The sequence below is a fragment of the Longicatena sp. 210702-DFI.1.196 genome, from assembly GCF_020563125.1.
Lineage (GTDB): Bacteria > Bacillota_I > Bacilli_A > Erysipelotrichales > Erysipelotrichaceae > Longicatena > Longicatena caecimuris.
In genome coordinates this window covers 173,014-230,684 of the sequence record NZ_JAJCPX010000001.1, presented here as the reverse complement: position 1 = coordinate 230,684, position 57,671 = coordinate 173,014, and the positions used below count along the sequence as shown (strand labels likewise).

Sequence of the window (57,671 nt, the reverse complement as noted above, 5' to 3'; positions counted from 1 at the left end):
CTCCTGCAACTTTCGCATACATGCGTGATCGCACTGCCCCTTTTATCTGCATCTTTGTACATAAAGCCGTAATCCCTGTATCCGCATAACGATAAACATCTGGCTTATCAGGTATTAACTTGCTATCCGGCAACAAGATATGAACCATACCACCGATTTTGGCGACAGGATCATATAAGCAAATACCCACACAGGAACCAAGTGCATAGGAAATTAAAACATCATCTTCTTTGCCTATCGCTGCAGCGCCAATTCCTATGACCTTCTTTTGCATTAGGAAACTCCCAATCTTTCCAACAAGTGTTCAATAGAGGAAAGCTCTGGTAGAAATAATACATGACTGACAAAATCACATGCATTAATACGGAAACAATTTTCAATAAACAATAGCTCATCGCCCATTTGTGCAAAATGTATCATTGGTACACTTAGCAAGGAGCCTGCCATGTCTGTGCATGAGGATGGAACCGATACATGTATCTGCATGCCTGTCATAGAAGCAATGGCATTTATATAAGAACAGCACATGATATTACCAATTTCACAAATAGCACTTTGTGACATTTCATCAGGTTCACGAAGATCAATCGTACTTTTACCTAATACACCTTCTAATAATTGACGGGTGAATGTCTCATTTAACAAAAACATAAAGATTCCATTCATATCACCACTTGTTTCAATTAAAATGCCTACCTTTACCGTCTGTGCGCCACCTAATAATTCCTGAGCATCCTGATAAGGAACAATACGTACAGCAGGTGTTTGTAAATGAATTGTCTGATGAATCATAGACGATAACGCGGTTAATGCGTTTCCTGTTCCGATATTACCAATTTCTTGCAAGGCATCGCGTGCCAGGGCATTAAGATCTGAATAATTTTTCAGCATACATCATCACACAGCTTCCTGCACGATCTTATGCACAACTTCAATAACATCATTTGCATTAAAAGGCTTAACGATAAAGCTGGTAGCGCCAATACGGATAGCTTCCACTACCATTGCTTCCTGAGCCATAGCCGAACACATGACAACCGGTAATTTCGCCTTTTTTTCTTTTATTATTTTTAATGCTTCGATACCTCCCATATTGGGCATCGTAATATCCATTAATACCAAATCAAACTCCTGTTCATCAATAAAAGTTATCGCCTCTACACCATCTTTGGCTTCTACGATATCATAGGTATAAGCCGTATCCTTCGTAAGGATGTTTTTCAACATGGTTCGCATAAATATAGCATCATCTACAATAAGTATTCTTTTTGTCATAAATTTTCTACCTTCCTTATCCATATTCTTATATTTCAAAATCATTAACTAATTCACGAAGCACCTGTGCCTGCGCTGCCAATTCTTCACTGGCTGCTGCACTTTCTTCTGATGTAGCTGAATTGCCTTGAACGATTTCAGATATTTGTTCAATACTTTGACGTACTTGGCTAATCGCCTTTGATTGTTGCACGCTGACATCACTGATACGCTCGACATTGGCCGTTACTTGTTGTGCATTTTCTACGACATTTTGTAATGTTATAGATGTTTTATCCATCATTTTACTACCGCTTTCGATCGATAGACTTGTCTTACGAATCAATTCACTGGTCAACTTACTAGCTTCTGTTGTTTTCGCTGAAAGATTACGAATTTCTGCCGCAACCACTGAGAAACCTTTCCCTGCTTCTCCTGCTCTGGCAGCCTCAACCGCAGCATTTAAAGCTAATAAATTGGTTTGGAATGCAATATCTTCAATTTCTTTTACGATCATTGTGATATTGCTGGAATTTTCATTAATTTCATGATTTGCCTTTAACATATTTTCCATTTGTTCATGACTTTCCATGATCTGATTCTTCAAATTATTCGCATATTCGCTAACAACGATAGCATCATCAGCATTGCTTTTTACACTTTGTGATAATTCATTGATATTGGCAGCCAATTCCTGAATAGAGCCTGCTTGATCACTGGCTCCTTGAGAAAGAATTTGTGCCCCATTCGATACTTGCTGAGCACCCCCAGATACTAATTCAGCACTGGTGCTGATTTTCATAATGGCATTGCTTAACAGCTCTGATATCTCATCCAAAGCCGTACCAAGTTCAATAAAGTTCCCTTTGAATTTAACATTACTGCGATAATTTAATTTGCCATTGCCCATCATTCGCATACTTTTGGCAATCTCATCACTATAATACGATAAAGTTTTCACTGTTTCTCGCATGCTGTCAGCCAATTCGCCAAGTTCATTTCCACTTTCATATTGTATCTCTGTTCTTAAATTGCCTTCTGATAATTCGCGTGCTGCTTTCTTTATTTCAATGATTGGATGGGAGATATTACGGTATACCCAAATCCACATGGCAATAAGGAAGATCACCATGATAACTGAAGTAAGAGCGATAAAGATCATCATTCTCGAAATGGTTGATTTTCCATCACTATAGGCTTGAGCAGCATCTTTTTTCACTTTCGCCTCTAAACTTGATAATTCATTTCGCATTTTTATGGAACTAGCTTCATATTTATTCTGATAAAGCTTCGATGCTTCATCATATTTTTCCTGTTCAATTAAATCTAAAACCTTATCTCGATTATTTTTTAATTCATTTAATGCCGATGTTAACTTACTGACTTCTGCATCCGATACTAAGGCATCATCCATCATGTCCATCTGCCCTAAATTTTCTTCAACAACCGTAACACTTTCCATAATTTCTTTCTTTAATGCGGCCTGTTCTTCTTTGTCGTGATATGCCAAAGATTTGGTTACGGCAAGCACCGTTTCCATATTCTTAATGCGGGTAGACATACTTGTCTTTACCACTTCAAATGATTTTTCATAAAAATCTGTATAATTATCGGAAATCGTTGCCGCACTATATAAAGCTGTAACAATAATACTCAAAAACATGATTACAGTGATACCAAATGTCAGAATCAGCTGTTTTGATATTTTCATACTTCTTAACTTTTGCATTTGTCATCCTCCTAGATATGATATATAAAATCTCGTTTTGTCTCAATATACACATTTCCATCATCTAAATGAAAGTGCAATGTTCTTCCAAAGGTATCCCCGACATCCGCAGCCACAACAGGTATATGCAGCTGCATCAGTACATCATAGGCCATTTTGATGTTTCGATGACCGATATCATCTTCATGCTGTTGATTCTTTCCCTGAAACAAGCTTGCTCCCCCTATCAGTTTCGCGATCAAAGGCTGGTGACTTTCAGAAATAGATGTCACTTGATCATATAGCTGCTGGATACCGACATCCACATAACAACTACGCTCATCCTTTGTGCATTTAGGTAACAGACATTCTACAAAACCGCCACAACGGTCATAGGAATCATATAGGCAAATACCTAAAGAAGAGCCAAGTGCTTTAGCAGTGATGATACTATTACGATCACCAACTACGATTTCTCCGGCTTTTGCCAAGATTTCTTTCATCTACTCACCTCCAATGATGCGCATAGCTTATCAACACTGTTTCCCTTAACAAGAAAAATCAGCTCATTAGGTGTTTCACAGGATGACACCCAGAAGCTTCGGGAAATGCGAAGCGCCTGATGTTGATCCTGTACGGCCATTGTTAAGACTTCATTCAAGATGGAGCCCTTCATATCCATGGTAATGCTTGGCTGCTGAATGCGGATAGCATATTTTAAATACGAGGCAATTCCTTCCATAAACGCACTCGCCATAATGCTAGCAGTTTCCTCTAACATTTTTAATTCCTGTTCTTGGAGTTGATATGCACACACATCCCGTTGCATCACCTTTTTTAAATAGGTTTGGGCAAAGGTCTGATTGAGTAAAAACAACAACATTCCTTCCATATCACCGTCAAATGGCAATAGAATACTGATCATATGTTCTTCCACTCTTAGATCATTTGTTTTTAAATCCAATTGTGTCATTTTATCCACTTTGCTAACTGATAAATATACCTGTGTATCCATCAGCAAGGCAAGAGATGCTGCGGCATTACCACCGCTGATATTTCCAAACTCTTTCAAAGTTTCTAAAAGATAACTGTTGTTTTCCACTTTCTCACCCCTTTTCTTATGCAAAGTATTTACACTTTTCGATAAATGGAATGCCCACAATATTCCATATCCTGGGGTATCTCCATCAAAACTTCCGCATGCCCTAACACAAGGTATCCATGCACTGCCAAATTCTTGCATAAATTTCTTACTGTCTGCCGTCTAGCTGCCTCATCAAAATAAATCATGACATTTCGACACATGATCATCTGATATTTCACTGTGTGAAAAGGTTCTAAGACATTATGGAATTGAAAACTCACCTGCGCCTGCAATTTCGGCGATATCGTGAAGTTTTCATTGTTTTCATCCATATGCAAATAACGTTTTTGCCAGCTTTCCGGTATTTCTTTTAATGCCCTGATAGGGTAAGTAGCATTTCTTGCTTCTTGTAATACCGCATTGTTAATATCACAACCAACCATCGCAATCGAAGGCAATACATGCAACAAGCGATATTCTTCTAGCATCATCAATAAGGTATAACATTCTTGCCCACTGGAACACCCTGCCACTAAAATGCGTAACTCATTAAGATCTTTATCCAAATTGGGCAAAACATCAGTTTCAATATAGTGATAATGCGCCATCTCCCGACAGAAATACGTATAATTCGTCGTCAGCTGATTGATCATCGTATATTGCAATTCTTTGCTTTCATCCTTGACCATTGCATCTAAAAATTCTTGAAATGAATGCATACCGCGCTTTTTTACTTCTGCTATCATGCGATATTCTATTAATACACGTTTCTTCTTAAGATCAATTCCATAGTTCTCCTGCATTACACGGCAGAAATTTTCAAATTCTTTATCCGTCATCTGAATCATAACAACTCATCCTCTTTTGTAATAGTATATCTTCAATCAAATAAATCTCTTTTTCCTTTTTATATGCCCAAGTATCCTTCAGTGTTGTTGAAGGCTGCCAACAAGTATCCGCTAGCTCCATTGGTTCCAATAATGTATCAACCATCAGGGCAATCGTAGAATTATTCATGATCATATAATATGTTGCCTTTGTTTCCGTATGGAAAAATAATGTTTCAATATCCAGAAGTGCATACCAGGCACCATCTTCATATAAGATTTGTTGACTATAACGTTTGGCCAACGGTATGGGGAATGTCTGATGATTTGACGCAACAATTTTATACACATATTCTTGAGAAATCGCATATTCATGAGATGCACAGGAAAAATGTAAATAGGTGCCCATATCACAACTCCTCCATTTCAAACGGTGTCCACAAAATGTTATCCAATTCTTCCATTGGTAACGGTTTTGAGAAATAAAAGCCTTGTGCTTCCTCACAACCGATTTCTTGTAAGAAGCGAATATGTTCAATCGTTTCAATGCCTTCGCTGATGACATTGATATTTAACTGTTGGGCCATATGGATCACATTGGAAATAATAATTTTTTCCCGCTGATCCATTACCTTTTGGAAAAACTCTCGATCCAGCTTAATGATATCCACCGGCAGCTTTTTCAAAATGCTTAAAGACGAAAAACCGGTACCGAAATCATCCATAGACAATTTAAAGCCTGCCTGTTTCAACGCAATGGCTTTTTTCATGACATCATCGATATCCTCCAGCATGACACTTTCTGTTATTTCTAATTCAATCAAGTTACGGGGAATATCAAAATATTGACAAACATTGACAATTTTATTAACGATATCAGGATCACGCAAATGAACCCCTGATATATTAACGGCAATGGACAAAGGCTCAATACCTGCATCGATCCATGTATTGATTTGCATGCAGGCCTGTTTTAATACAAACATATCTAATTCGTCAATATACCCATGTTTTTCAAAAAGCGATATGAATGTATCTGGACCAATAATTTCATTACCGCGTTTCCAGCGTATCAAAGCCTCTAAGCCATAACAGCGACGTGTTGGAATGTGCACCTTTGGCTGATAATACACAATAAATTCATTGTTGTGAAAAGCCGCAATAATGTCTTGAATGAAATGATGTTCCTTGCGATGACTTGCTTCGTCTGCATCGTCAAAGAAGGCATAACTGCTCTTATGATACATCTTTATTTTTTTTCGTGCACTGTTCGCATGATCAATCATGCTTGGCAATGGCATGTTTTTCTCCTTGATCATATAGACGCCAATCATGCAAATAATCGGAAAAGCCAAATTTTGTGTATCCGCCATACGTTCCATGCGCCGGATAATATCCTCAATTCGCTGTTGTAGCTCAGCTTGTGATTCATAATGTAATAAAACAACAAAGATATCCGCATTCATACGTACAAAGCTTTCATGTGATTCCATGATCTGACGTAAAATCTGCGCCATCGCTACAAGAATGCGATTGCCATATGTATATCCATAATCGGTATTAATCATTTTAAAGTTCTTAATATCCAATGTTAATAAGGCCATTGCTTCCCCATATACTTGAAGATCCTCAGTTACCTGCTGTTTAAAGCGATCCAATTTCCACGCATCCGTCAAATGATCGTATTGGGATAAGGCTTCACTTTCTTTTTCTAGTCGTTCCTGCTGCAATGCCATAGATAGAATATGTGACAGATAATGAAAGGTTGCCATTTGCTGAGATGTCCACATGCGCACATTTTCTAAGTCTAATAAAGTCAAATAACCGATATAAGCACCATGCTCCACCAGCATATGTTGCATCAATGAATGGACACCACGTAAACGTTGGCGCTCTTCCATAAAAACATCATATTGTTTCAATTCTTCCATGCGATTACATACGATCATCCCATTTTCATCAAAGACTTCTTGATATCGTTCTCCGATAAATGAACTCATTTTCTTTAAATTATCATTCATCACTAAAGATTTTTTTAAAATATGTTCATGTGAGATATGGAATTCACGGTTTCGATCATCTCGCGTCATGATATATACATGGTGTACCTTAAAATAAGCACAGATATGATCTATCACCTGATCAATGCCTTTCTGCATGGTATCATTTTGATATAATATTTCTAACATCTGAAAAATAAAGAAAGCATCTACATCCTTTTGCGATATTTTAAAAGGAGTTATCTCATGAGGATATGGCTTTGTATCTTCATAACGTTCACTTACTTCACCAATATATAGATGCAAATCGTGTGCCCTTGCATACCGCATCGATCCTTCTGCCTTTTCCAACATTTCTTCAAAGGAGCTTTTGCTATCTGTATAACACGCTCCGCAAGTTACCTGCATATCTTTATAAATCTGATTCTTATTTAATAAATGCTCGTAATACTGCAATTTTGATAATACCTGTTCTTTATCAAGATAGCCTGGATGGTAAAGAAAGAAGGTCGCATTTCCCACACGTGCGATACACGTCGGATAGGGAAACGCTGCATGTAACAAAAAACCACACAGACGAAGATCCTCCTTCACTTTTGTGAATGCCATTTTCGTAAAATGATGATGTAATAGAAACAGTGTATCCTGGGTTGCATCTGCTTTCCCATATTTAGCAATTTCTTTTTTTACAGCAACAATATTAAGGGTTCTTGTCAATGCATCAATCTTGCTGTTTTCTGCTCTATGTTTCATAGGCTCACACTTTCTTGTACATCGTGAAATAATTTTTCCACATCTATAACATAACCGACTTCATGTTCGGCATAGCAAACACAACCACCAAGAAAGCTGTTTTCCTTCGTTCTTACATATTTGGGCAAAGCATGAATTGGTGATGTCAGAGTAATTACATCTCCTACGTTATGAACACGTAACACCATTTGTTGATCATGCTGTTTTAAAACACAACAAATCAATTCTTCTTCTGCAGGTTCTTGTAAGAGCGCAGAAAAAGAATACATACGGATGAATTGATCCTGTAAGTAGTAATTACCATCATGATCCTTTCGTAATTGTAAGTCTTTTTCAATTGCAGCCATGTTTAGACTGTGTAAAGGCAGTAAAAACGTATACGTGTGACTGAACAACTGTACATAGACTTCCGTATTTTCTTTCATAACGATTGTTTACCCCTTATATAACCTACAACATAGGTTTCTATATGATATTATTTTATCACAAATATGTCACTTTTTTTATTTTATTATCAATTATCGCAATTTTCATTCGTAAAATATAACTTTTTATCTATATTTTCGTCTACATCTTATAAAAAAGCATCTTATTTGCTTTTGCCATCCCTAAAATCTTATGTTTACCTATGAAATACAATGGTTATAATTCAATAAAATTTTCTCTTATCTATTCGTGTAGTATTTCATTATATGGTATACCAACTTTTCTGAATAGCGTCTTTCTAACCTTACTAAATATGAATCATAGTATGAATATCTTGTGTCACCCATACAAAAAAAAGATTTTCAGAAGTAATCCTATTTCTAAAAATCTTTTTAAATCACTTAAATAATTAACGTCTTTTTTCCATTTCTTCTAATTGTTTTCCAACAATTGCATACTGTGCTTTATAGCCTTCTAACTTTTCCTTTTCCGCATTCACTTTGGCCTCAGGCGCTTTATTCACAAAGTTTGGATTGCTCAGCATACCTTCTCCACGTTTGATTTCTCCTTGCAAACGTTTCACTTCTTTGCTTAGTTTAGCAATCTCTTCTTCTACATTGATAATAGCTGCCAAAGGTACATTCAAGGTACCATGCAAGATTGGACGAACTGCCATTTCTTCATCTTTGGCATTATCTATCCAGGTCGCATGACACATCTTCTGTAAGATGGCATTTCTGTTTGCATCACTTGGCATGAGCACATCGTGTTCATCCTTAATGATAACTTCAATATCCATACTTGGTTTCAGATTGTAATCTACCTTAATAGCACGTACTGCTTCAATCATCGTTAGCAGCTGTTTTACCGCTACCATTTCGTCTTCACTCATGGTAACATCCACTTTAGTTGGCCAGCATTCCAAATTGATGCTTGCTTTTTCATGTGGCAGGCTTAAATAGATTTCTTCACTTACAAATGGCATGAATGGATGTAACATACGTACGATACCACGTAAAACAATGACCAGCGTAGAGCGTGCTGCTGTTACCACCGTTGCATCTGCACTCTGTAAACCAGCTTTGGATAATTCAATATACCAGGAACAGAAATCATCCCATACAAAATTGTACAATTCATTACCCACTAACGCAAACTCATATTTTTCCATGTTTTCCGTAACATTTTCCAATACTTCATTAAAGCGTTTTAAAATCCATTTATCAATCATTGACGCATTGCTTACATCGATATCCTCCAAATGGAACGCATCTCCCAACTGCATCAGCGCAAAGCGACTGGCATTCCAAATCTTATTGATAAAGTTCCAGCTTGCTTCGACTTTTTCATCAGAGTAACGCAGATCCTGCCCCGGAGTAGAATTCGTCGTCAAGAAGAAACGCAATGCATCAACACCGAAATGATCAATGACATCCATTGGGTCAATACCATTACCTAGCGACTTGCTCATCTTTCTGCCTTGTGGATCACGTACAAGTCCATGAATCAATACATCCTTGAATGGACGATTCTTCATGCAGTAACGCGTCTGGAAAGCCATTCGGGCAACCCAGAAGAAAATAATGTCATAACCGGTTACTAACAGATCATTTGGGAAATATCGTGCCAGATCATCCGTATTTTCCGGCCAGCCTAAAGTTGAGAACGGCCATAAAGCACTGGAGAACCAAGTATCCAATACATCTTCATCCTGCTTCCAGTTTTCCTGATCCTGCGGATCTTCCATGCCTACATAAATTTCATTGGTTTCTTTATGATACCAGGCAGGAATGCGATGTCCCCACCACAGCTGACGAGAAATACACCAGTCTTCAATATTTTCCAACCATTGATGGAATGTCTTTTCAAAACGTTTTGGATAGAAATTGATACGCTGTTCCGCTATTTCCTGATTTTTTAATACTTCTTGCGCCAACGGTTTCATCTTAACAAACCATTGTTTTGATAAATATGGTTCTACGATTACTCCGGTACGCTCTGAATGTCCAACTTGATGCATATGCTTTTCGATATGATCAACGACACCGGCTGCTTCAAAATCTTCTACTAATGCTTTCCGACAAGCAAAGCGATCCATTCCTGCATACTTACCACACATATCATTCATCGTTCCATTTGGATGCATACAGATTGGCATAGGAAGATTGTATTTTTTCGCCAAGGCAAAGTCATTTGGATCATGCGCTGGCGTACATTTCATGACTGCTGTACCAAAGCTCATATCAATATAATCATCCGCCATGATTGGCAAAGCTTCGCCATTTGCCGTGTTGATGGCATGCAACCCAACGATGTCTTTATAACGCTCATCATCCGGATGAACAAAGATAGCCTGATCGGCAAACATCGTTTCCGGACGGGTTGTCGCAATGACTAATTCTTTTCCCGTTTCAACAACCTTGTATTTGAAATAATACATGGCACCTTCGATTTCTTTATGAATAACTTCAATATTAGATAAAGCTGTCATTGCTTCTGGATCCCAGTTGATAATACGCTCACCCTGATAGATCAAACCATCGTTATACAGATCCACAAATACTTTACGAACAGCATGACTTAACCCATCATCCAACGTAAAGCGCTCTCTTGTATAATCTAAGGATAAACCCATCTTTGCCCATTGCTTACGAATCGTAGAAGCATATTCCTCTTTCCATTCCCAAGCTCTGTCTAAAAATTTTTCACGCCCGATATCATAACGGGAAATTCCTTCCCCTTTTAATCGTTCATCAACTTTTGCTTGTGTCGCAATACCGGCATGATCCATTCCCGGCAGCCACAGCATATCATAGCCTTGCAAACGTTTATAACGAGCAACAATATCTTGCAGCGTTGTATCCCAGGCATGACCTAAGTGCAGCTTCCCAGTTACATTAGGTGGTGGGATCACGATACAGAAAGGATCTTTTGTTTTATCTCCTGCTGTAAAATAGCCTTGTTCTACCCATGTCTTGTAGTGTTCTTGTTCAACTTTGTGATGATCATATTTCGCATCAAGTGTTTTGTTCATATAGCTTCCTCCATTCTTTTTTCAATATTGCATATAGCATCATATCGTGATAGATGCCATCACTTAACTTCATTGCTTCTTTACATATTCCTTCTAGACGAAAACCTAAAGCTTCTAAAACCTTGGCACTTCGCTTATTTTCATACGCCACCATTGCGGTTATGCGTCGCAAGCCAAATTGTGTAAAGCCAACTTCCAGCAATGGAAGTAAAGCCTCCCTTATATAGCCATGACCCCAATACTCTGGATGTAAGACATAAGCAAGCTGTGCCGTATCATCCTCCAATGCATGGAAACACACATGACCGATGACCTTTCCCCTTTGTTTATCAAGCACGCACCAAGCTTGCGGTTCTCCTCGGCGTTCATAAGGCAAATAAAACGCTTTAAGAATGTGCAATGTATGTTCTACATCAGGATGTGGGGGAAAGGTAAGAAATTGCGTTACGCAAGCCTGCCGATAATAGTCATAAATATCACAGGCATCCGCTTCCTCCATACCACGCAGATACAGACGAGAGGTTTCTTTTTCTGGCATTGACAATTGCATATGCTCATCTCCCTCCATAAAAAAAACGTCCTGTATAAGGACGTGATGAACGTGGTACCACCTTACTTCGCATACTTTTATATGCCTCTACAGCACGAATAACGATGTGCCAACCCGAATATTCCTACTGCACTTTTCAGAATATCAACTCCAAGACTACCTTCCATGTATCCTCATGCTTTCTTACACCATCCAAAAGCTCTCTGTATTTCCGATAACATGTACTCCTTCTCTTCAGCGTATGTACACTTATTATAAACAAAACTTTTCTGCATTTCAACCGTTTTTTTATAATCAATCTGATAATCTTGTGGATTTATTTTTCAAGTACCGCACTTCTTGTACGACTGCTATCATTATTTCAATCTCATCTGATTTCATCACAATGTTGTCTGTCAGTCTTGCGTATTCTTTCAGACTTCATATGCCTATTCACCATATCTATTCTTGTAAGATATACCAAATATTTGTTGATAATGGTTGCAATCTTTGGGAATTCATTTTCAAGGTCAGAAACAGGACGAATTTGTATCATGTTCAAGCACCCCTTAAAAGGAAAAAGATGATTCCAAATAGAATCATCATGGTAAGATTACTAAAGTTTTGGCCTCAATCGTTTTATTATGATTACATGCACGTAAATCAGCTTCTTTCACCTCATAACGATTGGCAATACTGGCATACGTATCATTGGGTTTTGCGACAATCATGCGATAAGAAGTATACGTGGTATCGGCATCCTCAAATAAATCTTCAAATTCATCAACCGTCGTTTTTTCCGTTTCCGGTTGTTCATTTTCTGGAGTAGTGATAATCTCTTGTGCTTCTTCTTCATCTTGCTTATTGCTGTTCGATGTATCCGGTACTGGTGTTTGTTCTCGTTGTGGAATTGGTGTTGTCGTTACCGGCTGTGGTGTAATTTTTTTCTGTGGTTTCTCTGTTTCTTCTTTTAAGCCGCTAATGTTCATGAGTATTGTTACAAGTATCCCATTTTCATCCATCTTCCCTTCACATGCTTCCACCTGCATAGCAAAAGGCATTGTGCCCAACTTTTCTCTAGGTGCTAATACATCCATTTGCAATTCTTCTTCAAAAGGTATTATATTGCCATCCATTGTTTCATAACTGCCTTGAATATGCAGCGGCCCGGTTGCCCGAATACCATCTTCATCTTGATCATATTGCAGCTGTTCTTTTGCCTGCAGTGTATGCAAACGCTTTATTTCATCTGCATAAAACAGATGCTTTTCAATCTTCATTGTTTTCATTGTCAAATCCTCCTATCACTATGTATGCATCTTTTTCTCTAAATATGCCCATGTGAAAATAAAAACAACTTTCTTCTCTGTACTTTATCTTTTCTATGATAAAATAAATACAACAATAAAAAATAAGGAGTAAAGAATTATGATAAAAATTGAACGTTGCAGCGTTATGAATTTTGAAAACGCCATTCGCGGAGCTCGTAATCCGATGAATAGCTGGAATCGCATGGATTCCTATTATGATGATGAAGGAAACTTTGTGATGGGGCCTAATGATTTATCTTTAGCACAGCGTTTAGCAAAGGCTGGCAGTGACCATCGTAAATTTATTCGCCAGATTTTTGTTTCCGTAGATTTTACCGCACCAATGTACTGGTGGAAAGAATATGACACCTATAAAGTAGCAACGGTTGCCAATTCAACAAGCACCATGCATAAGATTGCCAGTAAGCCTTTTACATTAGATGACTTCTCTTATGAGCATATGAATGAAAAAGCCTTAGCATCTTTGAAAGCAGTCATAGCGGTATTGGAAGAGTTGCGCTTGGAATATTTAGAAACAAAAGATAAAACTGTCTGGTATAGCATGATTCAACTATTGCCAACCAGCTACCACCAACTGCGTACCTGTACCTTGAATTATGAAACGTTAATGAATATATATTATGCCAGAAGAAATCACAAACTGGATGAATGGCATGTTGTATGTGATTGGATTGCTTCTTTACCTTATGCAAAAGAATTGATCCTAGCTGTGGAACAAAAAGAACAATAAATGATAAAAAAGGCGAACTTTTCGCCTTTTTTATGTGCTTTCATATTTATTTACTACCATTATGTCATGCTCACTGTCTGATCAGATTATGCAAACGTAATGACATGTTTTAAACCAACGGCATGTGCTGCCTTATCCATCGCCTCCATGAAATCATCGATGGGATATGTTGCGGATATGATGCTATTCAAAGGGATACGTTTATCGTTTACCAATTTGCTGCAAAGTCGATAATCCATGACACTTTGTCTGGTACAGCCATAAATGCTCAATTGCTTGTAATGTACAAGATTCGTATTTAATGATACATTTTCGCGATCTTTAGGAAGACCGCCAAAAAATAACAGCTGCCCATTCATATTCATATACTGCAAGGATTGTGTTTGTGCTGTTGGTGCCGGAGCTGCAATGATGCATACATCTACGCCCTTTCCCGTATGCTTGCGTATCTCCTCTTGTAAATCACCTTCCACCAGAATCAAATCAGGAAAGAGTTTCTTCGCCTGTTCCATCCGTTCACGACTGAGATCATTCATGAACACCTTGGCAGCACCAAACAATTTTGCCACCATGATATGCATAATTCCAATCGGGCCGGCGCCGATAATCAAAACATCTTTTCCCGGTGTCATATGCAGACGCTTTTGCCCATTATACACACAGCTTAAAGGTTCCACCAAAGCAGCTTCCGCAAAGGAAATCGCATCCTGTAATACCGTAATATTTCCTTGTTGAATGGCGGTTGCTGGAATTTTTACATATTCGGCAAACCCACCGTTCATATTAATACCAAAGGCTTGGTAATGCTCACACAGATGTGTTTCACCACTCACACAATGATCACAAGTGCCACATCCCATATTGGGCGCAACAGCTACTCGTTGCCCTACTTCATACGCCGTGACTTGTTTACCGATTTTCTCAATGACCCCGGCAAATTCATGGCCGATAATCAAAGGATGTTCTTTAGATACATGTTGATAACCATTCTTATACATCCGAACATCACTGCCACAAATACTTGCAGCTTTCACCTTTAATAGGATTTCATCATCCCCTATTTCCGGCAGCGGAACTTCTTCTACGCTAATGTCTAGCTTTCCTTTTAATAATGCAGCTTTCATTTTTACTCTCCTATTCTGATTGGTCGTTTTTCAAGTAACGAACGCAATCCTTCACGTACCAGAATCAATGCCATTTTACCATCATGTCCACTAACTCTAGGGGTATCATCTTCACGTATGCAACGAATAAAATCTCTTGCTTCATTAATATAAGCATCTTTAAATAACTTTGTCCAGGAAGGCATGACTTCAGCATGCATGCACTTATCATGAGTGGCGATGCTCACATTGTTGTTTTTCTGTGAACCTACCAATACATTGCCACATGTACCTAATATCTCCGCTCTGGCATCATAGCCATACTGTACATATTGTGCTCCATCAATCATGCCGATAATGCCATTTTCAAATTCCAATAATACAGCCACGGTATCATAATAGTCTGGATATTCTGCTTTTTTTTCGCAGGAGCGAAAATTTCTTCCAATTGCATGAATACTTTTTACTTCGCTGTCGGCATACCAGCGCAACGTATCGAAATCATGGCTGTTAACTTCTCCGATAGGTCCACTGCTTTTTGCTATATCATACATCCATTCTTTGGGCTCACTTGGTCCATGAGTCAGTGATTTAATCATTGTCACTTCACCGATCTTACCAGATGTAATGACTTCTTTTGCTTTCTGAAAGCTCTCATCATAACGCCGCATAAATCCTACTTGTAGCTTTACATGATGTTGTTTACAAGCTGCTATCATCTCATCACATTCTTCCGCTGAAATCGCCATCGGTTTTTCGCAGAACACGTGTTTGCCGGCAGAAGCTGCCGCCAGCACAATTTCTTTATGGGTACCTGTTGGTGTCACCACGATTACTGCATCTATCTCTTTATTCTGTAGTGCCACTTGATAATCCGCATACGTATAAGCAACATGAAGTTCTTCTTGGGCTTTTTTTAAATTTTCTTCACAGGGATCACATATTGCCAATAGACGTGCTCCCACGACGTTTCCCATATAGCTGCGGGCATGGATCATGCCTGCTCTTCCTGTTCCTATTAAACAGACGTTTAGACAATCTTTCATATTATTTTTCCTTCTTCCATAAAGATACCAGCAAGGCGGATACAACCGTACCAACAGCTAATGCCAATACCATCATAAAGACATTGGATGTAGCACCGGGAATTAACAAGACAAAGAATCCTCCATGTGGTACAGCAAGACCACAATTGAAAACCATTGACAATGCCCCGGTAATCGCAGAACCTACCGTAACAGAGGCAAGAACACGAATTGGATCGGCTACCGCAAAGGGAATCGCTCCTTCAGATATAAAGGATAGACCAAGAATCCATGCTGTTTTTCCTGATTCACGCTCATCGCGTGTATATTTTTTCTTTGCCAACACTGTGGAAGATAAGGCCATAGCAAGTGGAGGTACCATACCAGATAACATTACCGCTGCCATTACCGGACTTGTCTGTCCTTGCGTTAAGGCTGTTAAAGATGCAACACCAAAGAAATATGCTGCTTTTCCAATAGGACCGGCAAGGTCAATTGCCATCATGGCACCAAGAATGACCCCTAATACAACGGAGCTAGCACCACTCATGCTTGTCAGCCAAGATGTCAAGGTTTCATTCAACCAAGTAAGTGGTTTTCCGACGACAAAGACCATTAAGAAACCGGTAATGATACAGGATAGTACCGGAATGATCAAGACCGGCATCAGACCTTCAAACTTTTCTGGTAATTTTACAAAGGCTTTTTTAACACCTAAAACCGAGTAACCTGCAATAAAGCCTCCTAGCAATGCTCCTAAAAAGCCAGACCCGGAAGAAGATGCCAACATACCGGCAACCATGCCTGGTACAAGTCCTGGACGATCAGAAATAGAGAAAGCCACATAACCGCCAAGTGCTGCCCACATCAATCCCATGGCAGTACCACCGATGGTCTTAAAGGCTTCGGCAATTGCTCCTTCTGAATTAATACCACCAAATGCAAAAGATAATGCAGTCATGATACCACCGGCTACAACAAATGGAATCATATAAGATACACCTGTCATCAAATGAGCGTAAATACCTTTAAAGTTGTTATTACTTTCTTTTTCAACCTTTATGGTTTCTGTTTGTTTAGCACCTCCATAGATAGGAGCTTGCAAAGAATCCTTTAAAACCTGTTGTCCGTTTTTGATGGCATCATTGACATCTACTTCATATAAGCGTTTTCCATGGAAACGATCTTTGTTTACAGATGTGCTTGCCGCTATGACAACAGCATCTGCAGCCTCAATATCTTCTTGAGTTAATACATTTTTAGCCCCCACCGACCCCTGCGTTTCAACCTTGATGTTCCATCCGATATCTTTTGCGGCTATTTCTAATGCCTCAGCTGCCATATATGTATGGGCAATTCCGGTTGAACATGATGTAATCGCAATCAGTTTCATAATATCTTCTCCTTTTTCATCTACGATGTTTATTATTCGATAGCTTGATAAAATGTATCTATATCATTTGCCTGTAACAATGCCTCTTGAACTTCCTGATGCATGAGCTTACGCGCCAATGTACTGAGCATATCCAAATGCGTTTCATCTTCATGTTCCGGTATAGCGAGCATGAATACACAATAGACAGGCTTTTCATCAAGTGAATTCCAGGCAATACCCGTTTCACTCTTGCCAAAGGCAATACAGGCATGGGGTACAGTAGCCGATTTCCCGTGCGGTATAGCAATTCCACCTCCTATCCCGGTCGTATATTCCAATTCTCTCTCTTCTACTGCTTTCAGATAAAGTGATAAATTCTTCACTTTCCCTGCTTGATATAGTAGTTCTGCCATTTCCTTTAATGCGGCTTCTTTCTTATCAGCTTGGAGTTGGAAAGTTACACAATCCTTACTGATATATTCTTGTATATTCATTATTGATCTCCTTATTTTTCTGCCAGTTCATCGCATATTTTTATGCCTGAGGAAGTACCTAGACGAGTTGCTCCTGCTTCTATCATGGCCAATGCAGTTTTCAGATCGCGGATACCACCGGCTGCTTTTACTTGTACCTTATCACCGGCATATTGTTTCATGAGCCTTACATGGGCAATTGTTGCACCAGCACTGCCAAAGCCAGTTGATGTTTTCACAAAATCAGGCTCTACTTCTTTTGCAATTTTCGCAAGCTCGATGATTTCATCTTCCTCTAAATAACAGGTTTCAAAAATCACTTTGCAACAAACCCCATGTTTGCGAGCAATTCCTACTAAACATTCCATTTCTTTGCGAAGGTAGGCATAATCATGTTCTTTTACTTTGCCGATATTGCATACATAATCAAATTCCTGACATCCATTGCCAATGGCATCTTCAACTTCGGCAGCTTTTACAGCAATCGTGGTTTGCCCTAATGGAAAACCAATAGCAGCTCCACATAATACCGAAGAATTTTCCAACATCTTACGACACATCGCAACTGGATAGGAATTGATTGCTACAGATTTAAACCCATAAGCTTTCGCTTCCTCGCATAGCTGTTGGAAATCTTCTTTTGTCGCATAAGCTTTTAAGTTTGTGTGATCCACCATACTCGCTAATTCTTTTCTTGTTATTTTCATTTAATTCCTCCTATTTTCATTTGCTTTCGTTTTACAGGTTCATTATAGTCCTATATTTTTGTTTTGTAAATATATTTATTTATTTTTGTTTTTATTTATTTTCGTTTGCTTACTTTTCTATAATCTGCTAAAATATACATAAGGGAAGTGAAATTATGCAGAAGAACCCAAATCCGCTTTTTGCGGAAGAGCGAAAACGCAAAATTATGAATTTCATTAAAACAAACACCCGTTGCAGTGTGAGTGAGCTAGCAAAATTATTTGATATCACCCCTGCAACGATACGCAGTGATCTAAGGGAGCTAGAAAAAAACGGCAGTATCATCCGTACACATGGAGGAGCTGTTTTACGTAACAAGATTGAACAGGAAGAAGTATTAGATAATCGCAAAAACGATGATAAGAAAATGAAAATAGCCCAAAGCGCAATTGCTTATGTTCATGATGGTGATACCCTCGCCTTAGATACCGGAACGACAGCCTTGGCATTTGCAAATGCCTTGATCCAATCATCAAAAAAAAATCTGAAGATCATTACTTCAGATTTGATGTTGTTGCATACATTTGAAAAACGTCAGGACTTTGAAATCATCTCCATTGGTGGCGAAATTCGTCATGGTTTCCATTTTGCCTGTGGCGATATTGCCATTCGTATGTTGAGTGCTTTTCATGTTGATAAATTTTTCCTAACAACTTCTGCCATTGATCTGGTACAGGGATTGACAACACCGAATGCTGGAACGGCTCATCTAAAAGCAAAAATGATGGCCATTGCCAATGAAACCATCTTACTGGTAGATTCTACGAAATTCAACAAAGTCTGTTTTTGTAAATTCGCTGATTTATCACAGCTTTCACGCATCATTGTCGATGATGCCATCGAACATGAGCAACAAGAGCATTTGCGTAAAACCATTCAAGAGGTTATCTTGGCCTAATATATAATTTCTAAAGCAGGAATTCCCTGCTTTTCTTTTGCTAATTTAAAAGATATCTAAAACTTTAGGGGTCTTAGATTTTAGTTCGTTTTCTTCATCTACCCTAAAGTTGTCCCCTAAATTTCTAGCAAAGACCCCTAAAAAATTAATTACCCAATTCATAAAAGAAAAGACGTGCATTACACACGTCTTAAGATTCAAAGATAGGAATGAGATACTCCCATACCGCCTCCATTCCCGTCTTTTTTTCAGCGGAGAATGGAAATAATGGCTCATGATCATTCAATTGCAATTCTTTACGAATCATCTTTAATTGATTTTTTAATTTGGTTGATGGCAGCTTATCTGTTTTCGTCGCAACAACAGCTACCGGAATTTCATAATATCGTGCAAATTCAAGCATGGTGATATCATCCTCTGTTGGTTTATGCCTTGCGTCCACAAGGATGACTAACCCTTTTTTCTGTTTTCTTTCGGCAAAATAATCTTCCATCATTTCGCCAAATTTTAGCAGCTGTGCTTTTGATATATTAGCATAACCATAGCCTGGTACATCGACAAACATGTATTTATCATCTAGGTTAAAGAAGTTTAAAAGTCTTGTTTTCCCCGGTGTATTTCCTACATAGGCAAGTTTTTTTCTTCCACACATCGTATTGATAAAGCTGCTTTTACCAACATTGCTGCGTCCTGCTAATACGATTTCCGGTAAATCGGTTTCCGGCCAAGATTTTTTATCGGGAGCAGATATAACTAGCTCTGCTTTCTGAAAAGTGATCATTTACTTTACCAAAGCTGCATCTAGTACCTGTGAAACACGTTCCACTGGGATAAAGCTTACGGTTTCCTTAACAGCAGCAGGTACATCATCAAGATCCTTCACATTCGCTTTTGGAATAACTACGGTTGTGATACCACAGCGATGAGCAGCCATCGATTTCTCTTTTAAACCACCGATTGGCAAAACATGACCACGTAAGGTAACTTCACCCGTCATAGCTAAATTCGCTTTTACCGGCGTGTTGCTTAGACTGGATACAAGCGCTGTTGTCAAAGTAACCCCTGCACTTGGTCCATCTTTTGGTACGGCTCCTTCTGGAACATGGATATGAATATCGTTATTTTCAAAGAAGTCTGGTTTGATCTTATACTTTTTAGCATTGGCACGCACATAATCATATGCAATCGTTGCCGATTCTTTCATCACATCACCAAGCTGTCCGGTAATTACCAACTTCCCTTTACCTTCGAAATGATTTACTTCAATCTGTAACACATCACCGCCAAAGGCTGTATACGCAAGCCCTGTCACAGTTCCTACCTGATCCTTTGTTTCACGCTTGCCGTATTCAAATTTTTCATTGCCTAACCATTCATGGATGAGTTTTTTTGTAACCTTGATCGAACGTTTTTTATCCTTAAGAATAGCCAAAACGCTCTTCCGGCATACAGTGGCAATCGTTCTTTCTAACTGACGCACACCACTTTCACGCGTATAATAACGAATCAGATAGCTGATCATATCATCGTCTATTTTCAGCTGGCTGTTCTTTAAACCATTTTCTTTAATCTGCTTTGGTACTAAATGACGTTTCGCAATCTCAATTTTCTCTAATTCCGTATAAGAGGAAAGTTCGATAATTTCTAAACGATCGCGTAAAGCGTTTGGAATATTTTCCAAGTAGTTTGCTGTTGCGATAAATAAAACCTTACTCAAATCATATGGTTCTTCAATGTAATGATCTGAGAACATCGCATTTTGTTCAGGATCCAATACTTCCAACATTGCACTGGCAGGATCTCCTTTATAATCACTTGCCATCTTATCGATTTCATCGATCAAAAAGACAGGATTGATCGTTCCGGCTTTTTTCATCGCTTGAATGAAACGTCCCGGCATACTACCTAAATACGTTCTGCGATGACCGCGAATTTCAGATTCATCTTTAACACCGCCAAGTGAAATTTTTACAAATTTACGATCTAATGCACGCGCAACAGATTTGGCCAAAGATGTTTTACCAACTCCTGGAGGACCAACTAAACAAATAATTGGAGCTTTCAAAGAATTCGTCATCTGTTTCACCGCTAAATATTCTAAGATACGTTCTTTGACTTTTTCTAAGCCATAGTGATCTGCATCTAAGACATCACTGGCAGCTTGCAAATCTTCATTATCTTTGCTTTCTTGCCACCAAGGAAGATCCATCATCCAGTCAATATAAGTTTTGATGACCCCGGTCTCCCCACTGGCTGCTGGCAACATTTCATAACGGCTTAGCTCTTCTTTAATTTTTTCTTTAATGCTTTCCGGATATGGGTTCTCATCTAAACGACGACGAATTTCATCCGCATCCTTATCACTGTCAGGCACATCACCTAACTCTTCTTTAATCGCCCGCATCTTTTCACGCAAATAGTATTCTTTCTGGCTTTCTTCAATACGTGATTTCACTTTATCATTGATCTTATTTTCAATCTGAGAAAGCTCTTTCTCACTTTCGATTTCCTGTAAGATCAAAAACAGACGGTCATTGACACCTGTTGTTTCCAATAATTCTTGGCGTTTTTCCAATGTAAAAGGAAACAATTGTGATATCTGATCCGCTAGCTGAGGAGCACTGACCCCTTTTGCCAACTCATTAATCATCTCTTTCGGAATGCTTTGCGAAATTGCTTCAATCTCTTCAAACTGTTTTGCAATTTTGCGAATTAAAGCTACTTCTTCCATCGCATCCTGTGTTACATCATACATAACCTCAGCAGATGTGCTCATCATCTCATCGTCATTGATGATCGTATGAATCTTTACACGCTGAAGCCCTTTAAATTTTACTCGCAGATAGCCATCCATACGACGGATATGGCGAATTTGACACAATGTACCAAAGGAATATAAGTCATCAATGTCTGGTGAATCCATCGCTAAGTCTTTCTGCGCTACCAGAACCACCTGACTCTCAAACTTTTCCTGAGCCTCTTCTACAGCACACGTAGATTTGTCTCGTCCTACATCAATGATTACTTCTTGATTTGGGAAGACAATTACACCGCGCGTACAAACCAAAGGCAGTCGTACAATTGGATTAGCATCGTTTTCACTCATTTGTCTACACTCCTTTCATAAGCCAAAAAAGACGCGGATGCGTCTTTTACGCGGCTTTACTTACCAGCTGTCTCTTTCAATAATTCAAGAGCTTTGCGAATACGCAGATCATACGCAATCGCATCTTTGCTAATCAGCTGTTTCACCTGTTCTAATGGCATGTTGTAAGTAGTTGCAACTGTTTCCAGTTCTTTTTCTACTTCTTCATCGCTGATTTCCATTTTTTCTTCAGCAGCAATTGCCTCTAGAACTAAACGCACTTTTACTTTGTTGTATGCGTCTTTGCCCATTTCCTCACGAATCATTTCATCTGTTTGTCCAGTTACCTGTTTGAACTGATCCAAGCTGAATCCCTGAGACTGTAAACGCTGTGCAAATTCATTTACCAAAGTATCCGTTTCTTCTTCTACCATAACATCTGGAATTTCTACTTCTGCAGCATCCGTTACCGCAGTCAGCAATTCATTTTCAAATTTCTGATTAGCCGCATTTGCTTTACTAGTTTCCAGATTTTTACGTGCATATTCTTTGTACGCATCAACCGTTTCAACATCTTTGATTTCTGCCTGTTTGATTAATTCATCATTTACTTCAGGCAATACCTTTTCTTTAATATCATGTACCGTAACCTTGAAGACCACTGGTTGACCAGCTAATTCTTCTGCCTGATATTCTTCAGGGAAAGTTACATTGATTTCTTTTGTTTCTTCGCTCTTCATGCCTAACAGCTGTTCTTCAAAACCTGGAATGAAAGAACCGCTACCGATTACTAATGGATAAGCCTCTGCTTTTCCACCTTCAAATGCAACACCATCTTTAAATCCTTCAAAGTCAATGACAGCTGTATCGCCATTTTCAACCTTGCCGTCTTCCTTTATTACTAGATCAGCAAAACGTTCCTGTAAAGAAGTCAATTCTGCTTCAACATCTTCATCGCTAACGGCTGCATCATCTTTTTTAATATCCAAGTTCTTATATGCGCCAAGTTTTACTTCTGGTTTCACTGTAACTGTGAATTTAAAAGTTACTTTATCTTCATCAATACTGTCGATGCCTAAAGAAGGACGAGAAACGACCCACAAGTCATGTTCCTTGATACCATCACTTAAAGCTTCACCAGCAACTTCATCAATTGCCTCCATTAATATATTTTGTGTACTGATTTGTTTTCTAACCAGTGCCTCAGGAGCATGTCCTTTACGGAAGCCTGGCAGATTTACTTTCTTAGAAAGTTTGCCAAATGCTTTCTTTTGAGCAGCTTTCCAAGCATCTCCTTCTACAGTTGTTGTTAATTCACCTGTTGATTTTTCTTTTAATTCCCATGTTGAACTCATGTTCATACCTCCTACGTACCCAATACGATTTTCACATGTTTAAATTTCATGCTTACTTAATAATAATTCATAACCACTGTTTCGCGCAAGTCCTTTTTCATTCAGAAATATTGCAAAAGCATCCATTTCTTCATGTGCCGCAAAGACATATTGTGCAACACCGATTGCAATTCCCAAAGCATCATCTTCTTCGATATTGTATGGCAATCGAAGATATGCCTCTTTTACTAGTGTTTCCACACACATCATCGTGAATGTCGGATTATCGCTTTCAAACCAATCCTTTAGGTATGCGACTGCTTGTATGACACCATCACTCTCCATTGGCGGCTCAATAAAGCATGGAGCAAAGGTTATGACTAACCCATCCATCTCAATTGTGAACTCGTCACTGATGTTTTGTTCCATCATCGCTTCAATTAGATAAGAGCGAATTAAGTAGTGTGGCGCATTGCCAAGGTAATCGCGTATCGCATCCAGATGATTACGAATATTACTTTTTCTTAACTGTTCAATCGCAAGAAACTGTTCTTCCAAGGAACCCTTTAGCAGCATTTCAATATCCTCTTCACTATAGCTTCGCTGTGCTTGTGGTTGCAACTCACTGCGACAGGCATTATAAAGATCGATCAATCGCTGTTCATATTCCTTAGGAATATAAGGCATGGAAAGCTCTTCCTCAAGAATCTGGTAAGCAGCTTGATGGTCATGTTGTTCCATCTGCATTTCTACTTTTTTTAGAATATCTTCATAATAAGTATCCATGGTATCTCCTTTACGACCAAACATACATTAATATAGCATATTTACCTTGTTTTATCAATTAGTATGTCCATAGTTGCGCCAATTTCACGCATTTTTTGTCCGTTATCACATAAAGTGTGTTATTTTCATTTCTTATGTGATGATTTTCCTTTGCCCATCCTGCTTTTACAACAGTCTTTCTAGGCAACGTACACACTTCATGCAGTAAAATCCCTAAAAATGAAAATACTTTTATTTTCTTTAAAATCATAAAAGCGAAGTTTCTTTTACAAACCGCTATATTATATAAGGATATGATATTTTAAAAATGCCAAACACATACTACTATTTTACAAAAAGTATTAATACATATGATTGACTTTACATATTTGAGGGTGCATATATCTCACTTTACACTTAACATTCTTTGTGTACTACGGTTGAAAAACTGTTCAGAAATGAAAAAAAAACAAATTATATATTGAAATTCAATATGAAATTTGCTATTATAATTAGGCATTGATTGTTGTCCACGTAGCTCAGTTGGATAGAGCATGCGCCTTCTAAGCGCACGGTCAGGGGTTCGAATCCCTTCGTGGACGCCATATGTGTATTACCCGCTGATGCAAGCGGGTTTTTTATTTATCGCAAAAAGTGACATGTGAAGCAACAACAATCACAAGATGATATAAAAATGTCGTAAATATAGCAAAAAGTTTATTTTTTCCTTGACCTTCCAGCTGCTAGAAGGTGTTTACTACCTCTATAAAAGAAGGAGCATAGCTATGAAAATTGGAGAAATTGAAAAATTGAGTGGCATCTCTGCCAAGACGATACGCTATTATGAAACTAAGGGCCTATTATAGATCAAACGTGGTGAAAATGCCTATCGCGAGTATGGCGAAGAAGATTTAACGCAATTACAAACAATTGCTTTATTAAGAAAATGTGGTTGTTCTATAGCTGCTATTAAGGATGTTACAGACGGAAAATGTACGCTAGTAGAGTTATTAGAAAAACAAATTCATATGTTGGAAAAACAGAAATGGCAAGAAGATCTTCGCCTATCTATTTTATATGATATGCAAAAATCTTTTCAGAAAAGTGATGCCTCTGCATTATCTGCATGGCTACAAACTTTAAAAGAAATCGAAACGGATGAATTCCAACAATTACACGAAGATGTCCAAATGTTGACGCAGCATTCCCCGCTTTTTTATGTTGTATGGACTCTCATTCTTAGTGGCCCTATTCTAACTTTATTTCTTAAAATTAATGAACATAATGTAGAACACCAAGGATTGCTAACCTTACTTTCTCTAGCTGACATGAGCGTGCTAACATTATTATGGCGTAAGTATTTTACTACAAGACACCAATTTAAAGAACGGAAAAAGAGAGGATGGATCTTACTCTTGTGGTTGCCTTTTTCTTTATGCATAGGATTTTTATTCATCTTTGTCATACAGTGGCTAAAAGAGCTGCTTTATCTTAAAGATGGCTACATACTGTGGAGTTCCACGATGCTTGCCGATATCCTTCCCTTTTTCTTCCACATTGAAGCGATGGTCATAAATGGCGCCTACATTGCCAAGAAAACGCATAATATTGATTTTGAAGACTATCAAGTCATCTTTCACAAACTGAAACACTACCGTTTCCTAATGCTCTTTGTAAATCTCATCGTTCTTTATATATCTTTAACAAACATCAATGTGCTATATCCATCACATCTTGAAATAGCACGCTGGTATGCGCCTATCCTGCAAACAAATGATTATCAAAATATCACAAAAGTAAAAACTGGTTTTCAATCAGCCAAATCCTTCTTATCGCAACACAATAAAGGTGATTTCTATTATTTTCTTTATCTGAAGGATGGTAAAAAGATTGATATTTCTATGCCAAATGCGGCACATGAAAAACGTTATGAAGAGCATACATATTTAGAAATTGAAGAGTGTGATGCCATCTTCATGCAACTCGGTATAAAAAAAGAAGGCAGTATGCAGCATTTTCAAGACAATACTTTGGCAGCCGAATATCGAAATCGTTTTAAAAAAATTGTTGAAAATAAAACAAAGTAAGAGCAATCAATGGTAGTTTATATTGATGTATTTTAATGAAGATACAAACATTTCTTCTTTAACATAAGTTACATTTCATATATGATTATCTGTATAAAAAATATTTTATCTATGTACCTATTAAGAAATCGGCTTTCCCACAAAGCCGCTATCATAACATGATCATTGAAATGACATTTCATAACAGATAATATAAAAAACATAAGGTGCCAATTATTGATAGACACCTTGTGCTTTTCATTAATAAATATAGTACCTAGATGAAAGACACTGCCTAACCTTAACAACTGTACGATGACTCCTCTAGGTTCTTTCTTACTTTAGGTTAGCTTTGTAAAAGTGGTTTCTAAATGGTTACTATGTATCGTCATTTTGGAAATCTCCATTTTTTAATTCCTATTTTTCAATTACCCATTTTCCAGTAGGGATTCTCTTCTAGAAAGATCCATTTTTATCAATCGTTTAGTGCAAAGCGCTCGTTTGTCCTTATAAGACAACATCATTATCAGGAAATTCTTTTGAAATTTTATTTCTTAATTCTTTAGCACAAGCGATATAGTAGTGCCGTCCATTGGCACTTGTTTCATATTCTGCAATTTTCTCTAATGCAGTTGCTTTTACTTCCAATATAGTTTTATCTATATCTATTTGTATCAGCAAATCACAAAGTTCTAAACACCATTGATAATCTCTGTCTTTAAGCGCTGTTTGCGCAGCTGCAAACACATTTTCTTTTCCTCCCATTAATTTAACCGTTTTACTTGCTTTTTGCTCAGGAGAAAGAGGGTGAAGATTGGTTGGATTTCCATCGAACCAGCCTAAATAAGCTGCATAGATTTCTCTTACTGTCCACTCTACACAACCATAATATTCACCTAAATATGGTAAGTCAGCATATTCAGCTGGTAAATGAATTTCAGAAGCTAATTGTTCTGCGTTTTTGCCTTCATTCATACCTTTCAGTGTTTCATTCAAGACATAATCCATCGCATTCTTGTAATTCGTTAGTACTTCATGAATTTTTTCTTTTCCCTGTATCAAGGCTGTGTGTCCAGCTAAAAGATATTTGGCAGGATAAGATAACATAAAGTCGATACTGTTAATCCATGTCGCAAGGTTTCGATATTGTCCGCCACGAATAGCGTATAGGTTTGGAAAACAACCAAAATAGTTATCCCCGCAACATAAAACTTCTTTTTGAGGAAGCCATATCATCATCTGATCCTCAGATTCGCCAACAAGTCTAACCAACTCTAATTGTATACCATCAATTTCTCTAATGACTTTATCTTGCTGATAACAAGTGGTCGGTGAAACAAAAGCACGCTGTTCACCATAAACAACTCCCTCACGTATCCCAATTCCTTGAGAAATGGCTTCATTATCATCTAGCGCATAACCAAACTGTCTTGCCCCTCGTAAAGTTTGAATATCCTTTAAAAAAGCTGTTTTCTCTAATTCCGCCATCTTAGGCTCAAATGCAATAATCTCCGAAACACTTTCTGAAAAAGCACCTGCGCCACCTCTGTGATCTGGATGTCCATGTGTGTAAAGAATGGTTTTAACTTTCTTTTCTGTATGATTTCGAATGATATTTGCCAATTTTTTGCCACGTTCTAAAGAATCTAAAGTATCAATCAGAAGAATACTTGTAGCACCTTCAATAAAAATAGCATTACTATGCCCCACGCCAAAAACGAACCATACACCTGATGTTATTTCTATAACAGCTTCTTTATAGTTTTTTGTAAAACTTGTTAATTTTTGTTTTCCATTAGATATTAACATATGATCTCTCCATTCCTTTTATTTTACAATATACCTTCTAACAAGAACAGCACTACTATGATACAAGGAAAAAATCACTTCAAATATACCTGCTTTTTCTTATTATAACAGTTTCAAATACGTGTTACAATTTTATTTGATTTCCACACGGTCTTAAGTCTATCTTTTCCTTACTTATCTTCCCTAAACAAAGCGGTCAAGTCCTGCAAGCACCTACGCTTCATAGCAATGTTGATCTATATGCTTGATTCGGCATGTTATAGTCTATTGGCACAAAGAAACCTTATCATTTAACAAACACCTACCATTAAACAAACAAGAAACCATTAGAAAAGTGTGCGATTGCACACTTTCTTTCATTATGTTTATTCCGTTTCAATTAAGCCATAGCCACCATCATGACGTTTATAGACAACGGCAATTTCCTTTGTTTCATCGTCGCGATAAATAAAGAAATTATGATTCAACATTTCCATACGCATAATCGCTTCATCTAATTCCATGGTGTCTGGGACAATGGATTTTGTCTTAACGACTTCATCCGCTTCATCATACTCTTCATCTAATTCTTCTGTTTCAAGGAACGCATATGCCAATTTCTCTTTGTTCTTTCTCGTTAATCTTGTTTTTTGTCTGCGAATCTGATCTTCCAGTTTGTCGATAGCCAAGTCAATGGCTGCATATAAGTCATCATGCACAACTTCTGCACGCAGAACTGCAAACTTTGTTGGAATCGTCACCTCTATTTTCTGTTTGTTCGGATACACCCGAACTACCACATTTGCAATCACATTCTCATCAATGATGAAATACTTTTCGAGATGATTTAACTTCTTCTCAATTTTCTCAGCGATTGCTGGAGTTACCGTAATGTTCTTACCGTAGATCTGGACTTTCATAATAAAATCCCTCCTTGTATTTATACCTTTATTATAGTCAAAAAAATTCCTTTTACTAGACTATCATTTTTAGATAAAATATGATAGACTTGTACTGTAAGGGCGATCATGGAAGTTTCGCTTTTTTTATGCAAACTATTTGTAAGAAAGGAAAAGAAAAAAATGGAAAGCCTGATGAAAATTTTAAAGGAAGAACACTTATCCTGTATAGTATCACAAAACAATCATATTTATAAAGAAAAGGCTGATGGAATACGCCCCATTCTAACCCTCCTTGATAAGGGTGTATTGAAAGATGCGCAAATCGCAGATAAAGTGATTGGCAAAGCGGCAGCAATGATGTTAGTATTCGGGGGCATCAAAGAAGTTCATGCTGGTGTGATATCTGAACCGGCACTGCATTTTTTACAAGCACATCATATTCTTGTTCATTACGAACTACTTGTGCCAAATATCATCAATCGCAAAAAAGATGGTATCTGCCCCATGGAAACATGTGTATTGCATATAGACGATATGGAGCTTGCCTATCACAAACTGGTACATTTGCTAGCACAAATGACCAAGTAAGAACGTCTTCCTACAAATAAATTGTTTAAAAAAAGAAAGTCTTAAGGTGAATTTTAAACTACCTGAAAACTTTCTTTTTTGAATGTTTCTATATGGCATTATGGGCCTGCCAAATCTTTTTAAAATAATCGCATGCATTACGATATGCAATTGCTGCAATCTCCTCTTCACTAAAATACTTACGCATTTCCTGAAGGATATTACCAGTCTGCGTACAATCCTTCGCACCCTTTAAATAATCATATTGTTCCTCATAAAAATCCATATAATCAAAGCCAAAAGCAATGCTGTCAACCTTATTATGATGAAACTCTTTTAACCAGACCATGTGCTGTACAAGATGGGCAACATCCTGTTTTTCTTTATTGCTATGCACAAATTGTGGTGCTGTATTCATTCCAATCAAAGTGCCACGTTTCAGCAATGCTTCAATCTGTTCATTCTTAAGATTACGTGGATGATCACACAATTCCCGAACATTAGAATGACTCGCGATGATATTGGCCTTAGGATGAGAAAGAATATCCCAGAAAGTTTTTTCATTTGCATGTGAGACATCAATGACCATATTCAGTTTTACCATTTCGTCCAATGCTTCTTTTCCCATTGCCGTAAGTCCACGTTGTGTATCACCTTTCACACCGGTTGCCAGCGCATTTTCATCATTCCAGCAAAAGGACGCCAAACGCACACCCTGTTCATACATCCAACGTATCTTTTCACGCGGATGCTCCTTGATTCCACACATCCCTTCTACACTCATAATGGCATGAACCTTAGCAGGTACAAAAAAGTCTTCTGCTTGCAAAAGAAGACAGACATCTTCGCACTCCTGTATGGCTTTTTTGGTACTTTGGATCATATCCTGCATATCCGTCCAATCTTCATGCCCATCAAAAAAAGATGCCATGCAAATATAAGCGATTTCTCCCTGCTCAAATTTAGGCAGATGATACGTTTTTAAAATATTCTCTTTATATCCCTTATTTTTCTTTTGCATAATATCGTAGCCGATATCTGCATGCAAATCAAAACTCTTCAAATCATACACCTCCGTTTAAAAAAGCAGCATATATGCTGCTAATGCTCATAGATGACATCAAAATACTGCATCTTAGGATTGCCATCCATACCAGTATCATATGCCTGATTTTGTAAAATATCCATAACACTTTGGACATTTGCATCATATTCTATACATCCATAGGCCTTTTCCACTACCGCAACTGCCAACGATTGCGCCTCTTGGAATAACTCAAGGAAGGATGCATTTGATCGCATAGCAGAATCACAAGGATGCAGCCATTCGCGTTTTTCTTCATTCAAGATATCATAGCGTTCATCAATCTTTGTTTTAACGATATTGCCACTGATCTTCCATGGTTGTCTAAACAAAGTTTCCACACCTTTAACAATGGGATATTTCAAATTATTAGGATCATACAATAATTTTTGAATATCATACCAGGAATTTAAAGCTTCTCGTATGTCATGTACCTTTACATCTACATGATACACTTCTTTTGCGCTAGGAACATATATCCTGGCAATAGCCTTTAGTATATCTTCATCATATTCACAAATTTCATAACAAGGGAATTCTTTAATATTAATACCCTTATATTTTTCTAACATCATGGTATCCATCATAGATTCAAAACGGTGATGATATCCGGCACTTTTTCCTTTACAGTTCCCGGTACGATAAAAAATATAAGGATGTGTTGTTTTATCTAATGCCCAATGACATAAATGTCCAAACAAATATGCCATCATTGTTTCTTTTATTTGTATGTTTTCCTGAGCTTTCACACAGCGCAGTGCAGTTTCATAAAAAGCGTTGATATGGGTTGCATGCATACGGCTCCCTAGATGATTTAAGACATGGCTCTTATATGCCTCCCAAGGCTTACTATGCGAAAAAAACAGAAAATCCGGTCCGTTACTGCCAATATAATAGCTTTGCGGATGTTTTTCAATAATTGAGCGAATATCTTGTTTTTCTAATTGTTTTAATACCTCTTCAGCAAATATTTTGTGCGTGATAATATTTGGCATGTGCTTCCCTCCTATTGTCGTCTAGTGGTATTATAGCATTTCATTCCTCTTTTTCACAATGCTTTATTATGAAAGCGAAACCCTTCTTTTCTTTTATGCTTGATTCCATAGGATAGTAACTGAAAGAGCAATGCCATATTTTTTATTTCTTATCATTTGCTGAAAGTGGTATCTTATTTTCGGTAATTGTTATCTTCATTCATTACAGATTACTTGTAGAAGTATGATATATACATGATATATGCTAAAAATAAAGTGAATAAATAGGAATTCTTATTCTAGTACCACTCTTTACATAATCCATGCTATAATGTAAGAACTATAACCGATGTAAGGGATATCGGATGATGATTTATATAGGAGATAGTCATGGTAACAAAAAAAACAAGTAGATATTATCGTATTATTCTTATATTATGCCTGTGCTTTTTCGTCTCAGGTGTCGGTTTTATTTTCTATATGATGAAAGAAAGCAATCAGAAAAATATTGCTTATTTTGAAGAGTCTGTAGAAAATATGAAGACAACGGTTAACGAACAAATAGCGAATAATATGGAAACCCTTGACGGTGTGGCACTTACACTTGGTGAAATGAAAGTTATGGATTTAAAACATTTACTTCCTATTATCCGTAAGATCAATGATCGCAACGCGTTTTATCGCATGGGTATCATTCATAGCAATGGGAAAGCCGACATGGTTGATTTAGATGGCACCATTCATCATAAGGTTGATTTTAGTTCCTCTCCTATTTTTCAATCAGGCATGCAAGGAAACCTTACCATTTCTAAGACATTAAAAGATCCTTTCAGTAATAACTACCTCAATTATTATAGTGTTCCTATTATCAGTAATAATCAAAATATCGGTGTGTTACTAGCGGCTGATAAAACTCAGCGACTGCGGAGTGTTTTGGATAATGCCATCTTCAGTCACAGTGGCTATTCCAATATCATTGACAGCAACGGCACTTATATCATTCGTTCTATGAAATCAGCAACGGTGGAAAATATAGGGGATATTGGTAATCTTAGTGAAGAACAATTAACAAGTATTCATCAAAACCTCAAAGATAAAACATCACATTTCTTCACATATGATGAGGATAAACAAACTTATTGGTGCTTATATACACCATTATCGTATAACGATTGGTATTTATTAAGTATCGTAAATGAAAATATGATTAATGCAGATCATACGCTGAGCTATGGAATCATTCTGTTAACAGGCTTTGCCTTATTGATCTTTTTACTACTCTTTTACCTTATTAATCGCACGCACAATCGCACAAAGCAACATCTTGAAAGACTAGCCTTTGCAGATCCTGTGCTCGGTATATCAAACTTTGTCAAATTTTCTATAGATGTGGAAGAACAGATAATCCAAAGAAAAGACGCATTTCAACCATTCGCCTTTTGGTATGGGGATATTGATAATTTTAAAATCTATAATGACACCTTTGGCTATGAGGCCGGTGATGCTTTATTAAAAATCATGTGCAATTGCCTACTTGCCAATATGCAAACACATGATTTCTTCTGTCGTGAAAGTGCCGATCATTTTACGGGTATACGTTTTTTCCAAGAACCTAACCAATTAATCGAATGGCATGAACATATCATGAAAGCTGTTATTGCGAAAGAGCATTGCAATACACATTCTTTCCCTATTTCATTTGCAATTGGTTTTTACTGTGTAACAAAACCAGAAGATGTGTTAAGTGTAAATAAGATGTATAACCGTGCTAAGATGGCGCAACAGTCAATTAAAGCAAATCGTGAAATACGGCAAGCATTTTATTCCGATACCATTCGTCAAAATATCCTACATGTTAATGAGATTGAAAGTCAAATGCAGCTTGCCTTGAAGAATGGTGAATTTAAAATGTATATACAGCCTAAAACGGATACTCATCATAATCATCGCATCATGGGTGGAGAAGTTTTGGTACGTTGGCAAAAAAGTGATGGAACCATCATTCCTCCAAATGACTTTATTCCGATATTTGAACGTAATGGATTCATTGTTCTTTTAGATCGTTATATGTTTGCTTCTGCCTGCAAATGGCTGCACGATTATTTTGAAAATCACACACATCGCATTCATCTAGCAGTCAATGTTTCAAGATTAGACATTTTCCAGGAAGATTTCATAAGCTATTATGTTTCGATAAAAGAACAATATGAACTTTGTGATGATGTGATAGAATTGGAATTCACCGAAAGTCTAGCGATTGAAGACCATGCGTTATTAAGTGCCAAGATCAGTGAACTGCGTACTCATGGATTCCTTTGTTCAATTGATGATTTCGGTGCTGGCTATTCTTCCTTGAATACATTAAAAGAACTTCCTATTCAGGTCATAAAATTAGATATCTTATTCTTTCGCAAAGGTGCTTCTATAGAGAAAGCTCGCATCATTGTTTCCCATATTATTCATTTGGCGAAACAGCTTCATATCGCGGTCGTTGCAGAAGGTATTGAAGAGCCTGATCAAGTGTACTTCTTAGAAAAATGTGGCTGTGATTTCATCCAGGGATATGTCTTTGCTAAACCAATGCCGGCAAATGATTTTAAGAAGTTATTGTTGAAAGATCCTGTTGGCTATTGGGGAGAAGGCTTTCTTAAAGAATCTGATTAAGTAAATAAAAAACGTCATAACACAGTTGCTGTTGACATGCATCCTGTCCTATGACGTTTTCTTTATTCCTGCACCGCGCTTGTTTCAATTTGCCGCGGGCGATTCAAAATTGCCATAAACTGCTCACCGGTAATCGTTTCTTTTTCATATAAGAACTTTGCCAGCTCATGCAATTTATCTTTATTTTCTTCAAGTATTCGATATGCTTGTTGATATGCATCCTGTATCAGTTTCACTACTTCTTCATCAATTTTGGTTGCCGTTTGATCACTGCAAGCAAGTGTCGCATCTTGTCCAAGATAGCGATTATTCACTGTTTCTAAAGCAGTCATGCCAAACTGTTCACTCATTCCTAAACGAGTGATCATACTTCTGGCAATTTTGGTTGCCTGTTCGATATCATTTGCTGCACCACTGGTAATGGAATGGAAAATCAATTCTTCCGCAGCTCGTCCGCCACAGAATGTTACGATTTTCGTAAAAGCCTCATCCTTTGTAATCAAATTACTTTCATCTTCCGGTACCTGCATAGTATAGCCAAGAGCTCCACTTGTTCTTGGTACAATCGTAATTTTTGCGACTGGCATGGAATGTTTACTGCGGGCTGCTACTAAGGCATGACCAATTTCATGATAGGATACAATGAGTTTTTCTTTCGCTGAAATCACAGCATTTTTACGTTCATAACCGGCAATCACAATTTCAACAGCTTCTTCTAAATCCTTCTGCAATACTTGATTACGATGATCTTTTACAGCAATCAAAGCTGCTTCATTAATAATATTAGCAAGTTCTGCACCGCTGGCCCCTGCTGTAGCTCTGGCAATCGCGCGGAAATCAACTTGTTTACTGATTTTAACATCTTTCGCATGAACTTGTAAAATTGCTTCACGTCCATGCAAGTCAGGCAATTCCACCGGAATGCGGCGATCGAATCGTCCCGGACGCAACAATGCCTGATCTAAGGATTCCGGACGATTGGTCGCAGCTAGGATGATAACACCGGTACTGCCATCAAAACCATCCATTTCGGCTAATAACTGATTTAACGTCTGTTCTCGTTCGTCATTTCCACCAACGCCTGCACCATCTCGCTTTTTCCCTATCGTATCAATTTCATCAATAAAGACAATGCATGGAGCTTTTTCACGAGCCTGTTTAAATAAATCACGTACTCGGGCAGCTCCGCGTCCAACAAACATTTCAACAAATTCGGAACCGGATATAGAGAAGAAAGGCACATTGGCTTCTCCGGCAACAGCTTTGGCTAATAACGTCTTACCGGTACCCGGTGGACCTACTAATAATGCCCCTTTTGGCATTTGTGCACCAATCTTACTATATTTTTCTGGATCCTTTAAAAAGTCAACCATTTCCTGTAAAGATTCCTTCGCCTCTTCCTGTCCTGCTACATCACGAAAGGTTTTACCGCTTTGACTTTTTACATAAATTTTAGCATCGCTTTTGCCAAAATTACCAAAACCACCGCCAAAACTCATGGCATCGCCACCCATTTTCTTCTGCATCTTTTTAAACATCCGATTACCTAGCCACCATAAGAAAGCAACCGGTAAGATAAATGTCAATAGAAAAGATAACAAAGGATTCATTTCTTTCGTATGAATACGCGTAAATTTAGCTCCGGCATCATATAAGCGCTGTGATAAACTCGTATCTGTTTCCATCGTTTCTGTTTTATACAGCTGTTTCGTTTCCCCTTTAAGTGAATACGTAATATTCTGATCACCTATTTCTACTTCATTTATCTGATGCTGTTCAATTTGTTTCATAAAATCATTGTAGTTCACGTTTTTAATTTTATCCCCACGAAACATAGTAAATACAAGATTAATTCCTAACAGAACGATTAAGATGATTAAATAATAGTAATATAATGGCTTTTTCTGCTTATTCATAGGTAACCTCCTGCAAAAGATCATCAAGTCGTTTCAGACTCTGTATCATTTGCTTAATACTTTCTTCATCTTCTTGCTTCAGAAAGTCCAACTTAGCATCCATACGCTTTTTAATATCCGCAAGAATAGCTGCGCCCTCATTGCTTAAGCGTACATAGACAATACGCTCATCCTGAGGTGAACGGCATCTGCGTATCCAACCATGCTCTTCCATTCGTTTGATAATGGCGGATAGATTTGAATTCGTCATTAGCAAGCGCTGTGCCAATGCCCCCAGTTTACATTCTTCATCATTTGCCACTTCCATCAGTACAAGCCCTTGAATACCCGTCATTCCATAATCTTCATAACAGCGATTCATACAGCTATGCAAATGTGTAGTTATCGTTCTGATCAAACGAACAATACGTTCCTCATTGCCCATAACAGCGTCCTCACTTCCTATTATTTCACGCATGAAATAGTTTATGTGATGAATATACACCTTGCCTTTTATAACGTCAATACCTTTGCTGTTTTCAACATCAAAACTCTATACTTCTCACATAATTCACATATTGAAAAGGTTATCATTCCATTTCCTTCCATTTTTGCTTTTGCTAGGCATTCCACCCATGCCCTTTGTCTAGTGAAACATACCGTAATGTAGGGGAGGTGAAACAATCGCAACCGCATATTTACAAGTTCATGTCATGACACAGGAAACCTTTTCACCTGTTGCCCAAGCCTGCATACGTATTTATCGCAAACAACAAAACATTCTGGTATTTGAAGATTTTCTGTTAAGTGATGCTTATGGTATGACTTCCTGGATTCCCCTTTATGTGGATGGTAAAAACCCTGTGGAATATCTGGTTGATATACGTATAGGAAACTTTCGTAATTTACAGCAAAAAGTCATCCTGTATGCGAATGAACGAAGTTGTCTATTAACTTTGATGCGTACAAATACCCAAAAAGGCAATACTCATCAAGTGACAAAAGATTGTCTATGCTTTGCCCATGACCCACCTGTTTCTTGTTTCCCTGCCGGTGTTTTTCAACCCGTCATCAGTAAATTAATGCACCTTTTAAGTGAAAAGATGAATCCTACCTCATCTGATGAACAACTTGAGGCTTCCATTATGAAACTGTTGAGCTTGCAGGAACAAGACTCCACAACAGATGAAGGTAGTAAAGCTGCAACTGCCACTTATTGCTTCTATCCTGACCTTTTAGCAAAAGCCGTACACTATTTTAATGCTTATAGTAATCAAAAAAATCCTATTACTGCTCTATCTGATGAGCAGAAAAAAACCTATCGATTACAGTTTCAACAACAATACCATATCATATCCAGCTTTCACCAGGCATTGCCTATCATCGCTAAACAGAATGGTCAATGGAACCATGACAGCATGGAAGCACTTCTTGCCTTCCACAGGTATTGGCATCTTCCTTGCATGGATCATTTGACTCCATTTACGATACAATGGGCATATGAGCTTGCTTTTACCATCATGCAGCATACTGCTGGCTCTTTGCCTTTGTTCACCCCCCTATCCATAGCAACAACAGAACAATTAAACACATTAAAAGAAAAGCTGAACATCTTGCATGCCTATTATCCTACGATTCCTTACTGTGCTATGGAAGATGCTCAAACAACAAGACAAGCCATAAAAAGCTTTCAGCGACTGCTCGGCCTTCCAGTCAATGGCATCCTGGATGAGACACAATGGCAGCTGATAAAGCAGATGTGCAAAGAACTTGAAGTCTATGAAAAAGCGATTTCTCCATAAGCAAGCATAATGAAAAAATAGTGATAAAGATATAAAAACACATTAAAAAAGGAAGCAACATGATCATCCAAAAAATTGCATGATAACATGGACTTCCTTTTTTTTATAAAATCGACATTACGATATTCCATACATACGGAGCTATCATGACGGTGATAATACCGCTGACGCCTATTGCCAAAGAGCTCATCGCACCCTCTACTTTGCCTAACGATAAAGCCTTGGTCGTTCCAATGGCATGAGCGCTAGTTCCCAAAGCAATTCCTTTTGCGACAGGATGTTTGATATGAAAAACACGAAAAACGACATCCGCTGCAACTGCTCCAAAAATCCCAGTAACTAAAATTGTCAATACACTAATAGCAGGTATCCCGCCCAGCTGTGCACTTACTTCAATTCCAATCGGCGTTGTGATTGATTTAGGAACTAAAGAAGCAATGATGTCAGCATCAAAATGAGTTAAAAGACATAAAGATATCGTTGAAATCATGCCAACTAAGATCCCCACACAAATTCCTATCATGATAGGAACAAAATAATTTTTCAGATTATGTAACTGTTGATACAAAGGAACCGCTAAAACAACTGTCGCCGGTCCTAAAAACAGATTGATAATATCGCCACCAAGCTGATAGCTTTCTAATGGAATGTTACTAATCAGCAACACGATAATGATAAGAGCGATGGCAATGAGTAACGGATTCAGAAATAAGAGCTTTGTTTTCTTTTGGATAAATAACCCTATTTCAAAAGCAAGCAATGACAATAAGATGCCAAACATAGGGGTATTGATAAGTTCATCCATGCTTCTTCCCCCATTTCTCCATCACCTGTTGCATGCTCCATCCACTCAACCCCATCGTAATCACTGTAGTCACCATGCAGATTAAGAGGATTGGAATCCAAATATCGGCGATATGATAAAATTTTGCCATCAAAGCAACACCAGCCGGAATAAAGAAAAATGGTAGATGTCCTAACAAAAAATCCGAAACTGTTGCGATCATATCCAGCCGCAGAATACGAAAAGACAACAGTAACAACAGTAACAGCATTCCTACCAGACTACCTGGCAAGGGTAAATGTAAAAGCGTAGACAGACATTCTCCAATATAGCTAATGCCAAAGATGATGATAATTTCACGAAACAATTTCATCGCTGCGCATTCCTTTCTCTTTTATGTGCGTTTGTCCTTTTCTTTGTTCCAACATTCTTTTTATTCATAGTCTTATCTTTCCCTTTTGCTTGTTTGTGTGAAAAATTATTAGCGGATGGACGACGATACGAGATCAAACACTTTGGACCATTGCCAATCAAATCTTCTCTTCCTGCTTTTTTTAATGCTTTGTACACCAGATCATAATTTTGTGGATATGTAAATTGCATCAAGGCACGCTGCATTGCTTTTTCTTCCCAAGTCTTCGCTACATAAACAGGACGCATCGTCTTAGGATCCAAATCGGTGTAATACATACAAGTAGCCGGTGTCCCCGGTGTTGGATAGAAATCTTGTACCTGTTTCGGTGTATAATGGATCTTCTTTAAATAACAAGCCAATTCTATGGCTGCCTGTAAATCGCTGCCTGGATGTGAACTCATCAAATAAGGCACAATATATTGATCCATATGGAACTGTTCATTCTTCTCTTTAAATTTTTCAACAAATTTTAAATAGAGCTCCTTGCGTGGTTTTCCCATTTTATCTAACACAGCCGCATTGATATGTTCAGGAGCTACCTTCAACTGCCCGCTGATATGATATTTTACCAATTCATCAAAGAACTCATCATTTTTATCCTGCATCAGATAATCATAACGAATACCAGAACGAATAAAAACTTTCTTAATTTTAGGTAATTCACGAACGGAACGCAAGATATCCAAATAACGACTGTGATCCACTACCATGTTGCCACAAGGCTTTGGAAATAAACATTCTCGTTTCTTACAGGCCCCAAATTCTCGCTGCTTATCACAAGCTTCTCGTGAGAAATTAGCTGTAGGCCCTCCTACATCATGAATATACCCCTTGAAATTCGGCATCTCGGTTATGCGTTTTGCTTCTTCGACAATGCTTTCCTTACTACGTGTAGAAATTACACGTCCCTGATGATGGGTGATGGCACAGAAAGCACAGGAGCCAAAGCAGCCACGATTGGATACGATGGAAAACTGCACTTCTTCAATTGCCGGGATATAATGATATTTTGGATGGAAGGTGCGTTCATATGGCAAGGAATAGGTAAAGTCCATCTCTTCCTGTGTCAATGGCAATGGTGGTTGATTTTGTACGACATACCAACCATCATAAGGCTCTACCAATACACTTGCCGCAATGGCATCAATATTTTCATGCTGGATATGAAAACTCTTGGCATAAGTGCGCTTATCCGCTTTTACTTCCTCATAGCTGGGCAACAAGATATAATCACTCAAATACTCTAGACTTTTGGTTTTCCAGCAAGTACCGCGTATATAACATAGATCCTTTGCTGCTAAGCCACTTGCCAATGCATCCGCAACCTCAACAATCGTATTTTCTCCCATGCCATACATCAATAGATCTGCCTGTGAATCCATCAGAATACTGCGTCGTACAGCATCATCCCAATAATCATAATGCGATAGGCGCCGTAAGCTAGCCTCAATGCCACCAATCAATACCGGTTTATGTGGAAACAGTCGTTTCAAGATTTGAGTGTATACGATCGTAGGGCGATCCGGGCGTTTTCCCATGACACCATCATCACTATAAGAATCATGATCACGGCGGCGTTTATTTACAGAATAGTGATTCACCATAGAATCAATATTGCCGGCAGATACTAGAAAACCTAACCGTGGTTCTCCAAATTGTAAAAATTCTTCATCCTTATGCCAATCCGGTTGAGCTAAGATTGCACAGCTATAGCCATACGCCTGTAAAACTCTGGTAATGATGGCACAACCAAAGGAAGGATGGTCCACATAAGCATCCCCATTAACATAAACAAAATCTACTTGTTCATATCCCTGTTCCAGCATTTCCTCGCGTGTTGTTGGTAAAAAAGCCATAATAACGCCTCCATCTCTATAAGCCATATAATAGTACCATAGAAGGCATTCATTCGTCACCTCATGAAAGGATTTTTTTGATTATTTTCATGATGCGCGTAATTTAGAAGAAGAAACAAAGGAATGTAGCAGTTTCTATCTTTTCCTTATGATCCAGATATCGCACGGATGCACTTAACTAATTATCAGCCGCTCATACTGTATCCTTTTAATTTTTTAAAACTCATGATCTTCCATTTTAAATTCATGAATCAAAAAACGAATTATGCTTCATAAAGTTTCTAATAAATAATATTCTGCAAATTGTTGATATTTACTTATTTTCAGTATTTATTAGCTATATAACTAACAATCGTAAATCATTAGCTGAATCACTAACAATATACGATCATTAACGAATTAAATTTATATATTTCATAATAAGTTAGCAAAACTAACCTTTTTGTGCCATCTTTAACTTCTCTACTTTCTCTAATTCCTGTAGGATTGCTTTTTCTTTATTACCGTTTGTTGCAGGAGAAGGATTCCAAAATAGAGCCTTTGTATCATAGGCAAATTTTGCTTCTACATAATTTTCTAAATGATCGTTGATATCGTTGCTTTCCATATCTTCAGGTAGCTGATTAGCACCCACATAGGAATCGATATCAATTTCACACCAACAAAATTCCTCACATAGCTGTAACATGCCACGATATTTACAACTGGCTCTATCCATGTAGGTTTGGAATGCAAACAATTTTTCATCCTTATGAAAATAAGCACCTTTCCATACCGCTTTTGGCTCTTGCTGCATACTCTGTAGATTTGATAGTATTTCTGTTTGTATGTTATTGCTGGAACCGACTTCTAAACAGTACCAATCTTTTCCATCTTTTCCAAACAAAGCCCATACACGTTTTTTATCATTACCAATATCAAGATTGTCTTTAATATCCTTTTTTGCGGAATTAATTGTATCTTTCGTAAATCTGCATATACACTTTATATAGTTTAGCTCACTTAAGTTCAACTTCTTACAGGTTTTCTTTATGCTCTCATCCACTTTATTCACCTTCTTTCATTTCCTAACATCGGGCATTACATACTTTGCAATTAAAAATATAAAAATATACTTCTATTATAAGAGGAAATCGTTACGCAATAGCTACAGTAAACAGATTTCCTCATCGTACCATGAAATACCTATCTTACACCATCAGATATTGGGGTGTTTTCGTTTTCTGGTTATTACAATAAGCAGTAGGTATAGCAGTACCACAATAACGAGGCAAACAGGAAGAATCCAGATAGCTCCTGATGGCAATTCATATAAACCAAGATAAACTCCTAACACCTGGAAATAAGGATATTGTAAAATACCATACAAGAGAATAGCTAAAATCATAGCTGCTACAATAATCATGCCTTGATATAAGATATCTCGCTGCAGCCGAATCTTTTTTTGCATACCGATATGTGCATAACAAATATTGCTCATCTTTTGCATAGCTTCATCTGCACGCACATTGGCATATAAAGTCAACAACAAGACAAAACTGCCCATCATTGCAACACTAATCATGACATAGCGTAATTTCAGACTCAAATCGTTATTATTCTCCTGCAAGATGTGTAATACCGTATCGTAGCTATCATAGGCAATGCCTTTTTCCTTTAAAGCAGCTTCAAAAACTTGCTTTTGTGAGCTGCCCTTTAGTTTTAGGATAGTCTTAGGCATTTGTGGATAATGCTCTCTATCTAAAGGACTCATGTTACGACTGGCAAATGCCACATAGCCTTGATTTACGATAGATTCTGTAAAGCCATAGATCGGATATCCATTTACTCGCCATCCCTGTGAGAATTCAGCATAAGTGTCATTAGCAACTTCAGGATGTTTTTTCACATAGTCAGAATACATGATATAGCGATGAAAATCATGTTGGATACGACGTGGCACCATAGTACGCATCTTTTCCATCAATGTTTCGCCACCTTCTGCTCCAACCGGTGGCGGATAAACGCCCTCTTTTACCGGTAGAAAATGCTTTAGACTTCCAGTTAAGGTAATGCGCATGCCTGGATAATAATGAAATTCTACACTATCCCGCGTGCTTTTATCATAAACCATGAATTCCTTATCGATACTGGTAAAACGCTTTGTTTCATCCATAAAAGCAAAGACATCAAAATATTCCTTTTTCAGTTCCATAAAATCATCATAAGCTATCCCTTTATACAACTGATAATCAAATTGTAAGCCAAAGGTAGCCGGCGTATACAAATGCCATAAAATACTTTGCGTCATAAACAGCAGCAAGATTGTTAAAAAGATAATAGCTAAAGAAAGAATATTACGCATGGAAGAAAACGGATGTGTTAAAACTTCTCGCCATGCCATATGCAGACTCTGCCAACGATACCGAATACGATGTGTACGTTTTGTAATATGCACGTCTTTCGCCTTCATCGCATGGGATAGATTTGCCTGGAAACAGGCATGTACTTGCCATAGCATCAAAGCGAGCAATCCGATAAAGAAAAGGATGGTAACCGGCAAAAGATATAACACTGTTTTCGTTGATAAAGAAAATAACAGACGCAAGACATAGTTTTGTTGATGTGCCAACACTAGCTGCAACACGATATCAAAAACAATCAGCAGACCAAGCGCTGCAGCAAACAGCTGCCCATATTCCATTCCATATGCCTTTTGAATATTTTTCTTCATGATCCCATTGGCAATCAAAATATGCAGCTTTTCACGATCTTCGATCAGCTTACGTTTCATAAAGGCAAACAAAACAAATAAACAGCTTACCACCAAGCAAAAGGTAACACTTAAGGATACAAATTGGAAGATACCATCTTGTACATGATTACCATCAATTTCATCCGCAAGTAAACGAAAATCTATCTGAGCGGAAGAAGTACGATCATCATTATACGCATCACTGCGCAGGGCATACTCTTTCTGTGCTGAATAGTCCTTGATTTTTAATTTTAAGATACGCTCATATAGACCTGCCGCCTTTTCAAGACCATACGTTTTCACATAATGACCGTTTATTTGTTCTATGGTTTTCTCATTAACGATACCTACGGCACGTCTGGTAATCTGATAATCCTGAATAGCTTTACTATTCTTTTGATTGGCATAGCCATCATCGTAATTAGGATAATCAAAAACACTTGTTATCGTAAATTTTTCTTTTTCTTGGAAGGATCCAGTAATTTCAATCTCATGTCCTAAAGGTTCAATGCCCTGTTTTCGTAAAGAACGTGCATAGCTTTCCATGACCCCGATTTCATGCCCCTTTAAATCTTTTAAGGGCTTACCTTCTAATAACGGATAATGCGCATCGCTTTTCACGAATCCTTCTAAATAGATAGGAGATGTTTCTTGCATCCAGCTTGTTGAAAAAACGCCATACGGCCATACCAAACTTTCTTCATAAGTGAAGTCTAAGTTGCCATCTTCTTTATACTCTTGCAAAAAATCCTTGATTTCATCATCATATTCTTTATAAAAAATATTGGTCGTGGCTACATCCATCTTATCGATACGTTCTGCCATATTTTGCCCTTTTGTAAACACTGTAAAGGTGATTTGCAAAGATAATAGGGAAAGAAAGAGCAGCAGTATCAGCATAGCATGCAGGAAAGCTTGTTTCTTATGCAAGGTTTTATATACAAGTTTCATAAGCTTAGCGCTCCGTGATTTCCATCACTCGCTGATAGTTGGCTTCTAGATCATCACCGGTAAAGGCTTCATCGCATTCAAATACCCCACTTTCCACAAACACCATTCTTGTTCCATATGCGGCAATTCGCGGACTATGAGTTACCATCAAGATCGTTTGTCCTTGTTTATTCAGCTCACTTAAGATGTTCATGATTTCATCAGCAGTCTGTCGATCCAAGGCTGCGGTTGGTTCATCCGCAAATAAGATCTTTGGTTCATTTACCAAGGCTCTGGCAATTGCACAACGCTGTTTTTCTCCTCCGGATACCTGAGATGGATAGTTATCCTTTAGATGATCAATATGCACCTTCTTCAATAGTTCCATGGCTTTGTCATATGCTTTCGCATCATACTGCAATCTGGTTATAGCCACGTTTTCTAAGATTGTTAAATTATCAATCAAATAATTGTCCTGAAAGATAAAACCAAACTGATGCAAACGCAATTGTTCTAACGCTTTGCCTTTGATTTCATTTAGCTTTGTACCACCAATTTCAATACTTCCCTCATCAATCGTATCAAAACCGGAAACACAGTTCAAAAAGGTCGTCTTTCCACTGCCGCTTTCCCCCATGATGATCATAAAATCACCGGGATTTACATGAATATTAATCCCTTTCAAGATCTCAACGGTCTTATCCTGGGTCTGATAAGACTTTCGTAAGTTTTTTACATCAATCATACTGTTCATCCTTCCTTTTTATGCTGCGCTTTTCCATAAAACAACATCCCTGCACTTAATATGATAACGAAGATTACCATTAGCATAGGCATCATGCTTAACGATGAAGGTAATTCATATACACCAAGATAAATGCCTAATACATTAAAATACGGATATTGTACAAGTATATACAGCAACGCCGTCATAAGAAAGGCTAGAAGCAGCATCAACGCTTCATAAGAAAATTCTTTGCGCCGACGCAAGCTGTTCTTAACACCGATGCGTGCAAAACATGTATACATCGCTTTTTGCTGCGCCTTATCGGCCATGATATTGGCGTATAGCGTAATGGCTAACACAAGGATTTCCATTCCAAAGACAACACTCATGACATATCGCAGCTTCTGGTTCAATTCATCATTATTTTCCTGCAGCATCGCTAAGACGCTATCATAAGAATTATACGTCAATGCACTTTGTTTCATCATCTTTTCCATATCTGCTTTTGCTTTCTCATCCTTGACCTTTACCAACATCTTAGGAAGATATGGATAATGGACTTTGTCAACCGGACTTTTTCTTCGCGATGTAAAAGCAACATAACCTTGATTCATAATGGATTCTGTAAAACCATAAATCGCTGCACCATGAACTGAAAAGCCTTCGACAAATTCGGCATACGTATCATTGGCATATTCAGGATGTTGATTTACATAATCCGAATTGGCGATATATTTATCAAAATCATATTGAATACGCCGCGGCACCATAGCACGCTCTTTCGAATAATCTATCCCATTATGTTTTTCATCCGGTATCCGTGGATAAGAGCCTTCTCGTAATGGAAGAAATTCATCCAAATCTCCGGTTAATACCAAACGCATCCCCGGAAAATAACGAAAATCTACACTCTCGCGTGTACTGCGATCATTTACCATATATTCTTTCATAATACCATTTTCTTCTTTGTTCATCTCTAGAAGTGCATATTCTTTTATATATGGTTTGATTTTTTCATAATCATCATAAGGCATACCCGCAGCTATTTGATAATCAAATTGTAAGCCAAAGGTAGCCGGTGTATACAAATGTGATAAGATTCCTTGCGTCATGGACAAAAGCAGGATCGTTAAGAAAATAACGGCTAAAGAGAAGATATTCCGTATTCCCATAAATGGATCTGTCTGAAATTGTCGCATTGCCATATGCAGTGGCTGAAAGCGATAACTGATGACACGTCGTTTCCGTTTTACCGACAGATGTTTTCCTTTGATTTGTCGAAATAAATTGCCATGGAAGCAGCGATGCACTTGCCAACGAATCATCAGCATTAAAACAATGATGAAAGCAACTAATAAAGGTAACAACCATTTTGCCGTTTCCCATGACATGGTAAATAGTAAGCGCAAAATATAATCACTTTGCTGCTGAAGAACAAGATATGTGAAAAAATCAAAAAGGATTAGATAAAGGATTGCGAATACAAACAATCGTCCATATTCCAGATCATAAGCTCTTTGAATATTGCGTTTGGTAATGCCATTGATGACAAGAATACTTAATTTTTCCTGATCATCTAGCAGTTTCCGCTTTAAAAAGGCATACAGAACAAATAAGCAGCTTAGCAATAAACATGCCGTTACACTCATTGACACAAAACGGAAGATAGCATCTTGTACTCGATTGCCATTTAATTCATCCGCCAATAAACGAAAATCTGCCGATGACATATAATAGGTATCTAAAGCATCCTGGCGAAATTCATATTCATCCTGCATATCATAACTATCAAAACGTACTTTTAACATCGTACTGAAGGCCCCTGTCGCACCTTCTCCTTTGGCTTTGATAATCTCATTACGTAAGTTTTGCAAAGTTTCTTGTTTTACGATACCAACAGCCGGTGGTAAGATTTGATAATCTTTTATTGCGTCTTCATTTTTATGATTCACATAGCCATCTTCATAGTTTGTATAATATAGGATGCTTTCAATTTGAAAGGTATGCGCATTTCCCATATCATCTTGAATACTAATTTGATGATGCAAGGGTTCTATGCCTTGTTTTCGTAAAGCATTGGCATAGCCGTTCATAACGGCAATCTGATTACCCTTTAATTCTTTGCATGGCTTTCCTTCTAACAAAGGGTATGCATCATCACTTTGAATATAGCTTTCTAAATATAATGGAAATTTTGACTGCATCCAGCTAGTTGAATAAGGCAGGTATGGCCATGCACTACCTTTTTCATACGTGAAGTTAAATTTACCTTGTTCCTGATATTCTTTCAGATACGTATCAAAATTCATCGAAGGACTGCTGAAGATGGTTGTTGTGGCAACATCTAAATGTTCAATACGTTTTGCCATGCTTTGATTCTTCGTAAAAACCGTGCAGGTTACTTGTAAAGACAGCATAGATAAAAACAGCAGTACGATCAATAAGCCATGTGTAAACATCTGTTTCTGATGCAACGTTTTATATACAAGTTTCATAAGCTTAGCGCTCCGTGATTTCCATCACTCGCTGATAGTTGGCTTCTAGATCATCACCGGTAAAGGCTTCATCGCATTCAAATACCCCACTTTCCACAAACACCATTCTTGTTCCATATGCGGCAATTCGCGGACTATGAGTTACCATCAAGATCGTTTGTCCTTGTTTATTCAGCTCACTTAAGATGTTCATGATTTCATCAGCAGTCTGTCGATCCAAGGCTGCGGTTGGTTCATCCGCAAACAAGATCTTTGGTTCATTTACCAAGGCTCTGGCAATCGCACAACGCTGTTTTTCTCCTCCGGACACCTGAGATGGATAGTTATCCTTTAAATGATCAATATGCACCTTCTTCAATAATTCAATTGCTTTTTCATACGCTTTCGCATCGTATTGCAAACGAGTAATCGCTACGTTTTCTAAGATTGTCAGATTATCGATTAAATAATTGTCCTGAAAGATAAAACCAAACTGATGTAAACGCAATTGTTCCAACGCTTTGCCTTTGATTTCATTTAGTTTTGTGCCACCAATTTCGATACTTCCCTCATCAATCGTATCAAAACCGGAAACACAATTCAGAAACGTTGTCTTTCCACTGCCGCTTTTCCCCATGATGATCATAAAATCACCGGGATTTACATGAATATTGATACCTTTCAAGATTTCAACGATCTTATCTTGCGTCTGATAAGATTTTCGCAAGTTTTTTACATCAATCATATTATATCTCCCTTCCACGATGTCTTCCGATAACCAATAACAGCAAGACACCGCCTGCACATAACAAGGCCATTAGCCATGGCATTATTGAATATGCGGATGGCAACGTATATAAACCTAGATAATCACGCAAAATAGCAAAATAAGGTAGTTTGAATACCGCATATAGCAATAACCCCAGCAAGAACGCCATAACCAGCAAAATAATTTCATGCAACAGCAATCGTTTCTTTTGCATGTTTCTTTGCCAGCCCAGTTTTAACAGATAGCCTTCTTCCCGACGTTTTTCTTCGATGTCACTTTGGACATTTGCATACATCGTCATACAGCCAACTAAGATCGTTAAGCTGGCAACTCCTGCCATAATAGCAAATAAGCGTGCTTGTAAGGCATTGTTATTCTCCTGCAGCACATCTAAGATATCCTTGTAGCGAACATAAGTGATTCCTTGTTGCTTACATGTCGTTTCAAAAGTAGCTGCTTGCTTTTCATCCTTTAAGCGTAGCAATGTCGTTGGAATTTCCGGATACCAATAGGTATTTAAAGGTCTTCGCTTTGCGCGAAAGAATGTAATATACCCATTATTGATAATGGATTCTGTAAAGCCATGTAACTGGGATGCGGATAAGTAATGATTAAGACTATACTCTACATAAGTTTTCGTACGTAATGTATCATCCTGTGCCACCTTTTTATCTTGCATGGTGTATAAGCCAAAATCATGTTCTAAACGTCTGGTCGTCATGCCATATTGTAACTCAAAGGCACGCTCACCTAAGTGCTGCTCATTGGCTTCCTGTGGATAGGTTCCCTTTCGTAAAGGAAGAAATTTATCCAAAGGTCCATCCATGATCATCAATAATCCCGGATAATAATGATAGAGATTTTCATCGCGATTGCTGCGATCATCGACCATAAAACAACGATAGACACTGGTATCTGCACTTTCCGCAGCGACAAACACGAAATCTTCATCCAGATATGTTTTTTGCAGCTTTGTAAAAGATGAAAAGGAGATAGGTCCTTTTAACATATAATCGAAAGATAAACCAAACGTTTCTGGTGTATATAGATGAAATAAGATGGTAGAAGTACCACTTAATACCAGCAAGGTCACAAACACGAAGGCCAAAGAAACGACACTGCGCAGGCTGGAAAATGGAGTGGTTACGATATCACGCAACGCCATTTGTAAGCTTTGATAGCGATAGTGTATGCTCTTATGATGTTTCAAATGCAAAGAGCGCGAGCGTATTGCCGTTACCAAATTGCCTTTAAAACAGGAACGAACCTGCAATGTTACCTGAAAGAGCAAGGCTGCTAAAAATAACAGTGTACTGCCAATGATCAAGAGCCATCCTTTCATTGATAATGTAAACAGCAATAATAAATCGTAACGGTTCAAGACATGCAGAAACCATTGCATCATAAACAGAAGGATAAGATGAATGATAAAGGCCTGTAAAAAGATTTGTACGATTTCCAGCAAATAGGCATTGCGGATATTCAAACGGCGAACCCCATTCATAAACATTAAGCTTAATTTTTCCTGATCCTTTATCAGCTTCCGTTTCATAAAAGCATAAAGCACAAAGCAAGAGCTGATTAGCATACAGATGGTAACGCATAGCGATACAAACTGAAAGATCCCATTCATGATTTTATTGGCATTCATCTCTTCTGCTAACAGACGGAAATCAGGATAGGAAGCCATCTCTCCGGTAATATAGGTATAATCCAGATACATGCGTGAACGTAGGTCATATTCATCCTGCTCATGATAATCATGAAAGCGTATCTTTGCCATGGCATTGCCATAGATAGAGGCTTTTTCCAGCTTCTTGATTGTTTCATAATTTCCAATTGCAACGGCTGGTTTGGCAATCGTGAACATATCGACTTTATTAATATCGTTTTGTCCGATATACCCTTGGTTATAGTTGGGATATTCCATGATGGAAGCAATCACAAAGGAATACGTTTTTCCATTGGATGGATCTTTGATGACTTCCTTATGACCAAGTACCTGGATGCCTTTATCTTCCAGCTGTTTGGCATAGCTTTGGGTGATGGCAATTTCATTTCCTATTAGCTTTTCTAGAGGTTTGCCATCCAATAAAGGATAGTTAGCATCACTTTTCACATAGCCTTCAATATACAAGGGGAAAGATCCTTGGATAGAGCTTCCTGGATATGGGGCATACGGAAAGACGCTTGTCTTTTCATAATAGTCAAAGCAATGCTCTTCTTTCTGTATGACATCCAAAAACTTGTACATTCCTTTTGGTGAATCGGAAATGATTGCGGTATGTGTGGCATGCATCTGATCAATGCGTGCTACGATAGAATCACTACGCGTAAAGACACTAACGCTGATGGATACCGATAACATGGCAAATAACAAAAGGATCATCAATAGAAACTGCTGAAAACGCTGTTGATAATGCAGCGCTTTATATATACATGCGATTTTTGAAAAACACCCTAACCGTAACAGGAAAGGTGTCTTTGTGTGTTCCCTCTTTTTCATATGCTCATTTCCCTTTTCTTATATTGTAGCACAACATGATGGTTTTTTCATAACTCTTTGAAAATTTTCAAAATAATTTTGTGAGTTTACAAAAAAAACAGCGAGTGCTGCTATAAAATCTTTTCTTCATACCGATAAAATATCAGGGGCAAAAGAATGCTGTATTTGATTGGATAGAATATTGTATCGTAAAAGCCTTTTTCTCGTATTCATTTTATAACCAATCTTGAATCTAGAAAAGAATAACCAATGCGCTCTTCTGCATCAATTATACAATTACTCTTATCGCTTTTTCTTAACACCATACACATTTTTCATCTGCTCTTATTGTAAGATATCTTTTTTCTTAAAATACCAGATACAACCAACAATCGTAATGAGTGATAAAGCAATCACGAAAAGATAGCCATAGCGCCATGTTAATTCCGGCATAGTCGTAAAGTTCATGCCATACCATCCAACAATCAATGTAAGAGGTAAAAAGATGATGGTTACGATCGTAAAAACATACATCATACGGTTTAGATTCAAATCATATTGTGACTGCTGCAATTCGCGTACTTGTATGATGTAATCTTTTAGCATTTGCACGCTTTGTTCATAGCGTTGCACACGATCGGCAAAAATACGAATATGATGCAACTGATCTTTTTGAAATAGATCATTTTCATCTTGTTGCAACTCCTCGGCGATATCCATCATTTGCGCAAAGTAATGTGACAGCATCGTGATTTCACGACGAATCTTCATGATATTGGCAGTCATCGTCACCTTTTGCATACTCAAAATATCTTCTTCCATCTGCATGATTGTATTCTCAATAGATTCAAATAGAGGATGCATAGGTGCCAAAACACTTTCTAAAAGAATAGCCAAAACATGTTCTAGGCTATAACTGGTGTTTGGTATTAACTCTAACCTGTGTTGAAATCGCTGCAATGCTTTTTCATCTTCACAAACTAGTAAGATGAGGTTCTTTTTAAAATATACACCAATATGAATAAAAGAAAGTTCTTCATCCTGTTTTATAATTTCATGCACAAGACCAAAGCAATAACCAAAATAAGCATCTAACTTATTAACCGTATGCTGATGATGTTCTTTCAATTCCCGCAATGTCTGTGGGGCAAAGCCAAAATGGGCAAGTAATGGTTCCATTTCCGCCATGCGATATACGCCTGCACATAACACGGTATCATTGACATCATCTAGTGTAATAGGAATCATTTTTTGTTCTAATCGATACAGCATATTGACACCTCATTTCTGATATGAATATAAGAGCATAGCACTAAATAATAAGACGATTCCACTTCCCTGCATTCCTGTACACGATTCTTGCAAGATTAGAAAAGATAGTAATATAGCAGTCAACGGATCGAGATAACTATATAATGCACTACGTGCTAAAGCTAAGTGAGCCAATGCATGAAAATATAAATAATACGCCAATGCAGTATGAACAATACCAATGCATAACAACCAGGGAAGTTGGGCTAACGATATATGTAACATGGTGGTATCTTTACTTATTACTAAATATATGCCAAGTAGGATGGCCGCAATCGATAACTGCCAACTTGTCAATAATAATCCAGGCATTGGCTTTCGAAAACGTTGTAGTAATAAAATCATTGCATAACAGAAAGCAGCACATAATCCCATAATCACACCACGTAAGTTAAATGCACTTTGTGGTTGCCATGAAATGAGAATACAGCCAATCAAGGTTAATATAAAACACCCTATTTGACGTTTGGTAAGTGGCTCATGAAAGAATATAAAAGATAATAACAAAGCCAATATAGGAGCTGTATAATACAGCATGGTTGCTATGGACACACTGACATAACGATAGCTTTCAAATAAAAAAATCCAATTACCGGCTAACGCAGCTGCAGATAGCACCATAAGCTTTCTTTCACCTTTCGCTAAAGAATGCGTCTGTCGTTTAAAAAGGAGCATAATTTGCAATACGATAGCTCCCAACAAGGTTCTTGAAAAAGCTATGGTGGCACTGGATGTTGCTACATTGCGTACAAATGGAGCAAGTGTGCCAAAGATGATCATTGCTAAGATCATCTCATAATCACTACGTTGCAGTCGCTTAAACATCCATAAATCCTTCTAAAGCATGATAGACGATATATTCTGCATAAGTATCCATTGCACAATATTGTGTTAACTCCTCATAGATTTGTTGTTTCTTAGTACCTTCACTTTCTTGATACTCCCGCCATTTTGCTACCGCATCTAATCCATAAGAAATGGCCAAATCTTCATAATGATAAGAACTGAAAATCGGCACCAACGTCTTTAAAGAAAACAGACCTGCCATACGTACATCATAAACATTTCCGGTGGAAAAAGGCAGGGATAAATCCACCATGCGTTCCCATATCTGCATCAAAGCTTTTTCATATTGCGGAAACTGTTGGGCCAATTGTACCAAGCGCAGTTTCTCAGCCCCCTCCATATTATAGACTAAAATCGTTCCCGTTTTCGGTACACTTGCTAACAAAGCTTCTATAAAGGCAAGGCGACAATCTTTCTCACCGATAAAACCAGTATGTTGTAATGTCTTTCCTTTTTCCTCTTCAACATGGAGGCTGAACTGAAAGGTCAAAACATCAAAAGGCTTCATTCCTTCATAAGGTGGAAAGGCATACGTTTCCCATTCAAAATCCAGATAAGAAAGGGGATAACTGATATGATCTTTGCGCCAAGTTTTTAAGGCGGCAACATCCACATACAGCCCGCCATATGTATCCGCCATGATCTGGGCATATTGATGGCGTGTTCCTTCAATACGATCAAGATCGGCATCCTTTAAACGTTGGATTCCCTCTTCTTTCATCGCATATTTATGCTGTGATTGAACTAGATTAGTAATAGCGCCAGGTTGACTTTCTTCTTGAAAACATTCTTTATAAAAAGAACATTTATTTCCTCTAGTACAAAACGATGTCCGCTTTGGTTTTATCTCATCCAATGCATCTAATATACGCATATTCTCAAGCAATGGGCGAATATCTCGCAGTTTCATTTGTACAAGCTGAAAAATATTTTTACCAGGGCGATTATGTGAATTATAAAAATGATCACTGATGGTAAGTAATGCATGTACATCTAATGTTTTTCCCCGTATATACTCCGCATTCAAATGAATGGCATAGATTTCATCTATTCTAATATCCAACAATTGCAACACCGCAATGATATCGGCGATATATTGAGCTTCCTGTTCCTTAGGGTAACAGCTGCGATAACTCATATACAGGATGGTCTTACCTTCCTCCTGTATAAGTACAGGAACTTTGATACGTAAATCTTCATATGCAAAACGGGCATTGACCAATGGCTTTTTCTCTGCGAAAGCCTGCAACGCTAAAGCAGGATCATCATTTGCCTGTCCTTCAAAACAATCATTTGGCAACAACAGACGTTCTTTCATCAGCGAAGTCATACTTTCTGTATATTGCACATAAGGAGTAAATGACTTTTGAACTCTTCTACTTAACCAAAACAAACGTTCACAACGTTCCATCTTTTTTATATCGGTAATATGATACATTTTATTTCTCCACACTTTCTCTATCTTGTATTATATCATAAGTTGGAACCTTCGTTTCATGATATTGTCGAAACATGTCTTCTACAATATGTTTTAGTTCCGCTTTTAAAGAGAGGGGTTTTCTTACTTCGACCTGATTACCCAAAGATAACAGAAACTGCATAGCTGGAATTTTCCCTTCCATGATCGTTGTGAAATGTAAAACATGTTCATCTATCCATTCACCTTTCGGATCGATGCCAATCATTTTTTCACTTACTAACAAAGCACTCTCACCATGTATCAATACATCCAATTCATAAACCTCATTACGAATAAGACCCTTTTTGCCAATATGCTCACTTACTTGAAAATCAGCATCCCGCTGAAATTTCACATCACTTACTTGCACTTGTTTCATACGCTCTTCACTAAACTTAAAATTTCGATAATCCTTTGCCTTCAATGAATATGCTAAACAATAATAGCTCCCTGCATCGTTCAAGATTTCATATGGATGAATACGTACCTTTTCAAAATTTTTAGCATGCATTCCTTTATATACAATATCAACAGCAAGTTGATCATTACGAGCACCATCCATTCGCATGATAAATTCCTTTAACATTGGATTAAGTAATGGGGTATTGCCCTTCACATAAATACCGCCTTCCTTTTTTTCCATAGTAAGCGTTGCCATTAATTTATCCATCGCAGATAAAAATTGTGGCAACAGCAAAAAATCATCATGACTCTTCATATAGCTGATCGCCTCACTCACCGCCTTAACCTCTTCTTGCCGTAAACCGACAATTGGAAAAAGACAGGATGCATCCAGCTGATAACCGCCATATTTGCCGGTCGTGCTAATGATGGAATAGCCTGCCTCTTCAAGTTCTTTGCGATATTCGGATACATTGCGAATATTTGTATCTAATAATGTCGCTAATTCTTCTCTTGATAAAAAACCTCTTGCTTTTAATAATTGCAACATTTGAATACAGCGTGCACTGCGTTTCATTTCCTCTCATCCTTCCCATTAGGAACGTATGACCTTTGGATGATAGTCCAATGGACTATAGCGGGATGGAAAAGAACCAAAAACCGGTTCAACTTCTTTTTTCTTTGGTACGATACCTTTGGGTGCTAAAGCCGCCACGACTTCACCTATTCCATTTTCTAACGCAAAACCTAATGCCTCTTCCGTGTGATATGCTCCTGCTTCTAAAAATGCCAGAACAGCATCTACATTACGCGTATAGACAGCATGTAATAAGATGGGATAGCCATTGAAAATCCAATTGGGATCCGCCCCAAAATCTAAAAGTTCCTTGATTCTTTCCGTTTCCTTGTTCCAAACTGCATTTAATAATTCCTTTGCCATTTTTCTCTCGTTTATCATATAGCCTCAACCTCTTTCCTTATCTTTACGGCTATATCATAAACCACATTGTTACATTATTTGTGTAATAATATAAAAATAGTATAAACTTTTTTTTATTATCTGTACAGCAAAAAAATCTTCCTACAATTCATATATAGAAAGATTTATTTTATATTTACTTAGTTTTCATTTTGTCCTGCAGCATTGGTTCCATTGGTATTGTTGGCATTTGTTTTACCATTATTATTCACATCACCATTTTGATTCCCACTTGTCGTATTACCGGCATTGGGATCGTTTGTTTTGGCATTTCCATATGCACCATCACTTGTTGGCGTATTGGTCGTATCTTTGGCGCTTGTTCCTGCATTTACTCCACCACTTGTATAACCATCAAATGTTGTTAAGACATCGTTCATATCAGCATTTGGGTCATATAACAGTAAGAAATTTCCATTTACTTTTGCTCCATACTCCATTTCTTTATTTTTGATATTTACTCGTACTTTACCTTTTTCTCTAGCCTCTTTTAAGACTTTTTTCATGTTTTCATCATTACTTTTTACACGATATAGATAAGCTGTTTTGCCATTCACCTCAAAGCTTTTTCCTTCATATGCCGCAAATTCCATATTTTTGATTGGCTGCATATTCTCAAGCTCAACTTTTTTGTTATTGAAGAAGCTCATGACATTGTCAATGCTGTCATCAATATCATTTTTTACATCATTTGCAACATCACCGGTATCACTTTGATTTTCCTTACCAGTGGTTTCATTGTTATTACTGCTACAGCCTTGTAATATACCTGTGAACAGAAATGCTGCCAGCAATACTTTCATTGTTTTTTTCATTACTGATTCCTCCTTGTCAATCTTTAGTATGCACAGGGCTTTTTACTTTATTCCTCAAGCAGCCATGGATATTTATTTCGCAATGCTTCTATCACACGCAATGCAGAAACATGTTTATCTTTAACCTCTAACATGATATCAACTTCCTCTTTTTGTAAATCTTTGCAGAATTCCAAAAATGTCTCTATGTCAATAGATGAGGCATGGGCACCGGCACGTTTTAACGGATCCTGTTCGCTGTAATGCATCTTCATGCGCCCATCAACGGATTTCCAAGTCTGCTTTACCAACGCTAGACATTGTTTTTCATTAAGATTGGTAAGAGATGGATTTAATTTATGATGCAAATTATCGAAGACCACCGGTATCTGGATTTTTTCCGCGATCCATAAGACATCCTCTAATGTATAATAGCGATCATCATTTTCAATGATCAAACGTCGTTTGATTGTCTCATCCAAT

General features: G+C 37.8%; 50 protein-coding genes, 1 tRNA gene, 1 pseudogene and 1 other annotated feature (2 of these 53 only partly in view). Of the genes and pseudogenes, 8 read left to right on the top strand and 44 right to left on the bottom strand.

What is annotated here, in order from left to right:
• The 13 genes from LI241_RS01155 to LI241_RS01095 all read right to left on the bottom strand — a co-directional run.
• Positions 1-274 carry the 5' portion of a chemotaxis protein CheD gene (locus LI241_RS01155; protein WP_008688929.1) on the bottom strand. The gene continues 200 nt to the left of window position 1, outside the view, so the window shows 274 of its 474 coding nt (coding positions 1-274); the start codon lies at positions 272-274; the stop codon falls past the left edge of the window.
• The gene (locus tag LI241_RS01150; protein ID WP_008688931.1) at positions 274-891 is read right to left on the bottom strand and encodes a chemotaxis protein CheC; all 618 of its coding nucleotides are present in this window, start codon (positions 889-891) and stop codon (positions 274-276) included. The genes LI241_RS01155 and LI241_RS01150 overlap by 1 nt, the downstream gene beginning before the upstream one ends.
• A gap of 6 nt (positions 892-897) precedes the next feature.
• Positions 898-1,275, bottom strand: coding sequence for a response regulator (locus tag LI241_RS01145; RefSeq protein WP_008688932.1), 378 nt, complete (start codon positions 1,273-1,275; stop codon positions 898-900).
• A gap of 28 nt (positions 1,276-1,303) precedes the next feature.
• Positions 1,304-2,983: a methyl-accepting chemotaxis protein gene (locus LI241_RS01140; RefSeq protein ID WP_008688935.1), complete on the bottom strand. Its 1,680-nt coding sequence runs from the start codon at positions 2,981-2,983 to the stop codon at positions 1,304-1,306.
• Between the two features lie 11 nt (positions 2,984-2,994).
• Complete coding sequence (locus LI241_RS01135; RefSeq protein ID WP_008688938.1) at positions 2,995-3,465, bottom strand: chemotaxis protein CheD; 471 nt, start codon at positions 3,463-3,465, stop codon at positions 2,995-2,997.
• Positions 3,462-4,064 carry a chemotaxis protein CheC gene (locus tag LI241_RS01130; RefSeq protein ID WP_008688939.1) on the bottom strand — a complete coding sequence of 201 codons (603 nt, stop codon included), beginning with the start codon at positions 4,062-4,064 and terminating at the stop codon, positions 3,462-3,464. The genes LI241_RS01135 and LI241_RS01130 overlap by 4 nt, the downstream gene beginning before the upstream one ends.
• Before the next feature lie 29 nt (positions 4,065-4,093).
• On the bottom strand, positions 4,094-4,894 hold the full coding sequence (locus LI241_RS01125) for a protein-glutamate O-methyltransferase CheR (protein ID WP_008688940.1): 801 nt from the start codon (positions 4,892-4,894) through the stop codon (positions 4,094-4,096).
• Positions 4,875-5,282, bottom strand: a complete 408-nt coding sequence (locus LI241_RS01120) for a chemotaxis protein CheW (RefSeq protein ID WP_008688941.1) — start codon at positions 5,280-5,282, stop codon at positions 4,875-4,877. The genes LI241_RS01125 and LI241_RS01120 overlap by 20 nt, the downstream gene beginning before the upstream one ends.
• A 1-nt stretch (position 5,283) precedes the next feature.
• A complete protein-coding gene (locus LI241_RS01115; RefSeq protein WP_227150838.1) occupies positions 5,284-7,626 on the bottom strand; it encodes a bifunctional diguanylate cyclase/phosphodiesterase in 2,343 nt (780 codons plus the stop codon).
• Positions 7,623-8,051 (bottom strand): chemotaxis protein CheW, encoded by a 429-nt coding sequence (locus tag LI241_RS01110; protein WP_008688943.1) that lies wholly within the window; start codon positions 8,049-8,051, stop codon positions 7,623-7,625. The genes LI241_RS01115 and LI241_RS01110 overlap by 4 nt, the downstream gene beginning before the upstream one ends.
• Positions 8,052-8,461: 410 nt before the next feature.
• Entirely contained in the window at positions 8,462-11,086 is a 2,625-nt protein-coding gene (locus tag LI241_RS01105; RefSeq protein ID WP_008688944.1) for a valine--tRNA ligase, read from the bottom strand.
• Positions 11,070-11,636, bottom strand: a complete 567-nt coding sequence (locus tag LI241_RS01100; RefSeq protein WP_226896757.1) for a GNAT family N-acetyltransferase — start codon at positions 11,634-11,636, stop codon at positions 11,070-11,072. The genes LI241_RS01105 and LI241_RS01100 overlap by 17 nt, the downstream gene beginning before the upstream one ends.
• A gap of 33 nt (positions 11,637-11,669) precedes the next feature.
• Positions 11,670-11,883, bottom strand: a binding site (T-box leader).
• Positions 11,884-12,217: 334 nt separating this feature from the next.
• On the bottom strand, positions 12,218-12,904 hold the full coding sequence (locus LI241_RS01095) for a LysM peptidoglycan-binding domain-containing protein (RefSeq protein WP_008688948.1): 687 nt from the start codon (positions 12,902-12,904) through the stop codon (positions 12,218-12,220).
• Between the two features lie 139 nt (positions 12,905-13,043).
• Here LI241_RS01095 and LI241_RS01090 point away from each other — a divergent pair, with 139 nt between their 5' ends.
• The gene (locus LI241_RS01090; protein WP_008688950.1) at positions 13,044-13,676 is read left to right on the top strand and encodes a hypothetical protein; all 633 of its coding nucleotides are present in this window, start codon (positions 13,044-13,046) and stop codon (positions 13,674-13,676) included.
• A gap of 86 nt (positions 13,677-13,762) precedes the next feature.
• Here LI241_RS01090 and LI241_RS01085 read toward each other — a convergent pair whose 3' ends face one another.
• The 5 genes from LI241_RS01085 to deoC are packed head-to-tail and all read right to left on the bottom strand — an operon-like array spanning position 13,763 to position 18,359.
• Positions 13,763-14,800, bottom strand: a complete 1,038-nt coding sequence (locus LI241_RS01085; protein WP_008688953.1) for a zinc-dependent dehydrogenase — start codon at positions 14,798-14,800, stop codon at positions 13,763-13,765.
• Positions 14,801-14,802: 2 nt separating this feature from the next.
• Entirely contained in the window at positions 14,803-15,825 is a 1,023-nt protein-coding gene (locus LI241_RS01080) for a Gfo/Idh/MocA family oxidoreductase (protein ID WP_008688954.1), read from the bottom strand.
• Between the two features lies 1 nt (position 15,826).
• Complete coding sequence (locus LI241_RS01075) at positions 15,827-17,197, bottom strand: PTS fructose transporter subunit IIC (RefSeq protein ID WP_008688956.1); 1,371 nt, start codon at positions 17,195-17,197, stop codon at positions 15,827-15,829.
• Between the two features lie 32 nt (positions 17,198-17,229).
• Positions 17,230-17,673, bottom strand: a complete 444-nt coding sequence (locus LI241_RS01070) for a PTS sugar transporter subunit IIA (protein ID WP_008688957.1) — start codon at positions 17,671-17,673, stop codon at positions 17,230-17,232.
• Between the two features lie 11 nt (positions 17,674-17,684).
• Positions 17,685-18,359, bottom strand: a complete 675-nt coding sequence (gene deoC / locus LI241_RS01065) for a deoxyribose-phosphate aldolase (RefSeq protein ID WP_008688960.1) — start codon at positions 18,357-18,359, stop codon at positions 17,685-17,687.
• Positions 18,360-18,514: 155 nt separating this feature from the next.
• Here deoC and LI241_RS01060 point away from each other — a divergent pair, with 155 nt between their 5' ends.
• A complete protein-coding gene (locus LI241_RS01060) occupies positions 18,515-19,297 on the top strand; it encodes a DeoR/GlpR family DNA-binding transcription regulator (RefSeq protein WP_008688963.1) in 783 nt (260 codons plus the stop codon).
• A gap of 190 nt (positions 19,298-19,487) precedes the next feature.
• On the opposite strand, the gene yihA is transcribed toward LI241_RS01060, so the two are convergent.
• From yihA to LI241_RS01040, 4 genes are read right to left on the bottom strand one after another with little or no spacing between them, the layout of a single operon-like run.
• Positions 19,488-20,078 carry a ribosome biogenesis GTP-binding protein YihA/YsxC gene (gene yihA, locus LI241_RS01055; RefSeq protein ID WP_008688964.1) on the bottom strand — a complete coding sequence of 197 codons (591 nt, stop codon included), beginning with the start codon at positions 20,076-20,078 and terminating at the stop codon, positions 19,488-19,490.
• Positions 20,079-22,403, bottom strand: a complete 2,325-nt coding sequence (gene lon, locus LI241_RS01050; RefSeq protein WP_008688966.1) for an endopeptidase La — start codon at positions 22,401-22,403, stop codon at positions 20,079-20,081.
• A 56-nt stretch (positions 22,404-22,459) separates the two neighbouring features.
• A complete protein-coding gene (tig, locus tag LI241_RS01045) occupies positions 22,460-23,737 on the bottom strand; it encodes a trigger factor (RefSeq protein ID WP_008688968.1) in 1,278 nt (425 codons plus the stop codon).
• Between the two features lie 39 nt (positions 23,738-23,776).
• Positions 23,777-24,502 carry a DUF3196 family protein gene (locus LI241_RS01040; protein WP_008688969.1) on the bottom strand — a complete coding sequence of 242 codons (726 nt, stop codon included), beginning with the start codon at positions 24,500-24,502 and terminating at the stop codon, positions 23,777-23,779.
• Between the two features lie 507 nt (positions 24,503-25,009).
• Here LI241_RS01040 and LI241_RS01035 point away from each other — a divergent pair.
• The 3 genes and pseudogenes from LI241_RS01035 (at position 25,010) to LI241_RS01025 (ending at position 26,568) form a co-directional block, all read left to right on the top strand.
• Positions 25,010-25,086 (top strand) — tRNA-Arg (locus LI241_RS01035).
• Positions 25,087-25,266: 180 nt separating this feature from the next.
• A pseudogene (locus tag LI241_RS15875) lies at positions 25,267-25,455 on the top strand (MerR family transcriptional regulator); the annotation flags it as partial.
• A gap of 54 nt (positions 25,456-25,509) precedes the next feature.
• A complete protein-coding gene (locus LI241_RS01025) occupies positions 25,510-26,568 on the top strand; it encodes a hypothetical protein (RefSeq protein ID WP_008688970.1) in 1,059 nt (352 codons plus the stop codon).
• A 486-nt stretch (positions 26,569-27,054) separates the two neighbouring features.
• On the opposite strand, the gene LI241_RS01020 is transcribed toward LI241_RS01025, so the two are convergent.
• Positions 27,055-28,356: an alkyl/aryl-sulfatase gene (locus tag LI241_RS01020; protein ID WP_008688973.1), complete on the bottom strand. Its 1,302-nt coding sequence runs from the start codon at positions 28,354-28,356 to the stop codon at positions 27,055-27,057.
• Between the two features lie 365 nt (positions 28,357-28,721).
• Positions 28,722-29,255, bottom strand: a complete 534-nt coding sequence (hpf, locus tag LI241_RS01015) for a ribosome hibernation-promoting factor, HPF/YfiA family (protein ID WP_008688975.1) — start codon at positions 29,253-29,255, stop codon at positions 28,722-28,724.
• A gap of 174 nt (positions 29,256-29,429) precedes the next feature.
• Here hpf and LI241_RS01010 point away from each other — a divergent pair, with 174 nt between their 5' ends.
• Positions 29,430-29,825, top strand: coding sequence for a DUF1893 domain-containing protein (locus tag LI241_RS01010; RefSeq protein WP_255642619.1), 396 nt, complete (start codon positions 29,430-29,432; stop codon positions 29,823-29,825).
• Between the two features lie 88 nt (positions 29,826-29,913).
• Here LI241_RS01010 and LI241_RS01005 read toward each other — a convergent pair whose 3' ends face one another.
• Together LI241_RS01005 and LI241_RS01000 are read right to left on the bottom strand one after the other, a co-directional pair.
• Positions 29,914-30,876 (bottom strand): dipeptidase, encoded by a 963-nt coding sequence (locus LI241_RS01005; RefSeq protein ID WP_008978958.1) that lies wholly within the window; start codon positions 30,874-30,876, stop codon positions 29,914-29,916.
• A 29-nt stretch (positions 30,877-30,905) separates the two neighbouring features.
• Entirely contained in the window at positions 30,906-31,883 is a 978-nt protein-coding gene (locus tag LI241_RS01000) for a zinc dependent phospholipase C family protein (RefSeq protein WP_008688980.1), read from the bottom strand.
• Between the two features lie 369 nt (positions 31,884-32,252).
• Here LI241_RS01000 and LI241_RS00995 point away from each other — a divergent pair, with 369 nt between their 5' ends.
• Entirely contained in the window at positions 32,253-34,526 is a 2,274-nt protein-coding gene (locus tag LI241_RS00995; RefSeq protein ID WP_227150840.1) for an EAL domain-containing protein, read from the top strand.
• Between the two features lie 62 nt (positions 34,527-34,588).
• Here the strand turns inward: LI241_RS00995 and ftsH are convergent, their stop codons facing one another.
• Both ftsH and LI241_RS00985 read right to left on the bottom strand, forming a co-directional pair.
• Positions 34,589-36,442 carry an ATP-dependent zinc metalloprotease FtsH gene (ftsH, locus tag LI241_RS00990; RefSeq protein ID WP_008688984.1) on the bottom strand — a complete coding sequence of 618 codons (1,854 nt, stop codon included), beginning with the start codon at positions 36,440-36,442 and terminating at the stop codon, positions 34,589-34,591.
• Positions 36,435-36,866: a MarR family winged helix-turn-helix transcriptional regulator gene (locus LI241_RS00985; RefSeq protein WP_008688987.1), complete on the bottom strand. Its 432-nt coding sequence runs from the start codon at positions 36,864-36,866 to the stop codon at positions 36,435-36,437. The genes ftsH and LI241_RS00985 overlap by 8 nt, the downstream gene beginning before the upstream one ends.
• Before the next feature lie 268 nt (positions 36,867-37,134).
• Here LI241_RS00985 and LI241_RS00980 point away from each other — a divergent pair, with 268 nt between their 5' ends.
• On the top strand, positions 37,135-38,223 hold the full coding sequence (locus LI241_RS00980) for a peptidoglycan-binding domain-containing protein (protein ID WP_008688989.1): 1,089 nt from the start codon (positions 37,135-37,137) through the stop codon (positions 38,221-38,223).
• 103 nt (positions 38,224-38,326) lie between these two features.
• Here LI241_RS00980 and LI241_RS00975 read toward each other — a convergent pair whose 3' ends face one another.
• The 16 genes from LI241_RS00975 to uvsE form a co-directional block, all read right to left on the bottom strand.
• Positions 38,327-39,028 (bottom strand): LrgB family protein, encoded by a 702-nt coding sequence (locus LI241_RS00975; protein WP_008688991.1) that lies wholly within the window; start codon positions 39,026-39,028, stop codon positions 38,327-38,329.
• Entirely contained in the window at positions 39,021-39,380 is a 360-nt protein-coding gene (locus LI241_RS00970) for a CidA/LrgA family protein (RefSeq protein WP_008688992.1), read from the bottom strand. Before LI241_RS00970 ends, LI241_RS00975 begins: the two co-directional genes overlap by 8 nt.
• Complete coding sequence (locus LI241_RS00965) at positions 39,377-41,278, bottom strand: YgiQ family radical SAM protein (protein ID WP_008688994.1); 1,902 nt, start codon at positions 41,276-41,278, stop codon at positions 39,377-39,379. The genes LI241_RS00970 and LI241_RS00965 overlap by 4 nt, the downstream gene beginning before the upstream one ends.
• 433 nt (positions 41,279-41,711) lie before the next feature.
• Positions 41,712-42,323 carry a hypothetical protein gene (locus tag LI241_RS00960; protein WP_008688995.1) on the bottom strand — a complete coding sequence of 204 codons (612 nt, stop codon included), beginning with the start codon at positions 42,321-42,323 and terminating at the stop codon, positions 41,712-41,714.
• Positions 42,324-42,476: 153 nt separating this feature from the next.
• Positions 42,477-44,963 carry an ABC transporter permease gene (locus tag LI241_RS00955; protein WP_008688998.1) on the bottom strand — a complete coding sequence of 829 codons (2,487 nt, stop codon included), beginning with the start codon at positions 44,961-44,963 and terminating at the stop codon, positions 42,477-42,479.
• A gap of 4 nt (positions 44,964-44,967) precedes the next feature.
• The gene (locus LI241_RS00950) at positions 44,968-45,687 is read right to left on the bottom strand and encodes an ABC transporter ATP-binding protein (protein ID WP_008688999.1); all 720 of its coding nucleotides are present in this window, start codon (positions 45,685-45,687) and stop codon (positions 44,968-44,970) included.
• Between the two features lie 5 nt (positions 45,688-45,692).
• The gene (locus LI241_RS00945; RefSeq protein WP_008689000.1) at positions 45,693-48,164 is read right to left on the bottom strand and encodes an ABC transporter permease; all 2,472 of its coding nucleotides are present in this window, start codon (positions 48,162-48,164) and stop codon (positions 45,693-45,695) included.
• A gap of 4 nt (positions 48,165-48,168) precedes the next feature.
• Positions 48,169-48,888, bottom strand: coding sequence for an ABC transporter ATP-binding protein (locus tag LI241_RS00940; protein ID WP_227150842.1), 720 nt, complete (start codon positions 48,886-48,888; stop codon positions 48,169-48,171).
• A 1-nt stretch (position 48,889) separates the two neighbouring features.
• Positions 48,890-51,418, bottom strand: coding sequence for an ABC transporter permease (locus tag LI241_RS00935; protein WP_008689002.1), 2,529 nt, complete (start codon positions 51,416-51,418; stop codon positions 48,890-48,892).
• 324 nt (positions 51,419-51,742) lie between these two features.
• Entirely contained in the window at positions 51,743-52,669 is a 927-nt protein-coding gene (locus LI241_RS00930; RefSeq protein ID WP_008689003.1) for a CorA family divalent cation transporter, read from the bottom strand.
• 9 nt (positions 52,670-52,678) lie between these two features.
• Positions 52,679-53,533 carry a DMT family transporter gene (locus tag LI241_RS00925; RefSeq protein ID WP_008689004.1) on the bottom strand — a complete coding sequence of 285 codons (855 nt, stop codon included), beginning with the start codon at positions 53,531-53,533 and terminating at the stop codon, positions 52,679-52,681.
• Positions 53,526-54,992 (bottom strand): DUF2779 domain-containing protein, encoded by a 1,467-nt coding sequence (locus tag LI241_RS00920; RefSeq protein ID WP_008689005.1) that lies wholly within the window; start codon positions 54,990-54,992, stop codon positions 53,526-53,528. Before LI241_RS00920 ends, LI241_RS00925 begins: the two co-directional genes overlap by 8 nt.
• Position 54,993: 1 nt before the next feature.
• Positions 54,994-55,992, bottom strand: a complete 999-nt coding sequence (locus LI241_RS00915) for a YafY family protein (protein WP_008689007.1) — start codon at positions 55,990-55,992, stop codon at positions 54,994-54,996.
• An 18-nt stretch (positions 55,993-56,010) separates the two neighbouring features.
• The gene (locus LI241_RS00910) at positions 56,011-56,373 is read right to left on the bottom strand and encodes an ankyrin repeat domain-containing protein (RefSeq protein WP_008689009.1); all 363 of its coding nucleotides are present in this window, start codon (positions 56,371-56,373) and stop codon (positions 56,011-56,013) included.
• A 161-nt stretch (positions 56,374-56,534) separates the two neighbouring features.
• Positions 56,535-57,209: a hypothetical protein gene (locus tag LI241_RS00905; RefSeq protein WP_008689011.1), complete on the bottom strand. Its 675-nt coding sequence runs from the start codon at positions 57,207-57,209 to the stop codon at positions 56,535-56,537.
• A 47-nt stretch (positions 57,210-57,256) separates the two neighbouring features.
• Positions 57,257-57,671, bottom strand: partial view of a UV DNA damage repair endonuclease UvsE gene (gene uvsE, locus LI241_RS00900; RefSeq protein WP_008689013.1) — the end only. Its footprint extends 542 nt past the window's final position; only the last 415 of its 957 coding nucleotides appear in the window; the start codon falls outside the window, past its right edge; it ends in the stop codon at positions 57,257-57,259.

What these genes read in the sequence shown, in the direction of transcription:
- LI241_RS01125 (WP_008688940.1), bottom strand. Translation starts at nt 4,894, where the DNA reads ATGATTCAGATGACGGATAAAGAATTTGAAAATTTCTGCCGTGTAATG.
- LI241_RS01020 (WP_008688973.1), bottom strand. Translation starts at nt 28,356, where the DNA reads ATGTTAATATCTAATGGAAAACAAAAATTAACAAGTTTTACAAAAAAC.
- LI241_RS00930 (WP_008689003.1), bottom strand. Translation starts at nt 52,669, where the DNA reads ATGCTGTATCGATTAGAACAAAAAATGATTCCTATTACACTAGATGAT.
- LI241_RS00965 (WP_008688994.1), bottom strand. Translation starts at nt 41,278, where the DNA reads ATGGCTTTTTTACCAACAACACGCGAGGAAATGCTGGAACAGGGATAT.
- LI241_RS01025 (WP_008688970.1), top strand. Translation starts at nt 25,510, where the DNA reads ATGTTGGAAAAACAGAAATGGCAAGAAGATCTTCGCCTATCTATTTTA.
- LI241_RS01145 (WP_008688932.1), bottom strand. Translation starts at nt 1,275, where the DNA reads ATGACAAAAAGAATACTTATTGTAGATGATGCTATATTTATGCGAACC.
- LI241_RS01095 (WP_008688948.1), bottom strand. Translation starts at nt 12,904, where the DNA reads ATGAAAACAATGAAGATTGAAAAGCATCTGTTTTATGCAGATGAAATA.
- LI241_RS01060 (WP_008688963.1), top strand. Translation starts at nt 18,515, where the DNA reads ATGCAGAAGAACCCAAATCCGCTTTTTGCGGAAGAGCGAAAACGCAAA.
- LI241_RS01075 (WP_008688956.1), bottom strand. Translation starts at nt 17,197, where the DNA reads ATGAAACTGATTGCGATTACATCATGTTCAACCGGAATTGCCCATACA.
- LI241_RS01090 (WP_008688950.1), top strand. Translation starts at nt 13,044, where the DNA reads ATGATAAAAATTGAACGTTGCAGCGTTATGAATTTTGAAAACGCCATT.
- LI241_RS00945 (WP_008689000.1), bottom strand. Translation starts at nt 48,164, where the DNA reads ATGAAACTTGTATATAAAACGTTGCATCAGAAACAGATGTTTACACAT.
- deoC (WP_008688960.1), bottom strand. Translation starts at nt 18,359, where the DNA reads ATGAAAATAACAAGAAAAGAATTAGCGAGTATGGTGGATCACACAAAC.
- lon (WP_008688966.1), bottom strand. Translation starts at nt 22,403, where the DNA reads ATGAGTGAAAACGATGCTAATCCAATTGTACGACTGCCTTTGGTTTGT.
- LI241_RS01110 (WP_008688943.1), bottom strand. Translation starts at nt 8,051, where the DNA reads ATGAAAGAAAATACGGAAGTCTATGTACAGTTGTTCAGTCACACGTAT.
- LI241_RS01150 (WP_008688931.1), bottom strand. Translation starts at nt 891, where the DNA reads ATGCTGAAAAATTATTCAGATCTTAATGCCCTGGCACGCGATGCCTTG.
- LI241_RS00920 (WP_008689005.1), bottom strand. Translation starts at nt 54,992, where the DNA reads ATGTATCATATTACCGATATAAAAAAGATGGAACGTTGTGAACGTTTG.
- LI241_RS01135 (WP_008688938.1), bottom strand. Translation starts at nt 3,465, where the DNA reads ATGAAAGAAATCTTGGCAAAAGCCGGAGAAATCGTAGTTGGTGATCGT.
- LI241_RS01070 (WP_008688957.1), bottom strand. Translation starts at nt 17,673, where the DNA reads ATGAATATACAAGAATATATCAGTAAGGATTGTGTAACTTTCCAACTC.
- LI241_RS00980 (WP_008688989.1), top strand. Translation starts at nt 37,135, where the DNA reads ATGACACAGGAAACCTTTTCACCTGTTGCCCAAGCCTGCATACGTATT.
- LI241_RS01120 (WP_008688941.1), bottom strand. Translation starts at nt 5,282, where the DNA reads ATGGGCACCTATTTACATTTTTCCTGTGCATCTCATGAATATGCGATT.
- LI241_RS00950 (WP_008688999.1), bottom strand. Translation starts at nt 45,687, where the DNA reads ATGATTGATGTAAAAAACTTACGAAAGTCTTATCAGACCCAGGATAAG.
- LI241_RS01010 (WP_255642619.1), top strand. Translation starts at nt 29,430, where the DNA reads ATGAAAATTTTAAAGGAAGAACACTTATCCTGTATAGTATCACAAAAC.
- LI241_RS01105 (WP_008688944.1), bottom strand. Translation starts at nt 11,086, where the DNA reads ATGAACAAAACACTTGATGCGAAATATGATCATCACAAAGTTGAACAA.
- LI241_RS01115 (WP_227150838.1), bottom strand. Translation starts at nt 7,626, where the DNA reads ATGAAACATAGAGCAGAAAACAGCAAGATTGATGCATTGACAAGAACC.
- LI241_RS00940 (WP_227150842.1), bottom strand. Translation starts at nt 48,888, where the DNA reads ATGATTGATGTAAAAAACTTGCGAAAATCTTATCAGACGCAAGATAAG.
- LI241_RS00915 (WP_008689007.1), bottom strand. Translation starts at nt 55,992, where the DNA reads ATGAAACGCAGTGCACGCTGTATTCAAATGTTGCAATTATTAAAAGCA.
- LI241_RS00995 (WP_227150840.1), top strand. Translation starts at nt 32,253, where the DNA reads ATGGTAACAAAAAAAACAAGTAGATATTATCGTATTATTCTTATATTA.
- LI241_RS00905 (WP_008689011.1), bottom strand. Translation starts at nt 57,209, where the DNA reads ATGAAAAAAACAATGAAAGTATTGCTGGCAGCATTTCTGTTCACAGGT.
- LI241_RS00955 (WP_008688998.1), bottom strand. Translation starts at nt 44,963, where the DNA reads ATGAAACTTGTATATAAAACCTTGCATAAGAAACAAGCTTTCCTGCAT.
- LI241_RS00925 (WP_008689004.1), bottom strand. Translation starts at nt 53,533, where the DNA reads ATGTTTAAGCGACTGCAACGTAGTGATTATGAGATGATCTTAGCAATG.
- LI241_RS01040 (WP_008688969.1), bottom strand. Translation starts at nt 24,502, where the DNA reads ATGGATACTTATTATGAAGATATTCTAAAAAAAGTAGAAATGCAGATG.
- LI241_RS00975 (WP_008688991.1), bottom strand. Translation starts at nt 39,028, where the DNA reads ATGGATGAACTTATCAATACCCCTATGTTTGGCATCTTATTGTCATTG.
- ftsH (WP_008688984.1), bottom strand. Translation starts at nt 36,442, where the DNA reads ATGAATAAGCAGAAAAAGCCATTATATTACTATTATTTAATCATCTTA.
- LI241_RS01085 (WP_008688953.1), bottom strand. Translation starts at nt 14,800, where the DNA reads ATGAAAGCTGCATTATTAAAAGGAAAGCTAGACATTAGCGTAGAAGAA.
- LI241_RS01140 (WP_008688935.1), bottom strand. Translation starts at nt 2,983, where the DNA reads ATGCAAAAGTTAAGAAGTATGAAAATATCAAAACAGCTGATTCTGACA.
- LI241_RS00935 (WP_008689002.1), bottom strand. Translation starts at nt 51,418, where the DNA reads ATGAAAAAGAGGGAACACACAAAGACACCTTTCCTGTTACGGTTAGGG.
- yihA (WP_008688964.1), bottom strand. Translation starts at nt 20,078, where the DNA reads ATGATCACTTTTCAGAAAGCAGAGCTAGTTATATCTGCTCCCGATAAA.
- LI241_RS01080 (WP_008688954.1), bottom strand. Translation starts at nt 15,825, where the DNA reads ATGAAAGATTGTCTAAACGTCTGTTTAATAGGAACAGGAAGAGCAGGC.
- LI241_RS00910 (WP_008689009.1), bottom strand. Translation starts at nt 56,373, where the DNA reads ATGATAAACGAGAGAAAAATGGCAAAGGAATTATTAAATGCAGTTTGG.
- LI241_RS00985 (WP_008688987.1), bottom strand. Translation starts at nt 36,866, where the DNA reads ATGGGCAATGAGGAACGTATTGTTCGTTTGATCAGAACGATAACTACA.
- LI241_RS01000 (WP_008688980.1), bottom strand. Translation starts at nt 31,883, where the DNA reads ATGCCAAATATTATCACGCACAAAATATTTGCTGAAGAGGTATTAAAA.
- LI241_RS00970 (WP_008688992.1), bottom strand. Translation starts at nt 39,380, where the DNA reads ATGAAATTGTTTCGTGAAATTATCATCATCTTTGGCATTAGCTATATT.
- LI241_RS01100 (WP_226896757.1), bottom strand. Translation starts at nt 11,636, where the DNA reads ATGCAATTGTCAATGCCAGAAAAAGAAACCTCTCGTCTGTATCTGCGT.
- hpf (WP_008688975.1), bottom strand. Translation starts at nt 29,255, where the DNA reads ATGAAAGTCCAGATCTACGGTAAGAACATTACGGTAACTCCAGCAATC.
- tig (WP_008688968.1), bottom strand. Translation starts at nt 23,737, where the DNA reads ATGAGTTCAACATGGGAATTAAAAGAAAAATCAACAGGTGAATTAACA.